This window comes from Pseudomonas sp. 86_A (assembly GCF_017491705.1).
GTDB classification, from domain to species: Bacteria; Pseudomonadota; Gammaproteobacteria; order Pseudomonadales; family Pseudomonadaceae; genus Aquipseudomonas; species Aquipseudomonas koreensis.
The window spans coordinates 229,839-285,049 of sequence record NZ_JAFGYS010000007.1 but is presented as its reverse complement, the minus strand read 5'-3'; the positions used below and the strand labels follow the sequence as shown (position 1 = coordinate 285,049).

General features: G+C 60.5%; 61 protein-coding genes and 1 pseudogene (2 of these 62 cut by a window edge). 50 read left to right on the top strand and 12 right to left on the bottom strand.

Annotated elements, in window-relative coordinates; genetic code table 11:
- Nucleotides 1-126: the start of a ribonuclease E gene (rne, locus tag J5M57_RS13170; RefSeq protein WP_207848068.1), read on the bottom strand. Its footprint begins 3,120 nt before the window's first position; 126 of the gene's 3,246 nt are visible here — the first part of the coding sequence; the start codon lies at nt 124-126; the stop codon falls past the left edge of the window.
- A gap of 699 nt (nt 127-825) precedes the next feature.
- Here rne and rluC point away from each other — a divergent pair.
- The 3 genes from rluC to sppA are packed head-to-tail and all read left to right on the top strand — an operon-like array spanning nt 826 to nt 3,451.
- Nucleotides 826-1,788, top strand: a complete 963-nt coding sequence (gene rluC, locus J5M57_RS13165) for a 23S rRNA pseudouridine(955/2504/2580) synthase RluC (RefSeq protein WP_007950779.1) — start codon at nt 826-828, stop codon at nt 1,786-1,788.
- Nucleotides 1,775-2,437, top strand: coding sequence for an HAD-IA family hydrolase (locus J5M57_RS13160; RefSeq protein WP_207848069.1), 663 nt, complete (start codon nt 1,775-1,777; stop codon nt 2,435-2,437). Before rluC ends, J5M57_RS13160 begins: the two co-directional genes overlap by 14 nt.
- Nucleotides 2,438-2,461: 24 nt before the next feature.
- A complete protein-coding gene (sppA, locus tag J5M57_RS13155; RefSeq protein ID WP_027612352.1) occupies nt 2,462-3,451 on the top strand; it encodes a signal peptide peptidase SppA in 990 nt (329 codons plus the stop codon).
- 51 nt (nt 3,452-3,502) lie between these two features.
- Here sppA and J5M57_RS13150 read toward each other — a convergent pair whose 3' ends face one another.
- The gene (locus J5M57_RS13150; protein WP_207848070.1) at nt 3,503-4,081 is read right to left on the bottom strand and encodes a nucleoside triphosphate pyrophosphatase; all 579 of its coding nucleotides are present in this window, start codon (nt 4,079-4,081) and stop codon (nt 3,503-3,505) included.
- A gap of 105 nt (nt 4,082-4,186) precedes the next feature.
- Between J5M57_RS13150 and J5M57_RS13145 the strand changes: the two genes are divergently transcribed.
- From J5M57_RS13145 to J5M57_RS13015, 27 genes are all read left to right on the top strand, one after another.
- The gene (locus J5M57_RS13145) at nt 4,187-4,714 is read left to right on the top strand and encodes a YceD family protein (protein WP_003204262.1); all 528 of its coding nucleotides are present in this window, start codon (nt 4,187-4,189) and stop codon (nt 4,712-4,714) included.
- Nucleotides 4,715-4,727: 13 nt separating this feature from the next.
- Nucleotides 4,728-4,910, top strand: coding sequence for a 50S ribosomal protein L32 (rpmF, locus tag J5M57_RS13140; RefSeq protein WP_003179396.1), 183 nt, complete (start codon nt 4,728-4,730; stop codon nt 4,908-4,910).
- A gap of 4 nt (nt 4,911-4,914) precedes the next feature.
- Nucleotides 4,915-5,925 (top strand): phosphate acyltransferase PlsX, encoded by a 1,011-nt coding sequence (gene plsX / locus J5M57_RS13135; RefSeq protein WP_082920348.1) that lies wholly within the window; start codon nt 4,915-4,917, stop codon nt 5,923-5,925.
- A gap of 123 nt (nt 5,926-6,048) precedes the next feature.
- Nucleotides 6,049-6,987 (top strand): ACP S-malonyltransferase, encoded by a 939-nt coding sequence (gene fabD / locus J5M57_RS13130; protein ID WP_064588682.1) that lies wholly within the window; start codon nt 6,049-6,051, stop codon nt 6,985-6,987.
- 16 nt (nt 6,988-7,003) lie between these two features.
- A complete protein-coding gene (fabG, locus tag J5M57_RS13125; protein ID WP_064588681.1) occupies nt 7,004-7,744 on the top strand; it encodes a 3-oxoacyl-ACP reductase FabG in 741 nt (246 codons plus the stop codon).
- 196 nt (nt 7,745-7,940) lie between these two features.
- Nucleotides 7,941-8,177: an acyl carrier protein gene (gene acpP, locus J5M57_RS13120; protein WP_003175607.1), complete on the top strand. Its 237-nt coding sequence runs from the start codon at nt 7,941-7,943 to the stop codon at nt 8,175-8,177.
- A gap of 108 nt (nt 8,178-8,285) precedes the next feature.
- On the top strand, nt 8,286-9,530 hold the full coding sequence (gene fabF, locus J5M57_RS13115; RefSeq protein WP_003227039.1) for a beta-ketoacyl-ACP synthase II: 1,245 nt from the start codon (nt 8,286-8,288) through the stop codon (nt 9,528-9,530).
- Entirely contained in the window at nt 9,530-10,345 is an 816-nt protein-coding gene (gene pabC / locus J5M57_RS13110) for an aminodeoxychorismate lyase (protein WP_169842093.1), read from the top strand. Before fabF ends, pabC begins: the two co-directional genes overlap by 1 nt.
- 3 nt (nt 10,346-10,348) lie before the next feature.
- Nucleotides 10,349-11,533 (top strand): endolytic transglycosylase MltG, encoded by a 1,185-nt coding sequence (gene mltG / locus J5M57_RS13105; RefSeq protein WP_169842092.1) that lies wholly within the window; start codon nt 10,349-10,351, stop codon nt 11,531-11,533.
- A 19-nt stretch (nt 11,534-11,552) separates the two neighbouring features.
- Entirely contained in the window at nt 11,553-12,185 is a 633-nt protein-coding gene (tmk, locus tag J5M57_RS13100) for a dTMP kinase (protein WP_064588678.1), read from the top strand.
- Entirely contained in the window at nt 12,178-13,161 is a 984-nt protein-coding gene (locus J5M57_RS13095; protein ID WP_207848071.1) for a DNA polymerase III subunit delta', read from the top strand. Before tmk ends, J5M57_RS13095 begins: the two co-directional genes overlap by 8 nt.
- A 56-nt stretch (nt 13,162-13,217) precedes the next feature.
- Nucleotides 13,218-13,574, top strand: a complete 357-nt coding sequence (locus J5M57_RS13090) for a PilZ domain-containing protein (RefSeq protein ID WP_064588676.1) — start codon at nt 13,218-13,220, stop codon at nt 13,572-13,574.
- Between the two features lie 13 nt (nt 13,575-13,587).
- Nucleotides 13,588-14,376, top strand: coding sequence for a TatD family hydrolase (locus tag J5M57_RS13085; protein ID WP_083368240.1), 789 nt, complete (start codon nt 13,588-13,590; stop codon nt 14,374-14,376).
- Nucleotides 14,377-14,764: 388 nt separating this feature from the next.
- Nucleotides 14,765-15,403 (top strand): TetR/AcrR family transcriptional regulator, encoded by a 639-nt coding sequence (locus tag J5M57_RS13080; protein ID WP_007950805.1) that lies wholly within the window; start codon nt 14,765-14,767, stop codon nt 15,401-15,403.
- 137 nt (nt 15,404-15,540) lie between these two features.
- Entirely contained in the window at nt 15,541-16,509 is a 969-nt protein-coding gene (locus tag J5M57_RS13075) for a radical SAM protein (RefSeq protein ID WP_064588674.1), read from the top strand.
- A gap of 249 nt (nt 16,510-16,758) precedes the next feature.
- Nucleotides 16,759-17,364, top strand: coding sequence for a DUF4823 domain-containing protein (locus J5M57_RS13070; RefSeq protein ID WP_007967613.1), 606 nt, complete (start codon nt 16,759-16,761; stop codon nt 17,362-17,364).
- A gap of 15 nt (nt 17,365-17,379) precedes the next feature.
- Nucleotides 17,380-17,940 carry a DUF1285 domain-containing protein gene (locus J5M57_RS13065; protein WP_007967615.1) on the top strand — a complete coding sequence of 187 codons (561 nt, stop codon included), beginning with the start codon at nt 17,380-17,382 and terminating at the stop codon, nt 17,938-17,940.
- Between the two features lie 199 nt (nt 17,941-18,139).
- Nucleotides 18,140-18,856 carry a FadR/GntR family transcriptional regulator gene (locus J5M57_RS13060; RefSeq protein WP_169842091.1) on the top strand — a complete coding sequence of 239 codons (717 nt, stop codon included), beginning with the start codon at nt 18,140-18,142 and terminating at the stop codon, nt 18,854-18,856.
- A 133-nt stretch (nt 18,857-18,989) separates the two neighbouring features.
- Nucleotides 18,990-19,865 (top strand): SMP-30/gluconolactonase/LRE family protein, encoded by an 876-nt coding sequence (locus J5M57_RS13055; protein ID WP_207848072.1) that lies wholly within the window; start codon nt 18,990-18,992, stop codon nt 19,863-19,865.
- A 270-nt stretch (nt 19,866-20,135) separates the two neighbouring features.
- Nucleotides 20,136-20,954, top strand: a complete 819-nt coding sequence (locus J5M57_RS13050) for an SDR family oxidoreductase (RefSeq protein WP_169842089.1) — start codon at nt 20,136-20,138, stop codon at nt 20,952-20,954.
- A gap of 183 nt (nt 20,955-21,137) precedes the next feature.
- Nucleotides 21,138-22,142: a substrate-binding domain-containing protein gene (locus tag J5M57_RS13045; RefSeq protein ID WP_207848073.1), complete on the top strand. Its 1,005-nt coding sequence runs from the start codon at nt 21,138-21,140 to the stop codon at nt 22,140-22,142.
- A 33-nt stretch (nt 22,143-22,175) separates the two neighbouring features.
- Nucleotides 22,176-23,720 carry an L-arabinose ABC transporter ATP-binding protein AraG gene (gene araG, locus J5M57_RS13040; RefSeq protein WP_207848074.1) on the top strand — a complete coding sequence of 515 codons (1,545 nt, stop codon included), beginning with the start codon at nt 22,176-22,178 and terminating at the stop codon, nt 23,718-23,720.
- Nucleotides 23,721-23,732: 12 nt separating this feature from the next.
- Nucleotides 23,733-24,701 (top strand): L-arabinose ABC transporter permease AraH, encoded by a 969-nt coding sequence (gene araH / locus J5M57_RS13035; RefSeq protein ID WP_027612371.1) that lies wholly within the window; start codon nt 23,733-23,735, stop codon nt 24,699-24,701.
- Nucleotides 24,702-24,930: 229 nt separating this feature from the next.
- Entirely contained in the window at nt 24,931-25,644 is a 714-nt protein-coding gene (locus tag J5M57_RS13030) for a GntR family transcriptional regulator (protein ID WP_207848075.1), read from the top strand.
- Nucleotides 25,641-26,639, top strand: a complete 999-nt coding sequence (locus J5M57_RS13025) for an ADP-ribosylglycohydrolase family protein (RefSeq protein WP_207848076.1) — start codon at nt 25,641-25,643, stop codon at nt 26,637-26,639. Before J5M57_RS13030 ends, J5M57_RS13025 begins: the two co-directional genes overlap by 4 nt.
- A 197-nt stretch (nt 26,640-26,836) precedes the next feature.
- On the top strand, nt 26,837-28,303 hold the full coding sequence (locus J5M57_RS13020) for a cytosine permease (RefSeq protein ID WP_064588666.1): 1,467 nt from the start codon (nt 26,837-26,839) through the stop codon (nt 28,301-28,303).
- Complete coding sequence (locus tag J5M57_RS13015; protein ID WP_207848077.1) at nt 28,296-29,216, top strand: PfkB family carbohydrate kinase; 921 nt, start codon at nt 28,296-28,298, stop codon at nt 29,214-29,216. The genes J5M57_RS13020 and J5M57_RS13015 overlap by 8 nt, the downstream gene beginning before the upstream one ends.
- A 151-nt stretch (nt 29,217-29,367) precedes the next feature.
- Here the strand turns inward: J5M57_RS13015 and J5M57_RS13010 are convergent, their stop codons facing one another.
- The 4 genes and pseudogenes from J5M57_RS13010 to J5M57_RS12995 all read right to left on the bottom strand — a co-directional run bounded on the left by J5M57_RS13010 (nt 29,368) and on the right by J5M57_RS12995 (nt 31,334).
- On the bottom strand, nt 29,368-29,622 hold the full coding sequence (locus tag J5M57_RS13010; protein WP_064588665.1) for a hypothetical protein: 255 nt from the start codon (nt 29,620-29,622) through the stop codon (nt 29,368-29,370).
- Between the two features lie 44 nt (nt 29,623-29,666).
- Nucleotides 29,667-30,002: a hypothetical protein gene (locus J5M57_RS13005; protein ID WP_207848078.1), complete on the bottom strand. Its 336-nt coding sequence runs from the start codon at nt 30,000-30,002 to the stop codon at nt 29,667-29,669.
- A gap of 82 nt (nt 30,003-30,084) precedes the next feature.
- Nucleotides 30,085-30,657: pseudogene (locus J5M57_RS13000) on the bottom strand (MFS transporter); the annotation flags it as partial.
- A 23-nt stretch (nt 30,658-30,680) separates the two neighbouring features.
- A complete protein-coding gene (locus tag J5M57_RS12995; RefSeq protein ID WP_083368248.1) occupies nt 30,681-31,334 on the bottom strand; it encodes an HD domain-containing protein in 654 nt (217 codons plus the stop codon).
- 228 nt (nt 31,335-31,562) lie between these two features.
- Here J5M57_RS12995 and J5M57_RS12990 point away from each other — a divergent pair, with 228 nt between their 5' ends.
- Entirely contained in the window at nt 31,563-32,042 is a 480-nt protein-coding gene (locus tag J5M57_RS12990) for a GNAT family N-acetyltransferase (protein WP_169842082.1), read from the top strand.
- A 3-nt stretch (nt 32,043-32,045) separates the two neighbouring features.
- Here J5M57_RS12990 and J5M57_RS12985 read toward each other — a convergent pair whose 3' ends face one another.
- On the bottom strand, nt 32,046-32,519 hold the full coding sequence (locus J5M57_RS12985) for a hypothetical protein (RefSeq protein WP_169842081.1): 474 nt from the start codon (nt 32,517-32,519) through the stop codon (nt 32,046-32,048).
- A gap of 190 nt (nt 32,520-32,709) precedes the next feature.
- Here J5M57_RS12985 and J5M57_RS12980 point away from each other — a divergent pair, with 190 nt between their 5' ends.
- The 5 genes from J5M57_RS12980 to J5M57_RS12960 all read left to right on the top strand — a co-directional run bounded on the left by J5M57_RS12980 (nt 32,710) and on the right by J5M57_RS12960 (nt 37,879).
- Complete coding sequence (locus J5M57_RS12980) at nt 32,710-33,699, top strand: 2-dehydro-3-deoxygalactonokinase (RefSeq protein WP_207848079.1); 990 nt, start codon at nt 32,710-32,712, stop codon at nt 33,697-33,699.
- A gap of 19 nt (nt 33,700-33,718) precedes the next feature.
- The gene (locus J5M57_RS12975; protein ID WP_169842079.1) at nt 33,719-34,339 is read left to right on the top strand and encodes a 2-dehydro-3-deoxy-6-phosphogalactonate aldolase; all 621 of its coding nucleotides are present in this window, start codon (nt 33,719-33,721) and stop codon (nt 34,337-34,339) included.
- Between the two features lie 12 nt (nt 34,340-34,351).
- Nucleotides 34,352-35,536 carry a galactonate dehydratase gene (gene dgoD, locus J5M57_RS12970; RefSeq protein ID WP_279381877.1) on the top strand — a complete coding sequence of 395 codons (1,185 nt, stop codon included), beginning with the start codon at nt 34,352-34,354 and terminating at the stop codon, nt 35,534-35,536.
- A 173-nt stretch (nt 35,537-35,709) separates the two neighbouring features.
- Nucleotides 35,710-37,014, top strand: coding sequence for an MFS transporter (locus tag J5M57_RS12965; RefSeq protein WP_207848080.1), 1,305 nt, complete (start codon nt 35,710-35,712; stop codon nt 37,012-37,014).
- Nucleotides 37,015-37,075: 61 nt separating this feature from the next.
- Nucleotides 37,076-37,879 (top strand): IclR family transcriptional regulator, encoded by an 804-nt coding sequence (locus J5M57_RS12960; protein WP_064588657.1) that lies wholly within the window; start codon nt 37,076-37,078, stop codon nt 37,877-37,879.
- 4 nt (nt 37,880-37,883) lie between these two features.
- On the opposite strand, the gene J5M57_RS12955 is transcribed toward J5M57_RS12960, so the two are convergent.
- Complete coding sequence (locus tag J5M57_RS12955; protein WP_207848081.1) at nt 37,884-38,936, bottom strand: NAD(P)-dependent alcohol dehydrogenase; 1,053 nt, start codon at nt 38,934-38,936, stop codon at nt 37,884-37,886.
- A 190-nt stretch (nt 38,937-39,126) separates the two neighbouring features.
- On the opposite strand from J5M57_RS12955, the gene J5M57_RS12950 reads away from it, so the two are divergent.
- A complete protein-coding gene (locus J5M57_RS12950; RefSeq protein WP_083368255.1) occupies nt 39,127-40,017 on the top strand; it encodes an AraC family transcriptional regulator in 891 nt (296 codons plus the stop codon).
- 183 nt (nt 40,018-40,200) lie between these two features.
- Here the strand turns inward: J5M57_RS12950 and J5M57_RS12945 are convergent, their stop codons facing one another.
- Nucleotides 40,201-41,865 (bottom strand): electron transfer flavoprotein-ubiquinone oxidoreductase, encoded by a 1,665-nt coding sequence (locus J5M57_RS12945; RefSeq protein ID WP_064588654.1) that lies wholly within the window; start codon nt 41,863-41,865, stop codon nt 40,201-40,203.
- Nucleotides 41,866-42,389: 524 nt separating this feature from the next.
- On the opposite strand from J5M57_RS12945, the gene J5M57_RS12940 reads away from it, so the two are divergent.
- The 10 genes from J5M57_RS12940 to J5M57_RS12895 all read left to right on the top strand — a co-directional run bounded on the left by J5M57_RS12940 (nt 42,390) and on the right by J5M57_RS12895 (nt 51,831).
- Complete coding sequence (locus J5M57_RS12940) at nt 42,390-43,139, top strand: electron transfer flavoprotein subunit beta/FixA family protein (protein WP_003226982.1); 750 nt, start codon at nt 42,390-42,392, stop codon at nt 43,137-43,139.
- The gene (locus J5M57_RS12935) at nt 43,140-44,069 is read left to right on the top strand and encodes an FAD-binding protein (protein ID WP_207848082.1); all 930 of its coding nucleotides are present in this window, start codon (nt 43,140-43,142) and stop codon (nt 44,067-44,069) included.
- Nucleotides 44,070-44,149: 80 nt separating this feature from the next.
- On the top strand, nt 44,150-44,971 hold the full coding sequence (locus J5M57_RS12930) for a transporter substrate-binding domain-containing protein (RefSeq protein WP_169842077.1): 822 nt from the start codon (nt 44,150-44,152) through the stop codon (nt 44,969-44,971).
- Nucleotides 44,972-44,980: 9 nt separating this feature from the next.
- Nucleotides 44,981-45,337, top strand: coding sequence for a DUF4398 domain-containing protein (locus J5M57_RS12925; protein WP_169842076.1), 357 nt, complete (start codon nt 44,981-44,983; stop codon nt 45,335-45,337).
- A complete protein-coding gene (locus J5M57_RS12920) occupies nt 45,334-46,146 on the top strand; it encodes an OmpA family protein (RefSeq protein ID WP_207848083.1) in 813 nt (270 codons plus the stop codon). The genes J5M57_RS12925 and J5M57_RS12920 overlap by 4 nt, the downstream gene beginning before the upstream one ends.
- Nucleotides 46,147-46,347: 201 nt before the next feature.
- Complete coding sequence (locus J5M57_RS12915) at nt 46,348-47,787, top strand: PLP-dependent aminotransferase family protein (RefSeq protein ID WP_207848084.1); 1,440 nt, start codon at nt 46,348-46,350, stop codon at nt 47,785-47,787.
- A 78-nt stretch (nt 47,788-47,865) separates the two neighbouring features.
- Nucleotides 47,866-48,360 carry a translation initiation factor 2 gene (locus J5M57_RS12910; protein ID WP_207848085.1) on the top strand — a complete coding sequence of 165 codons (495 nt, stop codon included), beginning with the start codon at nt 47,866-47,868 and terminating at the stop codon, nt 48,358-48,360.
- A gap of 165 nt (nt 48,361-48,525) precedes the next feature.
- On the top strand, nt 48,526-48,780 hold the full coding sequence (locus J5M57_RS12905) for a YkgJ family cysteine cluster protein (protein ID WP_169842073.1): 255 nt from the start codon (nt 48,526-48,528) through the stop codon (nt 48,778-48,780).
- A gap of 41 nt (nt 48,781-48,821) precedes the next feature.
- Nucleotides 48,822-49,427: an START domain-containing protein gene (locus J5M57_RS12900; RefSeq protein ID WP_207848086.1), complete on the top strand. Its 606-nt coding sequence runs from the start codon at nt 48,822-48,824 to the stop codon at nt 49,425-49,427.
- A gap of 310 nt (nt 49,428-49,737) precedes the next feature.
- Nucleotides 49,738-51,831: an LTA synthase family protein gene (locus tag J5M57_RS12895; protein ID WP_064588646.1), complete on the top strand. Its 2,094-nt coding sequence runs from the start codon at nt 49,738-49,740 to the stop codon at nt 51,829-51,831.
- A 56-nt stretch (nt 51,832-51,887) separates the two neighbouring features.
- On the opposite strand, the gene J5M57_RS12890 is transcribed toward J5M57_RS12895, so the two are convergent.
- Nucleotides 51,888-52,046: a DUF3309 family protein gene (locus J5M57_RS12890; RefSeq protein ID WP_169432680.1), complete on the bottom strand. Its 159-nt coding sequence runs from the start codon at nt 52,044-52,046 to the stop codon at nt 51,888-51,890.
- 323 nt (nt 52,047-52,369) lie between these two features.
- Between J5M57_RS12890 and J5M57_RS12885 the strand changes: the two genes are divergently transcribed.
- From J5M57_RS12885 to csrA, 3 genes are all read left to right on the top strand, one after another.
- Nucleotides 52,370-53,185 carry an SDR family oxidoreductase gene (locus J5M57_RS12885; RefSeq protein WP_064588645.1) on the top strand — a complete coding sequence of 272 codons (816 nt, stop codon included), beginning with the start codon at nt 52,370-52,372 and terminating at the stop codon, nt 53,183-53,185.
- Nucleotides 53,186-53,248: 63 nt separating this feature from the next.
- Nucleotides 53,249-53,581: a YnfA family protein gene (locus tag J5M57_RS12880; protein ID WP_003226957.1), complete on the top strand. Its 333-nt coding sequence runs from the start codon at nt 53,249-53,251 to the stop codon at nt 53,579-53,581.
- A 146-nt stretch (nt 53,582-53,727) separates the two neighbouring features.
- Entirely contained in the window at nt 53,728-53,913 is a 186-nt protein-coding gene (gene csrA, locus J5M57_RS12875; protein ID WP_007965653.1) for a carbon storage regulator CsrA, read from the top strand.
- Here csrA and J5M57_RS12870 read toward each other — a convergent pair.
- Nucleotides 53,910-54,137 (bottom strand): YheU family protein, encoded by a 228-nt coding sequence (locus J5M57_RS12870; protein ID WP_003192759.1) that lies wholly within the window; start codon nt 54,135-54,137, stop codon nt 53,910-53,912. The two genes, csrA and J5M57_RS12870, sit on opposite strands and share 4 nt — an antisense overlap.
- A 202-nt stretch (nt 54,138-54,339) precedes the next feature.
- Nucleotides 54,340-55,211: the 3' portion of an osmoprotectant NAGGN system M42 family peptidase gene (locus J5M57_RS12865; RefSeq protein WP_064588644.1), read on the bottom strand. It continues 319 nt past the right edge of the window; the window shows 872 of its 1,191 coding nt (coding positions 320-1,191); its start codon lies off the right edge, out of view — the gene reads right to left on this strand; the stop codon is at nt 54,340-54,342.

Below are 55,211 nucleotides of genomic sequence, written 5' to 3'. Positions count from 1 at the left end.
GTAGATGTTGGCCTTTTTCTGCTCGCGTGCACCGGATTCGATGTCCAGGTCGTAGAGGCGTTGGCCATCTACCAGTGCAACACGCAACTCTTCGGGTTGAGTTGCGTTAATCAGCATTCTTTTCATGTAGTACCGTCGGTTTCCGGGCTGCCGGAAACGGCGTTCGGCACACACGACTTCTCACGGTCGGTGTCAGGTGCGTCGGGAGTGGTTGGCCATTCCCGTGTCCAGCGATGTCAGGCCAATTGGGCCGATATCGCGACGTACGCGTCCTGCTTGCTGTGGCTACTTAAGCACTCAGTCAGGAGGAGGAATCAACCAGTGGCTGTGGACGAGATGAAGCGTCTTGATAAAGCCTATTGCTACACAGTCCAGCGGTTGTGCATCTCCACCCTACACGTATCCCTGATAATTCGGGTGCTGCCGCGCGCAGAATCCGCAGCGGGTTGGCATTTACCGTGAGCTCCGAAAGGGGAGGTCACGCATCATGGCTAATTCAGGCGATGTTTCCGAAGCCTTCGCTCGGGGTCATCTGCAGCTGACTGCACTTTGTGAACTGGCCTCGAATATTTGCCTGTCAGGCGAGTGAAAACTCTGCTCGACGGTGTAATTCAGGCCTCATGTCACCTGCGCTTGTTACAACTGCAAACTCCACCGTTACGTAGCGAAAGCCCCGTAGGACGGCCTCGCGTCCTGGTGAATTGCGTTGGTCAGGGCCGGTTTTTGACCGTGGTTCCGCTGTCCAGGCCGCTTTTGGCGGCGTTCGCGACTATAGCAGCAATGATTAAGTGCTTCAATTCCATAAAAATTGTTATCATCCGCGGCATGACAACTACTGCCCCTTCGACTCCAGGCGTTCAACTGCTTGAAGTCTCGCCGGAGTATGCCGGCCAACGAATCGACAATTTCCTTCTTGCCCGGCTCAAAGGCGTGCCCAAGACCTTGATTTACCGCATTTTGCGTAAAGGCGAAGTGCGTGTGAACAAGGGGCGGATCAAGCCCGAATACAAGCTGCAGGCCGGCGATATCGTGCGCGTGCCGCCGGTTCGCGTGCCGGAGCGCGACGAGCCTGTGCCTCTGGCTCAAGGGCTGTTGCAGCGTCTGGAAGCCTCGATTGTCTACGAAGACAAAGCCCTGATCGTGATCAACAAGCCCGCCGGCATTGCCGTTCACGGCGGCAGTGGCTTGAATTACGGCGTCATCGAAGCCTTTCGTCAGTTGCGCCCGGATGCCAAGGAGCTGGAACTGGTTCACCGTCTCGACCGTGATACTTCCGGCCTGCTGATGATCGCGAAGAAGCGCAGCATGTTGCGTCACTTGCACGCCGCATTGCGCGGTGACGGTGTCGACAAGCGCTACATGGCGCTGGTTCGCGGCAACTGGGCGACCTCGATCAAGCAAGTCCGTGCAGCGCTCGGCAAGAGCAATCTGCGCTCTGGCGAGCGCATGGTCGAAGTCGACGAGGAGGAGGGCAAGGAGTCGGTGACCGTGTTCAAGGTCCTGCGTCGCTTTGGCGACTTTGCCACCCTGATCGAAGCCAAGCCGATCACCGGCCGCACGCACCAGATCCGCGTCCACACGTTGCATGCCGGGCACTGCATTGCCGGCGACACCAAGTACGGCGATGACGGTTTCAGCAAGGAAATCCGTGATCTGGGCGGCAAGCGCCTGTTCCTGCACGCCTACATGCTGACCGTGCCGCTGCCTGACGGTGGTGAGCTGAAGTTGCAGGCCCCCGTCGATGAAATGTGGGCCAAGACCGTGGAGCGATTGAGTGCGCCCATCTGATTACAAACTGCTGATTTTTGATTGGGACGGCACCCTCGCCGATTCCATTGGTCGGATTGTCGAGGCGATGCATTCTGCGTCCGAGCGTTCCGGTTTTGAGTTGCGTGATGATTTTGCCGTCAAAGGCATTATCGGCCTGGGCTTGCCCGAGGCGATCCGCACCTTGTACCCGGACATCAGCGATGCGGAGATGATCTTGTTCCGCGAGTATTACGCCGATCACTACATCGCCGCAGAAGCCGTGCCTTCGCCGCTGTTCGAGGGTGTAGTGGAGTCGATGGCGTCGTTTCGTGAGCAGGGCTATCACCTGGCGGTGGCCACCGGCAAGAATCGTCGCGGACTGGATCGGGTGCTCAAGGCCAATGGCTGGGAGGATTATTTCGATATCACTCGCGCCGCCGACGAGACCGCGAGCAAGCCCCATCCGCTGATGCTTGAGCAGATTCTCGCGCATTGCGGTGTGCGGCCCGAGCAGGCCTTGATGGTGGGGGATTCGTCCTTCGATCTGCTGATGGCGCGTAACGCGGGCATGGCGTCTGTGGCGGTCAGTTATGGCGCGCAGTCCATTGAGTCGCTGCAGCAGTTCGAGCCGCGCCTGTCGATCGACCGTTTTAGTGAATTGCACGCCTGGCTGGGGCAGCAGGCTTAATACGATTTTGCTGGGGTACAGCGCATGACCGACGAATGGAAAGCACCGGCCAAGGCAAGTGCCGACGACGGTGACGAGAAAAGCTGGAAGCTGTTGGAAAAGACCTTGTTGGCCAGCGTGCAGGAGCAACGCCGCTCGCGACGTTGGGGGATTTTCTTCAAGCTGCTGACGTTTGTTTATCTGTTTGTGGCGCTGATCCTGTTCACGCCGTTGATGGACATGGAAAAGAGCGCCACCCGGGGCCCGAACTACACCGCGCTGATCGACGTCACTGGTATGATCGCCGACAAGGAGCCGGCCAGCGCCGACAATATTGTCGGCAGTCTGCGGGCGGCCTTCGAGGACAAGAAGGTCAAGGGCGTGATCCTGCGGATCAACAGCCCGGGCGGCAGCCCGGTGCAGTCGGGTTACGTGTATGACGAGATCAAGCGTCTGCGTGGTCTGCATCCGGATACCAAGGTGTACGCGGTGATTTCCGATCTCGGTGCGTCCGGCGCTTATTACATCGCCAGTGCAGCGGATCAGATCTATGCCGACAAGGCCAGTCTGGTTGGCTCCATCGGTGTGACTGCGGCGGGTTACGGCTTTGTCGGCACGATGGACAAGCTGGGTGTCGAGCGCCGCACTTACACTTCGGGTGAGCACAAGTCGTTCCTGGATCCGTTCCAGCCGCAGAAGCCTGATGAGACCGCGTTCTGGCAGACCGTGCTGGACACCACGCACAAGCAGTTCATCAACAGCGTCAAGCAGGGCCGTGGCGATCGCCTGAAGGACAAGGAGCATCCGGAGCTGTTCTCCGGGCTGGTCTGGTCCGGCGAGCAAGCGCTGCCGTTGGGGCTGATCGATGGTCTGGGTAACGCCAGTTCAGTGGCGCGGGATGTGATTGGCGAGAAAGAACTGGTGGATTTCACTGTGCAGGAATCGCCGTTCGATCGCTTCTCGAAGAAGCTCGGCGCCAGCGTGGCTGAGCAATTGGCAATGTGGATGGGTTTCCACGGGCCATCGTTGCGTTAAGTCAGTTGAAGTGTTGAAAAAAACCGGCCTTGATGGCCGGTTTTTTGTGCGTCAGGGAATTTGCACGCCTTCGACCAGCAGCATGTCGATCAGGCGAATCAGCGGCAGGCCGATCAGGCTGGTGGCATCAGGGCCTTCGGTGGACTGAAACAGGCTCACACCCAGGCCTTCGGCTTTGAAGCTGCCAGCGCAGTCGTACGGCTGTTCCAGGCGCAGGTAGCGCTCGATGCGCGCTTCGTCGAGTTGGCGCATGTGGACGGTGAACGGCACGCAGTCGACCTGGCAGTGGCCAGTCTGGCTGTTGAGCAGGGCGAGGCCGGTGAGGAAGGTCACGCTGGCGCCACTGGCGGCCAGCAGTTGCTCGCGGGCCTTGTCGAAGGTGTGCGGTTTGCCGATGATGCGTTCGCCGAGTACGGCAACCTGGTCCGAGCCGATAATCAGATGAGCGGGGTGGCTGGCAGCCAGTGCCCGGGCTTTGTGTTCGGCGAGGCGCTTGACCAGCTCGATGGCTGATTCGCCCGGCTGGTGGCTTTCGTCGATATCCGGCGAACTGCAGACGAACGGCAGGTGCAGTCGGGCGAGCAATTCCCGACGATAAGTCGAGCTGGAAGCAAGTAATAAAGGCAGCATTGGCGTCTCCTGAGGCAGGTGCGAATTCTAGCGGAGGCACGCAAGTGACGGACAGGGCACAATTTCCTTTGACATGGGTGGGGGCATCCCTATAATGCTGCGCCTATGTTGAATGACCCGATTCCACCTCACGTTGACCCGCGCAAATTGGCTGACCGTGGCACCACCCTTCAAGGTGAACTGCTGCTGGCCGATTTGAAGAGACTTTGCGACCCGCTTTCCGACGATGTCGGTACGGTGCAGGCCAAATTCGTTTTTGAACGAGATGAACGTAAATCTGTGGTAATCCACAGCTTTATCGACACCGAAGTCAAAATGGTTTGCCAGCGTTGTCTTGAGCTGGTCACCCTGCCGATCCACAGCGAATGCAGTTACGCTGTAGTGAAGGAGGGTGCGAATACCCAGTCGTTACCGAAAGGTTATGACGTGCTGGAACTGGGCGAAGATCCATTGGATCTGCAGTCACTGATCGAGGAGGAGCTTTTGCTCGCCTTGCCCATTGTGCCTGCTCATCATCCGGAAGAATGCCAGCAGCCGGCGGGAGCAGATGAACCCGAACCGAGCGAGGACGAGGTAACGCGGTCCAACCCGTTCAGTGTATTGGCGCAGTTAAAGCGTGACCCAAACGTTTAGGAGTTAATCAATTATGGCTGTTCAGCAGAACAAAAAATCCCGCTCTGCCCGTGACATGCGCCGTTCGCACGACGCTCTCGAGGCTAGCACCCTGTCTGTAGAAAAAACCACTGGTGAAGTTCACCTGCGTCACCACGTATCGCCAGAAGGCGTATACCGTGGCCGTAAAGTGATCGACAAGGGCGCTGACGAGTAATCACTTGTCTGCTCAAGTCATCGCGATTGACGCAATGGGCGGGGACTTCGGTCCCCGCAGCATTGTTCAGGCCAGCCTTGCTTGCCTTTCTGCTACGCCCTCGCTGCACCTGACCCTCGTCGGTCAACCCTCCCTTCTTGAAGAATTGATCAACGGCCAGTCGGCTGCGGATCGCGCGCGCCTGACGATTGTTCCGGCGTCTGAAGTCATCACCATGGACGAAAAGCCGACCCAGGCCTTGCGTGGCAAGCCGGACTCCTCGATGCGTGTCGCCCTTGAACTGGTGCGTGACGGCAAGGCTCAAGCCTGTGTCAGCGCCGGCAATACCGGTGCGCTGATGGCGTTGTCGCGGTTCGTGCTCAAGACGTTGCCGGGGATTGATCGGCCTGCGATGGTCGCGGCGATCCCGACGCAGAAAGGTTATTGCCAGTTGCTCGATCTGGGCGCCAACGTCGATTGCAGTGCCGAGCATCTGTTGCAGTTCGCGGTGATGGGGTCGGTGGCGGCGCAGACGCTGGGTATCGCCCGGCCGCGGGTGGCGCTGCTCAACATCGGCACCGAAGACATCAAGGGCAATCAGCAGGTCAAGCTGGCAGCGACCTTGTTGCAGGCGGCGCGCGGCATCCACTACATCGGTTTTGTCGAGGGCGATGGCCTGTATCGCGGCGAAGCCGACGTGGTGGTGTGTGACGGTTTTGTCGGCAATATCCTGCTCAAGTCCAGCGAGGGCCTGGCGACGATGATCGCGGCGCGCATCGAGGCGTTGTTCAGGAAAAACCTCGCGTCACGCGCTGTGGGCGCGTTGGCGCTGCCATTGATGAAGCGTCTGCAGGCTGATCTGGCCCCGGCGCGACATAACGGCGCAAGCTTTCTCGGATTGCAGGGCATTGTCGTGAAAAGTCACGGTTCGGCCGGGGTTCAGGGCTTTCAAAGCGCGATTCAGCGCGCGCTGATCGAGATTCAGGAGAATCTGCCCGAGCGCCTCCACGGTCGTCTGGAGGATTTGTTGTCTTAGGCGTTTTCGTCGGACAATGCTTAAATGTGACCGCCCGGTTCAAAGGGCCATCCAACTGTCAGTTTCTTGCGTCCCTCATTGGGGCGTCATTTTCCGACGACAAGATCATTAGGGGCTTGTTACATGTCTGCTTCCCTCGCATTCGTCTTTCCAGGACAGGGTTCGCAGTCCCTCGGCATGCTGGCCGAGCTGGGCGCGGAACATCCGCTGATCCTCGAAACATTCCAAGAAGCCTCCGCTGCGCTGGGCTACGACCTGTGGGCACTGACCCAGCAAGGTCCGGAAGAGCTGCTCAATCAAACCGACAAAACCCAACCGGCCATTCTGACTGCCTCGATCGCCCTGTGGCGTCTGTGGCTGGCTCAAGGCGGCGCGCGTCCGGCATTCGTTGCCGGTCACAGCCTGGGTGAATACAGCGCACTGGTGGCTGCCGGCAGCCTGACGCTGGCTGACGCGGTGAAGCTCGTTGAGCGCCGTGGCCAACTGATGCAGGAAGCCGTTCCGGCCGGGCAGGGCGGCATGGCTGCGATCCTCGGTCTGGAAGATGCTGACGTACTGGCAGCCTGCGCTGAAGCGGCGCAGGGTGAAGTGGTCAGCGCCGTCAACTTCAACTCGCCAGGTCAAGTGGTCATCGCCGGTGCCAAGGCGGCTGTCGAGCGCGCCATCGAAGGCTGCAAGGCCCGTGGTGCCAAGCGTGCGATGCCGCTGCCGGTCAGCGTGCCGTCGCACTGCGAACTGATGCGCCCGGCTGCCGAGCGCTTCGCCGAATCCATCGCCGCCATCGACTGGCAGGCGCCGCAGATCCCGGTAGTACAGAACGTCAGCGCGCAAGTGCCGGCTGATCTGGAAACCCTCAAGCGTGATCTGCTCGAACAACTGTACAAGCCAGTTCGCTGGGTTGAATCGGTCCAGACTCTGGCAGCCAAAGGCGCAACCAGTCTGGTCGAGTGCGGCCCGGGCAAGGTGCTGGCCGGTCTGAACAAACGTTGCGCCGAAGGCGTTTCGACTTCCAACCTCAATACCCCAGACGCTTTCGCTGCCGCCCGTGCAGCGCTGGCCTGAATCAGGAGAAGCTTGCATGAGTCTGCAAGGTAAAGTTGCACTGGTCACCGGTGCAAGCCGCGGTATCGGCCAGGCTATCGCCCTGGAACTGGGTCGTCAGGGCGCCACTGTTATTGGCACTGCGACCTCCGCCAAAGGCGCCGAGGCGATTGCCGCTACGCTGAAAGAGCACGGTATCCAGGGCACGGGTCTGGAACTGAACGTCACCAGCGACGAATCGGTCAGCGCCGTGCTGGCGAGCATTCAGGAGCAGTTCGGTGCGCCGGCGATCCTGGTCAATAATGCCGGCATCACCCGCGATAACCTGATGATGCGCATGAAAGACGATGAATGGTACGACGTGATCGATACCAACCTGAACAGCCTGTATCGCCTGTCCAAGGGCGTTTTGCGTGGCATGACCAAGGCGCGTTGGGGTCGAATTATCAGTATTGGCTCGGTGGTGGGTGCCATGGGCAACGCTGGCCAAGTAAACTATGCAGCCGCCAAGGCCGGTCTGGAAGGTTTCAGCCGTGCAATGGCGCGTGAAGTCGGTTCGCGTTCGATTACGGTCAACTCGGTAACCCCAGGGTTTATCGACACCGATATGACCCGCGAGCTGCCTGAAGCACAGCGTGAAGCCTTGCAGACGCAGATTCCGCTGGGTCGTCTGGGACAAGCTCAAGAGATCGCTTCTGTGGTCGCTTTTCTTGCATCCGACGGTGCGGCATACGTTACTGGGGCTACAATCCCGGTGAACGGTGGGATGTACATGTAAGTAAAATGTGACGGATTGCTTCAAAAAAATGTCATACGAGCTGTCTAAAATCCGTTATAAAGCTGCAATCTATTTATAGGCAGAGGGTCGCAGGGTTTGAGGAGTGAAGCTTTCAGTTGAAAAGCTGAAAAGCCTTTCTATACACTTACCCACTGGCCAGCTGCCTGAATTTGTCCATTAGGAGTGAAAACAAGGTATGAGCACCATCGAAGAGCGCGTCAAGAAAATCGTTGCCGAGCAACTGGGTGTTAAAGAAGAAGAAGTGGTCAACACTGCTTCCTTCGTTGAAGACCTGGGTGCCGACTCCCTTGACACCGTTGAGCTGGTGATGGCTCTGGAAGAGGAATTCGAGACCGAAATCCCTGACGAAGAAGCTGAGAAGATCACTACTGTACAAGCTGCAATCGACTACGTTACTAGCCACCAGGCGTAATAGTTTGTAATCGTTGTCTGCTGTCATGGAAAAACCGCACTGCCATCATGGCGTGCGGTTTTTTCTTTAGGCCTGATGCAAAGTCGTCATTTGAAAAAGGAGAGTGCTGTGTCGCGTAGACGCGTCGTAGTCACCGGTATGGGTATGTTGTCGCCACTGGGCACGGATGTGCCGAGCAGTTGGCAGGGCATTCTGGCTGGCCGCAGTGGCATTGGTCTGATCGAACACACCGACCTTTCTGCCTATTCCACCCGTTTTGGCGGCTCGGTAAAGGGCTTCAATGTCGAGGAATACCTGTCGGTCAAGGAAGCACGCAAGCTCGACCTGTTCATTCAGTACGGTCTGGCCGCGGGTTTTCAGGCTGTTCGCAACGCTGGTCTGGAAGTCACCGATGCCAACCGTGAACGCATTGGCGTGGCCATGGGTTCGGGGATCGGCGGGCTGACCAACATCGAAGAAACCAGCCGTACTCTGCATGAGACGGGCCCGCGTCGAATCTCGCCATTCTTCGTGCCAGGCTCGATCATCAATATGATTTCCGGTTTTCTGTCCATCCACCTGGGTGCACAGGGACCGAACTACGCCATTTCCACTGCCTGTACCACCGGTACGCACTGCATTGGCATGGCGGCACGCAACATCATGTACGACGAAGCCGACGTCATGATCGCCGGCGGTGCCGAAATGGCCGCGTGCGGCCTGGGCATGGGCGGTTTCGGCGCGTCCCGTGCGCTGTCGACCCGCAACGACGAGCCGACCCGCGCCAGCCGTCCTTGGGACAAGGGCCGTGACGGCTTCGTGCTCTCCGACGGTGCCGGTGCGCTGGTACTCGAAGAGCTCGAGCACGCCAAGGCTCGCGGCGCGACCATCTATGCCGAGCTGATCGGCTTTGGCACCAGTGGCGATGCGTTCCACATGACCTCGCCACCTGCCGATGGCGCCGGTGCTGCGCGCTGCATCACCAATGCCCTGCGCGATGCGAAGATCAATATCGACCAGGTGCAGTACATCAACGCCCACGGCACCTCGACCCCGGCCGGCGACCTCGCCGAAGCCAACGCGATCAAGACCGTGTTCGGTGATCACGCCTACAACCTGGCGGTCAGCTCCACCAAGTCCATGACCGGTCACCTGTTGGGTGCGGCGGGCGCGGTCGAAGCGATCTTCAGTGTGCTGGCAATCAACAGCCAGGTGGCACCACCGACCATCAACCTCGATGAGCCGGATGAAGGCTGCGATCTCGATTTCGTGCCGCACACCGCGCGCAACATGGACATCGACGTCGTACTGTCCAACTCCTTCGGGTTTGGCGGCACCAACGGTACGTTGGCGTTCCGCCGGTTCGCGGGTTGATGGACTGCTGGGTCGACGGTCAGCCGGCTGACGCTCTGTCGCTGAAAGATCGCGGCCTGGCTTACGGCGATGGTCTGTTCGAGACCATTGCCGTGCGGCGCGGCCAGCCTGTGTTGCTGGACCGTCACCTGGCCCGTCTGGCCGATGGCTGCGTGCGTCTGGCGATCGCCGCTGATCTTGAGCAAGTTCGCCAAGAGCTGCTGAGCTATGCGGCAGCGATGGGCGAGGGTGTGCTCAAGTTCATTCTCACCCGGGGCGATGGCTTGCGTGGCTACGCGCCCGATCCTGTGGCGCCGGGCCGGCGCATTCTGCAAGGCAATCCTCCTGCTGCTTATCCTGTCGTGCATGGCGAACAAGGCGTACGCCTGTTCCCCTGCGTTACGCGGTTGTCGAACCAACCCCTGCTGGCCGGGCTCAAGCATCTGAATCGTCTGGAGCAAGTGCTCGCCCGTGCCGAGTGGCGCGACAGCGAGCATGCCGAAGGCCTGATGCTCGATCAGGCCGGACGCGTCGTTGAGGGCGTGTTCAGCAACCTGTTCCTGGTGCGCGACGGCATATTGACCACCCCGGATTTGAAGCGCTGCGGCGTCGCCGGTGTGATGCGTGCTGAAATTTTGTTTCAGGCCGAGTCATTGGCCATCCCCACCCAAATCACCGACATCAGCCTCGAACAGCTGCAATGGGCTGATGAAGTCTTTGTTTGCAACAGCGTGTATGGCGTCTGGCCGGTACGTGCCTACGCTGCGCTGAGCTGGCCGGTTGGCCCGCTCACCCGTAAACTGCAAACCATTTCCCGCGCCCTACTGGATGCCTGATTCGTGAGACGTAAACTCTTGCTGCTGCTGGAAACCGGACTGGTTCTGGCAGGGCTGCTATTGGGCGCCAGCGCCTGGAAAATCCATTCGGCGCTGGAACAGCCTCTGAACATCACGCAGGAAGAACTGCTGGATGTGCCGAAAGGCTCGACGCCTACTCGTACCTTCCTCGAACTCGAAACCGATGGCGTGATCAAGGACGCCTTCTGGTTGCGCATCTACTGGCGCTTCAATCTCGCCGGCACGCCGATCCATACCGGCGAATACCGCATGCAGCCGGGCATGACCGTCAACGGTCTGATCGACCTGTGGAAGCGCGGCGAAGTGGTGCAGTACAGCCTGACGCTGGTCGAGGGCTGGAACTTCCATCAGGTCCGCGCCGCGCTGGCAAAAGATGACAAGATCGAGCAGACCCTCAAGGGTTTGAGCGACAGCGAAGTGATGGAGAAAATCGGCCATCGTGGACTGTTCCCCGAAGGCCGATTCTTCCCGGATACCTACCGCTTTGTGCGCGGTATTTCCGACGTCGAGTTGCTGAAGAAAGCCTTCGACCGCCTCGACGAGGTGTTGGCCAAGGAGTGGGACAATCGTTCACCCGACGCGCCGTACAGCGAGCCTTATCAGGCGCTGATCATGGCGTCGCTGGTGGAGAAGGAAACCGGCGTGCCACAGGAACGCGGGCAGATTGCCGGCGTGTTCGTGCGGCGGATGGCGCTGGGCATGCAGTTGCAGACCGACCCGACCGTGATCTACGGTTTGGGCGATCGCTACACCGGTAAATTGACTCGCGCGCATCTCAAAGAGCCGACGCCGTACAACACTTATGTGATTCCGGGATTGCCGCCGACGCCGATTGCCATGGTCGGCCGCGAGGCGATTCATGCCGCGCTCAATCCGGTGGAAGGCAACAGCCTGTATTTTGTTGCCCGTGGCGACGGTAGCCATGTGTTCTCCGATGACCTGGAGGCACATAACAGTGCGGTGCGCGAGTTCCAGCTCAAGCGTCGTGCCGATTACCGCTCCAGCCCGGCGCCGGCCGCTCCGGCCCCGGCTACCGAACAGGCGGCTCCTGCTGCGTCTCCGGACACCGCGCCCGAGGCGGTGCCGCAGGTTCCGCCGCAGGACCCTGCGCCAGCCCCGGCACCTGCTGCCGAGCCTGGGGCGGCGGCGCCGCAAAACGCGCAATGACTTTGATTAAGGACTGCCTGTGACTGGCTTGTTTATTACCCTGGAAGGCCCGGAAGGCGCCGGCAAGAGCACCAACCGCGAGTACCTCGCCGAGCGTCTGCGCGCTGAAGGTATCGAAGTGCTGCTGACCCGCGAGCCTGGCGGCACGCCGCTGGCTGAACGCATTCGCGATGTGCTGCTGGCCCCGGCAGACGAGGTCATGAACCCCGACACCGAGCTGTTGCTGGTGTTCGCCGCCCGCGCCCAGCATCTGGCCGAAGTAATTCGCCCGGCACTGGCCCGTGGCGCCGTGGTGCTGTGTGATCGTTTCACCGATTCGACGTATGCCTATCAGGGCGGCGGTCGCGGGTTGTCGCTGGAACGCATTGCCGCGCTGGAGACGTTCGTCCAGGGCGATCTGCGCCCGGATCTGACGTTGATTTTCGATCTGCCGGTGGAAGTCGGCCTGGCCCGTGCCAGCGCTCGCGGACGACTGGATCGCTTCGAGCTGGAAGGCCGGGCGTTCTTCGAAGCGGTACGCAATGCATTTCTCAAGCGCGCCGAAGCCGATCCTGCGCGCTATGTGCGCATCGATGCCGGTCAGCCATTGGTCAAGGTTCAGCAATCGCTGGATACCTTGATTCCGAACTTGCTGGAGCTGATTCGTGGCTGAGGCCTATCCATGGCAGGACAGCCTTTGGCAGCAACTGGCCGGGCGTAGTCAGCACGCCCACGCGTATCTGTTGCATGGCCCGGTCGGGATCGGCAAGCGTGTGCTGGCTGAGCGGCTGATGGCCAGCCTGCTGTGCCAGCGTCCGACGCCCGAGGCCTGTGGTGAGTGCAAGTCCTGCCTGTTGCTCAAGGCCGGCAGCCATCCAGACAATTACATCCTTGAGCCGGAAGAAGCCGACAAGGCGATCAAGGTCGATCAGGTGCGCGATCTGGTCAGTTTCGTGGTGCAGACTGCGCAACTGGGCGGGCGCAAGGTGGTGCTGATCGAACCGGTGGAGTCGATGAACATCAACGCCGCCAACGCCTTGCTCAAGAGTCTCGAAGAGCCTTCGGGCGATACCGTGCTGTTGCTGGTCAGCCATCAGCCGAGCCGTTTGTTGCCGACGATCAAGAGTCGTTGCGTGCAGCAGGCATGTCCGCTGCCGGGCGAGGCCATGAGCCTGCAATGGCTGGCACAGGCGCTGCCGGAGTGTTCCGAAGAAGAGCGCGTCGAATTGCTGACGCTGGCGGCTGGTTCGCCACTGGCGGCGGTCAGCCTGCAGTCGCAGGGTGTGCGCGAACAGCGCGCGCAGGTGGTCGAAGGGGTGAAGAAGCTACTCAAGCAGCAGCAGTCGCCGACGCAACTGGCCGAGGAATGGAAAAACATTCCGATGCTGCGTCTGTTCGACTGGTTCTGCGACTGGTCGAGCTTGATCCTGCGCTATCAACTGACCCAGGATGAAAATGGCCTGGGTCTGACTGACATGCGCAAAGTGGTGCAGTACCTGGCGCAGAAAAGCGCCCAAGGCAAAGTCCTCGATATTCAGGACTGGATTCTCGCTCAGCGGCAGAAAGTCCTGAGCAAGGCCAACCTCAATCCGGCGTTGCTGCTGGAAGCGCTGTTGGTGCAATGGGTGAGTCTGCCGGGCCAACGGTAATCGCCCTGGAACGACTGTGTGCGCCTAGACTCTGAAGATCAGCAGAGGAGGTCAACATGAATGAACCCATGAGCCCGGGGCCGCGCAACGGCATCCTGTCCCTGACCATCAAGGACAAGTCGGTGCTGTACGCGGCCTACATGCCGTTCATCAGAAACGGCGGCTTGTTCATCCCGACCAACAAGAGCTACAAGTTGGGCGACGAGGTGTTCATGCTGCTGAATCTGATGGACGAGGCGGAAAAGATTCCGGTGGCCGGCAAGGTTGCCTGGATTACCCCCAAAGGCGCCCAAGGCAATCGTGCCGCCGGTGTCGGCGTGCAATTCAACGATGGCGACAACACCGCTCGCAGTCGCATCGAAACCCATCTGGCCGGAGCCCTCAAGTCCGACCGTCCCACTCATACGATGTAAGTTGCAGTCCTTTATGCTCGTAGATTCTCATTGTCACCTTGATCGCCTCGACCTTGCCGCCCATGACGGTTCGCTGGATGCTGCCCTCGATGCGGCCCGGCAGCGCGGGGTAGGGCACTTCCTGTGCATCGGCGTCAGTGCCGACAACGCCGCCGACGTCAAAGCCCTGGCCGAACGTTATGCCGACGTCGATTGTTCGGTCGGTGTGCATCCGCTGGATGTGCAGCCGGGCGCGGCGCCCGCGCTGGATTGGTTGCTGCACGAACTCAATCACCCGAAAGTGGTGGCGATCGGCGAAACCGGTCTGGATTACCACTACGAGCCGGAAGCCGCCGAGTTGCAGCAGGCATCCTTCCGTCTGCACTTGCAAGCCGCCCAGCAGACCGGCAAACCGGTGATCATCCATACCCGTGGCGCCCGCGCCGACACCCTTGAACTGCTGCGCGAGGCCGCGCTGCCCCAGGCCGGTGTGCTGCATTGCTTCACCGAAGACTGGGACATGGCCAAGGCCGCGCTGGACATGGGCTATTACATTTCCCTGTCGGGTATCGTCACCTTTCGCAATGCCGACGCCTTGCGCGATGTGGCGAGCAAAGTGCCGGCCGACCGGCTGCTGGTGGAGACCGATTCGCCGTACCTGGCGCCGATTCCTTATCGCGGCAAGCCGAACCTGCCGCAGTACGTGCGCGAAGTGGCCGAGTTCCTGGCAATGTTGCGTGGGGAAAACTACGAGCGGTTTGCCGAGCAGACCACCGAGAATTTCAAGCGGCTGTTCCCGCTGGCGAGTGTTAAATCTGCTTGACTGCGAAATGGGCATCGCGTGTGGGCAGATTCCACCGCGAAAGCCAAATCGCAGGCAAAAAAAACCCGGGTTCTGGGGGGTGAATCCGGGTTAAGACCATTAGGAGTAAAACAAAGGCACGCGGTCCCTTGGTACCTTTATCGGCACGGCACTTGGGGGAGATGCCGTCCGACAGTTCAAGTATTGATCAGTCTGGCGTTGAGTCCAGTTGAGCGGCCGGGGTTTTTAAACAAATTTGGAATACGCTCGCTTCAGTTGAGTTCTCATTGCACCCCCAGCGTTCGCAAAATGAACAAGAAACGCAGATATGGTCGGATGATCCGTGCATTTTTGTGCAAGTTAGGCATAATACGCGGCTTCGAATTTTGACCCCTACAGACCTTTTCTTATGCACAAAGAACCTCGTAAGGTCCGTGAGTTTCGTCGCCGCGAGCAAGAAATTCTCGATACCGCGCTCAAGCTGTTCCTCGAACAAGGTGAAGACAGTGTCACCGTCGAGATGATTGCTGATGCCGTGGGTATCGGCAAAGGCACGATCTACAAGCACTTCAAATCCAAGGCCGAGATCTACCTGCGGCTGATGCTCGATTACGAGCGCGATTTGAACGAGCTGCTGCATTCGGCCGATGTCGACAAGGACAAGGAAGCGCTGTCCCGTGCCTACTTCGAATTCCGCATGCGCGACCCGCAGCGCTACCGCCTGTTCGACCGTCTCGAAGAGAAGGTCGTAAAAGGCAATCAGGTGCCGGAGATGGTCGAGGAGCTGCACAAGATCCGCGCCTCGAACTTCGAACGCCTGACCTTGCTCATCAAGGGCCGCATCAGCGAAGGCAAGCTCGAAGACGTGCCGCCGTACTTCCACTACTGCGCATCCTGGGCGCTGGTGCACGGCGCGGTGGCGCTGTATCACTCGCCGTTCTGGAGCAACGTGCTGGAAGATCAGGAAGGTTTCTTCCAGTTCCTGATGGACATCGGCGTGCGCATGGGCAACAAGCGCAAGCGTGATCCGGAAACCCCGAGCAGCTGAATCATTCAGCGGCCTTATTGCGTCATGATTTCGCTGCATGACGCAGTACCGCAGGAATATACTCAGGCATAGGGCTTGCTAAAACTTGATTTGTGAGTCAAGTTTTAGCAGCTCGAAATTCTATCGCCGGAGTGATCATGATCGTTGACCGTCAAGGCAGGCGTTTTCGCAATTTGCGCATCAGCCTGACTTCAGCCTGCAATTACGCCTGTACCTACTGCGTGCCCAACGGCAAGCGGCTGGTGGCTGCGCAGGATGAACTGTCGGCCGAGGCCATGGCTCGTGGCGTCGCTTACCTGATCGAAGCTGCCGGCATTGAGCGTCTGCGTATCACCGGCGGTGAGCCGCTGGTCAGCCCCAAACTCGAATCTTTCATGAGCGCCGTCGGCAAGATGGGCCTGGAAGACATCAGCCTGACCACTAACGGTCAACTCCTGGCGAAGAAGCTGCCGCTGCTGGTGGACGCCGGTTTGCGCCGGATCAACGTGTCCCTCGATACCCTCGACGCCGGTGCGTTCCGCAGCATCGCCCGTGGTGGTGACTTGGCGACCGTGCTCGATGGCATGGACCAGGCAAAAGCGGCGGGCCTGAAGATCAAGGTCAACATGGTGCCGTTGCGCGGGCAGAACCTGGATCAGGTGATGCCGCTGCTCGATTACTGCCTGGAACGTGGCTACGAGCTGCGCTTCATCGAGCTGATGCGCATGGGCCACCTCGCCACCGACTCCAATGCCTTCCTGCAACAGTTCGTCAGCCTGCAGCAACTGTTGAGCCTGATCGGCGAACGCTACGAGTACGCCCAGGCCGATGCGCCGGTGGACGCCACAGCCGTGCGCTATGCGATCCCGGGCGTCGGTCATTTCGGCGTGATTGCCAACGAAAGCGTGCCGTTCTGCCGGACGTGCTCGCGTTTGCGTCTGTCGTCGACCGGCTGGCTGCATGGCTGCCTGTCGTCGAGCAACCGCCACTATGTCGGTGACCTGCTCGACAAGCCGCGTCACCAGGCACTGCCGGCGTTGCAGCGCTTGCTGGTCAAGGCCTTGGGCGACAAACAGGAAGTGGCGTTCTCCGGTGGCGCGACCGTCATGAAGATCATCGGCGGCTGAACTGGCTTTTGTGGCGAGGGAGCTTGCTCCCGCTGGGTTGCCAGCCAAACCGAAAACCATTCATCTCAGCGCATCCGGCTTACTTCAAATCCCGGATTTGCGACGGCTGCGCCGCCGAGCGGGAGCAAGCTCCCTCGCCACAAATACCTTATTTCAAATCGGATACCTGCACAGTGACAAGGACTGGCGCAAAAGCTGCATCCAACGGCCATTCGCCGGTTTTCCGTCACCGGCTTCTGGAGGATGAGGATGCGTAGCCTGGTTTTGCTGCTGGCCGTTTTGGCGCTTGGCGGCTGTATGACTGTCAGCGATATGGCCGAAGGCACTCGCTATCAGATGAGCGACGCGGGGCTGCTGGATCACAGCGACAGCCGCCGGGTGAACAATTTCCGCATTCAGCCGGACTCGTTCATCTACATCGCCCAAGGCGCGTTCGCACCGCCGGGCGGCTCTTACCCGCGCCCGAACGTGGTGGCCGAAGAAGCCTTCAAGGGCTTTGTCGAATACTTCCCGATGGTTCGTCGTGCCCGCGCTCCAGAAGGTCTTGATCAGGCGATGGGCGAAGCTCGCGATGCCGGCGCCCATTACCTGCTGTACACCCGTTTCGCCAAGGCTGACGACCGCATTGGCAACTCCGACGAGTGGCTCGATCAGGAAGCCGTGGATCGTCTGGGCATCGACGGCGGGGTGATTCAAATCATGTTGATCGAGACCAGCACCCAGTATTTGATTGATACTGCACGGATCAAGAGTCGTGGCGGTTTACTGACGTTCCACGACAACAAGCCTGAAGACCTGATCGGCCCGCCACTGGCGCAATACGCGCGCAGCCTGCTCGGAGTCGGCGACCAATAAACCAAGGAGTACGCCATGAGTGGCCCGCAAAAAGCCAATGACCTGTTGGGACAGATCCCCAAAACCAAAGGCCTGCCGCCGGTGCACTTGTGGAACCCGGACTTCTGCGGCGACATCGACATGCGCATCGCCCGCGACGGCACCTGGTATTACCTGGGTACGCCGATCGGGCGCAAGCCGATGGTCAAGCTGTTCTCCACGATCATCCGCCGCGACGGCGATGACTACTTCCTGATCACCCCGGTCGAAAAGGTTGGGATCAAGGTCGACGATGCGCCCTTCGTGGCAATTGCCGTGGAAGTCGAAGGCGAGGGCGAGGCGCAGGTCCTGCGTTTCACCACCAATGTCGAAGAAACCGCCGAAGCCGGGCCGGAACATCCGATCCGTGTCGAGATCGACCCGACGACTCAGGAACCCGCACCTTACGTGCATGTGCGGACCAACCTTGAAGCGCTGATTCATCGCAATGTGTTCTACCAACTGGTGGAACTGGCAGTCAGTCGCGAAATCGATGGGCAGCGCTGGCTGGGTGTGTGGAGCGGCGGCGAGTTCTTCCGCATCGGCCTCGAACCCTGATCAATACACATCACTAACTGTGGGAGCGAGCCTGCTCGCGAAAGCGCTATGTCAGTCACCATCAATGTTGACTGATACACCGCCTTCGCGAGCAGGCTCGCTCCCACATTGGGTTTGTGGATTGTCTGAAAAATCCCATTGACGGTTATTCGTATGATGATTAGCTTGATGACCCATCGCGAACCGCTTTGAGGTTTTCATGTCCAGCAGCTTTCATGCGTCAACGGTCGACTGGCTGGGCAGCTGGATTGCCGCTGGCCAGGTCAAACCGGGGCAGACGATCAAGGTCGAGGCCGATCTGGGCGAGCAACTCGGTGTCAGCCGTACGGTGATCCGCGAAGCGATCAAAACCCTGGTCGCCAAAGGCATGCTCGAAGTCGGCCCGAAGGTCGGCACCCGGGTATTGCCAGTGCGGCGCTGGAACCTGTTCGATCCGCAAGTCGTCGGCTGGCTGTCACGCAACGGCTTGCCGGAAAACTTCGTCGATGACCTGCTCGACCTGCGGCGCACCATCGAACCGATGGCCGTGCGCTGGGCCTGCGAGCGCGCCAGCCTCGAGCAGATCGAAGCCGTGCGACTGGCGTATAACGCGCTGGAGCGGGCGGTCGACAGCGGCATCGATTACAACCGTGCCGACCAGGTGTTCCACGAGTGCATTCTGGCAGCCAGCCACAACCAGTTCATCGAACAAATGGTTCCGGCCCTCGGCGCCTTGCTCGCCGTGTCGTTTGAAGTTTCCGCCGCCGACCCTGACGAATTGCGCCGCACATTACCCATTCACAAGGACATGGCCGACGCCATCGCCGCCCGGGATGCCGCGCGCGGGGTGTGGGCCTGCATGACCCTGATCGACAACGCTGACCTGGCGATCAAACGCTTTTACCCAAAGGTAATGGCCGACAAGAAAGCCAGCTGACAACACAAATCCCCCTGTAGGAGTGAGCCCGCTCGCGATGGCGCCGTACCAGAAAAAGCCACTTTGACTGAACCACCGCCATCGCGAGCAGGCTCACCTCCTACAGTTAAAACAACAACATGAAGGATTCAACATGACGTGGACCGCCGTAACCCAACACCGCGCCAAGCTCGGTGAAGGCCCGTTCTGGGATGCCCCGACTCAGGCGCTGTACTGGGTCGATATCGCCGGCAGGCAGGCGCTGCGGCTGATCGGCAACAACGTGCAGATCTGGCAGATGCCCGAGCACGTTTCCGCGTTCATCCCCTGTGCCGGTGGCGATGCGCTGGTGACCCTGAGCAGCGGCGTGTATCGGCTGGACCTCGATTCCCCGGGCCTCGAACCACGCCTGGAATTGTTCTGCATCGCCGACCCGCAACCGGGCAATCGGCCCAACGAAGCACGCTGTGATGCGCTGGGCCGACTGTGGCTCGGCACCATGCAGAACAACATCGGCGACCACGGCGAAGACCTGCCGATCACCCGTCGCTCCGGTGGCTTGTTCCGCATTGATCCAGACCAGCGCGTCACGCCGTTGCTGCGCGGCCTGGGGATACCCAACACGCTGTTGTGGAGTGAAGACGGCACCACGGTGCTGTTCGGCGACAGTCTTGATGACACGCTGTATCGCTATTTTATTCACGCCGACGGCAACCTTGATGTAGCTGATCCCTGGTATGGCCCTGATCAGAACGGCGGTCCAGACGGTTCGGCGATGGATGCCGAAGGTTATGTGTGGAACGCGCGGTGGGACGGCAGTTGCCTGCTGCGTCTGACGCCGGAAGGCAAGGTCGACCGCAGGATCGAACTGCCGGTCAGCCGCCCGACCAGTTGCGTATTCGGCGGCGAGGATCTGAAAACCCTGTACATCACCAGCGCCCAGAGTCCGCACAACCACCCGCTGGATGGCGCGGTGTTGTCGATGCGCGTCGATGTGCCGGGCAAACTCTGCACGCGGTTCGCGGGTTAAATCCCAGAATATGGGATGCAAAATTATATATTGAGATTATTTGGCGGTCGGGTTTATAGTCGGCTCCAGCAGTAACACGCACTCACACTTAAAAAGAACAAAACAGGTGAAGTGATGCAGCGAATCTCTATCGCACTCCCCAACGGAGTCAGCGTCTCGCAACGGCCCGGCGTCGCTCGCCGCGCCTGCCTGTCTTGTTCTCACAGTCTTCCAGACCGGACATCGTCAGATGCCCGGTTTTTTTGTGCTTACGAGCAGGAGTCCTGATCCATGGCTGAACCTCTTTCCTTGCCGCCGGTGCCCGCGCCGCCGAGAGGCGAGCGTCTGAAAAACAAAGTGGTCCTGCTGACCGGCGCCGCTCAAGGCATCGGCGAAGCCATCGTCGCCACCTTCGCCTCGCAGCAGGCCAAACTGGTGATCAGCGATATTCAGGCGGAGAAAGTCGAGCAGGTTGCCGCCCACTGGCGCGAGCAGGGCGCCGACGTGCAGGCGATCAAGGCTGACGTGTCGCATCAGCAAGACCTGCACGCCATGGCCAGACTCGCCGTCGAACGCCACGGGCGCATCGACGTGCTGGTCAACTGCGCCGGGGTCAACGTGTTCCGTGACCCGCTGCAAATGACCGAAGAAGATTGGCGCCGCTGCTTCGCCATCGACCTGGACGGCGCCTGGCACGGCTGCAAAGCCGTGCTGCCACAGATGATCGAGCAGGGCGTCGGCAGCATCATCAACATCGCTTCGACCCATTCCAGCCACATCATTCCCGGCTGCTTCCCGTATCCGGTGGCCAAGCACGGCCTGCTCGGGCTGACCCGGGCGCTGGGCATCGAGTACGCGGCGAAAGGCGTTCGGGTCAACGCTATCGCCCCGGGCTACATCGAAACGCAACTGAACGTTGATTACTGGAACGGCTTTGCCGATCCGCATGCCGAGCGTCAGCGCGCCTTTGACCTGCACCCGCCAAAACGCATCGGCCAGCCGATCGAAGTGGCGATGACCGCGGTGTTTCTGGCCAGTGATGAGGCGCCGTTCATCAACGCCTCGTGCATCACCATCGATGGTGGTCGCTCAGTGATGTACCACGACTGAGCGGACCGGGTTTGAAGCGGATGAATCCGCCTGAAATCCAATCATCATACGATATGACTATTTTCAACAAAGGCTGTTGTTACACGCTGTGAACGATTGAACGCCGCAACTCGTGGCGAGGGAGCAAGCTTCCTTGCCACAGTTTTCAAACATTGCTCAAAAAAAATAACAAGGAGTCAGCTTATGAAACGTCGTTTCGGGATTCGTACCCTGTGCAGTGCCGCGCTGGCGGTCACTGCGTTCAGCCTGAGCAGTTCGCTGCTGGCTGCCGATGCCGTGAAAATCGGTTTCCTCGTCAAACAGGCTGAAGAGCCCTGGTTCCAGACCGAATGGGCCTTCGCCGAGAAAGCCGCCAAGGACAAAGGCTTCGAACTGATCAAGATCGCTGTGCCGGACGGGGAGAAAACCCTCTCGGCCATCGACAGCCTCGCCGCCAACGGGGCCAAGGGCTTCGTGATCTGCCCGCCGGACGTGTCGCTCGGCCCGGCGATCATGGCCAAAGCCAAGCTCAATGACCTCAAAGTGATCGCCGTCGACGACCGTTTCGTCGACGCCAACGGCAAGTTCATGGAAGACGTGCCGTACCTCGGCATGGCCGCATTTGAAGTCGGCCAGAAGCAGGGCAACGCGATGGTCGCCGAAGCGAAGAAACGCAACTGGGACTGGAAAGACACCTACGCCGTGGTCAACACCTACAACGAACTCGACACCGGCAAGAAGCGCACCGACGGCTCGGTCAAATCCCTGGAAGACGCCGGCATGCCGAAGGATCACATCCTGTTCGCGGCGCTCAAGACCCTCGACGTGCCGGGCAGCATGGACGCCACCAACTCGGCGCTGGTCAAACTGCCGAGCGCGGCGAAGAACCTGGTCATCGGCGGGATGAACGACAACACCGTGCTTGGCGGCGTGCGCGCCACCGAAGCCGCCGGGTTCGCTGCGGCCAACGTGATCGGCATCGGCATCAACGGCACCGACGCCATCGGCGAGTTGAAAAAGCCCAACAGCGGTTTCTTCGGTTCGATGCTGCCGAGCCCGCACATCGAAGGCTACAAGACTGCCGAGATGATGTACGAGTGGGTCACCACCGGCAAAGAGCCGCCGAAGTACACGGCGATGGACGACGTCACCCTGATCACCCGCGAGAACTTCAAGCAAGAGCTGGAAAAAATCGGCCTGTGGAATTGATGGCTGCTCGATCGGTGTGAAGAGGTGACTCAGATGCACGCGCAAGTACAGACACATGCAAGCAGCGCCGGCGGCAGCCTGCGCTTCAACGGGATCGGCAAGACCTTTCCCGGGGTGAAGGCGCTGGACGCGATCAGCTTCGTCGCCCATCCGGGGCAGGTCCACGCCTTGATGGGCGAGAACGGCGCCGGCAAGTCGACCCTGCTGAAGATCCTCGGCGGGGCCTACATCCCGAGCAGCGGCGAGTTGCAGATCGGCGAGCAGACCATGGCCTTCAAGTCGACGGCCGACAGCATCGGCAATGGCGTCGCGGTGATCCACCAGGAGCTGCATCTGGTGCCGGAAATGAGCGTGGCCGAGAACCTGTTTCTCGGCCATCTGCCGGCCAGTTTCGGTCTGATCAATCGCGGCGCATTGCGCCAGAACGCCTTGGCCTGCCTCAAGGGCCTGGCCGATGAAATCGATCCGCAGACCAAGGTCGGGCGCCTGTCGCTCGGCCAGCGGCAATTGGTGGAAATCGCCAAGGCGCTGTCCCGTGGCGCGCATGTGATTGCTTTCGACGAGCCGACCAGCAGCCTTTCGGCCCGCGAGATCGACCGTTTGATGGCGATCATCAGCCGCTTGCGCGATGAGGGCAAAGTGGTGCTCTACGTCTCCCATCGCATGGAAGAAGTGTTCCGCATTTGCGATGCGGTGACGGTGTTCAAGGACGGCCGTTACGTGCGCACCTTCGACGACATGAGCCAGTTGACCCACGATCAACTGGTGACCTGCATGGTCGGGCGCGACATCCAGGACATCTACGATTACCGCAGCCGCCCGCGTGGCGCGGTGGCGCTGAAGGTCGACGGTCTGCTCGGCCCGGGCCTGCGCGAGCCGGTGAGTTTCGAGGCGCACAAGGGCGAGATTCTCGGGCTGTTCGGCCTCGTCGGTGCCGGGCGCACGGAATTGTTCCGGCTGCTCAGCGGGCTGGAGCGCAACACCGCCGGACGTCTGGAATTGCGCGGCCATGAACTGAAGCTGCGCTCACCGCGTGACGCGATTGCCGCCGGGATCCTGCTGTGCCCCGAGGACCGCAAAAAGGAGGGGATCATCCCGCTGGCCAGCGTCGCCGAGAACATCAACATCAGCGCGCGCGGTGCCAATGCCAGCCTCGGCTGTCTGTTGCGCGGGCTGTGGGAGAAGGGCAACGCCGACAAACAGATCAAGGCGCTGAAAGTGAAAACGCCGCATGCCGGCCAGCAGATCAAATTCCTGTCTGGCGGCAATCAGCAGAAGGCCATTCTTGGGCGCTGGTTGTCGATGCCGATGAAAGTCTTGCTGCTCGACGAACCTACTCGCGGCATCGACATCGGTGCCAAGGCCGAGATCTACCAGATCATCCATAACCTGGCCGCCGATGGCATTTCGGTGATCGTGGTGTCCAGCGACCTCATGGAAGTGATGGGCATTTCCGACCGCATTCTGGTGCTGTGCGAAGGCGCGCTGCGCGGCGAAGTCAGCCGCGACCAGGCCAATGAATCCAACCTGTTGCAACTGGCTTTGCCGCGCCATCGCGCTGACGGCGTGGCGAACTGAGAGGTGAACATGATGACCATCCAAAACAAGGCGCTGCCGACTCCCCGCAAACCGCTGGACCTGCGGCGCTTCCTCGACGACTGGGTCATGCTGCTGGCGGCCATCGGCATCTTCGTCGCCTGCACGTTGCTGATCGACAACTTCCTGTCGCCGCTGAACATGCGCGGGCTCGGGCTGGCGATTTCCACCACCGGCATCGCCGCGTGCACCATGCTCTACTGCCTGGCGTCAGGGCATTTCGACTTGTCGGTGGGCTCGGTGATCGCCTGCGCCGGGGTGGTCGCGGCGGTGGTGATGCGCGACACCAACAGCGTGTTCCTCGGCGTCAGCGCGGCGCTGGTGATGGGCCTGATTGTCGGGCTGATCAACGGCATCGTGATTGCCAAGCTGCGGGTCAATGCGTTGATTACCACGCTGGCAACAATGCAGATCGTTCGTGGCCTGGCCTACATTTTTGCCAACGGCAAAGCGGTGGGCGTGTCGCAGGAATCGTTCTTCGTCTTCGGCAACGGCCAATTGTTCGGCGTGCCGGTGCCGATCCTGATCACCATCGTCTGCTTTCTGTTCTTCGGCTGGCTGCTGAACTACACCACCTACGGCCGCAACACCATGGCCATCGGTGGCAACCAGGAAGCGGCGTTGCTTGCCGGGGTCAACGTTGACCGGACCAAGATCATCATCTTCGCCGTGCACGGTGTGATCGGTGCGCTGGCCGGGGTGATTCTGGCGTCGCGCATGACCTCCGGGCAGCCGATGATTGGCCAGGGTTTCGAACTGACCGTAATCTCGGCGTGTGTGTTGGGCGGGGTGTCGCTGAGTGGCGGGATCGGCATGATCCGGCATGTGATTGCCGGGGTGTTGATTCTGGCGATCATCGAGAATGCGATGAACCTGAAGAACATCGACACGTTTTATCAGTATGTGATTCGCGGTTCGATTTTGCTGTTGGCGGTGGTGATCGACCGCCTGAAACAACGCTGATTCTATCTGTAGAAGCATAATTTTGTGGCGAGGGAGCTTGCTCCCGCTCGACTGCGCAGCAGTCGCAAATCCGGACAGTGCGGTGTATCAGACTCATCGTTGTCACGGGTTTTGGGGCCGCTGCGCAGCCCAGCGGGAGCAAGCTCCCTCGCCACAGTTATGCATTCTTCTGTCCGAATTCCTAAAAACCTCTTGCCCGCCCGCACCCGTTTCGGGTATCAATTTGTACATGATTAGACAGGTACGATTTGACAAGAAACAACGGGTGGTCGACGAACTCGTCCGGCGCATCGAAAGCGGCCTCATGGAGGACGGCTTTCTGTTGCCCGGCGAGCATCAGTTGGCTCAGGAATTCAACGTCAGCCGTGGCACGTTGCGCGAAGCGCTGGCCGAACTGAAGCGGCGCAATTACATCGCCACGCAAAGCGGGGTCGGCTCCATCGTCACGTTCGACGGTGTGGTGCTCGATCAGCGCAGTGGCTGGGCGCAGGCGCTGGCCGACAGCGGGGTGCTGATCAATACCGAAGTGCTGCGTCTGGAAGCCGTGACCCGGCCCGACCTGCTCTCGCGTTTCGGCACCGAACAATTCATCACCCTCGACCGGCGCCGGCGTTCCAACGACGGCACGCTGGTGTCCCTCGAGCGCTCTTTGATGCCGGCCACCGGGGGCCTGGAAAGCCTGCCGCGTGTCGGTCTGATCGACAGTTCGCTGACCATCACCCTGGCCGCCTACGGCTACATCGGCGAGCGCGGCGATCAATGGATCGGCGCCGAGCCGCTGAATGCCGAAGATGCCGAACTGCTCGGGCGCCCGGTGGGGACGGTTTTCCTCAAGGCCCTGCGCACCACCTACGACCGGCAGAACCGTTTCATGGAGCAGGTCGAAAGCCTGCTCGACCCGGTGCATTTCCGCCTGCACCTGCAATTTGGAGAATCGAAATGACCGCGCTCAACCGTGCCCTTGGTGCGTTTTATGGCCTGGCCCTCGGTGATGCGCTGGGCATGCCGACGCAATCGCTGAACCGCGAAACCATCAAGACCCGCTTCGGCCGGATCACCGACCTGCAGGACGCCGGCCCGCTGCAGCCGATCGCCGCCAACATGCCCAAAGGCTCGATCACCGACGACACCGAACAGGCGATCCTGGTCGGCGAGTTGCTGCTCGAAGGCAAGGGCCGGATTGAGCCGGCAGTGCTCGCCCAGCGGTTGATCGAGTGGGAGGCCGAGATGCAGGCCAAAGGCTCGCAGGACCTGCTCGGTCCGTCGACCAAACGCGCCATTGAAATGATCCTCGCCGGCCACTCGCCGGAGGAGGCCGGACGCTACGGCACCACCAACGGCGCGGCGATGCGCATCACCCCGGTGGGCATCGCCGCGGACGTGGCCGATCCCCAGCGCTTCATCGCGGCGGTGGTGCAGGCCTGTCAGGTCACCCACAACACCACGCTGGGCATTTCCAGTGCGGCGGCGGTGGCGGCGGTGGTCTCGGCCGGGATCAACGGCATGGACCTGGGCGAGGCGTTGAACCTCGGCCAGCAGATTGCGCAACAGGCCGAAGCACACGGGCACTGGGTCGCGGGAGGGCGTATCGCTTCGCGCATCAGTTGGGCGCGCACCATCAGCGTCGACAGTGACAAGGCGCTGCTGGCGGATTTGCTGTACGACGTGATCGGCACATCGGTGGCGTCGCAGGAGTCGGTGGTGGTGTCGTTCGCCCTGGCGCAGCAAGTGGCGGTCGGTGAGATGAACGCGTTCGATGCGCTGTGCATGGCCGCCAGTCTTGGCGGTGACACCGACACCATCGCGGCGATTCTCGGCGCCATGCTCGGCGCCTGCCTGGGCCTTGAGAGCTGGCCGGTGCCGATGATCGACACGGTCAAAGCGGTCAATCATCTGAAGCTTGAGCCCCTGGTGCAGGGGCTGTTGGCCCTGCGCTGATCACATAACTGTGGCGAGGGAGCCTGCTCCCGCTGGGCTGCGAAGCGGCCCCAAACCCTGCTGACTGGTGCGAAAACATCGTACTGACTGGATTGCGACTGCTGCGCAGCCGAGCGGGAGCAAGCTCCCTCGCCACAAAAGCACTAAATTTTGCGTCATTGCCACAACCACAATAAAGGCAAACAGGAGCACTGTTCATGAGTTCATCAAACGCCGGGCAAAGCGCCGGACAGCTGGAAACCCGGGGTATCGAACCGGTGCCGGAAGCCGAGTGCAACGGCCACCCGCTGCAGCTGTTCTGGGTCTGGTTCGCCGCCAACATTTCCATTCTCGGTCTGCCGCTGGGCGCCACGCTGGTGGCGTTTCGCGGGTTGGCGATCTGGCAGGCGATCATCGTCGCGATTGTCGGTGCGGCCGGTTCGTTTGCGGTGGTGGGGATCATCTCGATTGCCGGCCGCCGGGGACGTGCGCCGAGCCTGACCTTGTCGCGGGCGATCTTCGGCGTACGCGGCAACATCGGCCCGACGCTGGTCTCGCTGATGTCGCGCCTGGGCTGGGAAACCGTCAACACCACCACGGCGGCATTCGTGCTGCTGTCGCTGTGCTCGATCCTGTTCGGCTCCCCGGTAGAAGCGAAAAGCGCACCGCTGCTGACACTGATCTTCATCGCGATTTTCGTCCTGCTGACCCTGTCGGTTTCCGGCCTCGGTCATGCCACGTTGCTGGTGATCCAGAAGTGGGCAACCTATGTGTTCGGCGCGCTGAACATTCTGGTCGGCGGCTTCCTCTGCGCGACCATCGACTGGAGCGCGGTGTTCAACGCCACCCCGGCGCCGCTGAGCGCGATGATCATCGGCATCGGCACCATGGCCGCCGGCACCGGGATCGGCTGGGCAAACGCTGGTGCCGACATGTCGCGCTATCAACACCGCAGCGTCAAAGCCGTGCGTCTGGTGGCGTCGGCGGCGTTCGGCGCGGGGATTCCGCTGGTGCTGCTGATCACCCTCGGCGGCCTGCTGTCGGTGGGCAACAACGACCTGGCCTCGGCAACTGACCCGATCGTGGCCATCCGCGACATGCTGCCGACGTGGATGGCCGTGCCGTACCTGATCACCGCGTTCGGCGGTCTGCTGCTGTCGAACAACCTCTCTGTGTACTCCGCCGGTTTGACCACGCTGACCCTCGGCCTGAAGGTCAAACGCGTGTACGCGGTGGTGGTGGACATCGTCGCGATCTTCGCCGGCTCGATCTATTTCATGCTGATCGCCGACAGCTTCTACGGTCCGTTCATCACCTTCATTTCCCTGCTGGCGGTGCCAATCACCGCGTGGGTCGGGATTTTCGTGGTCGACCTGATTCACCGCCATTACTACAGCCCCAAAGACCTGCTCGACGTCAGCCCGAGCAGCGCCTACTGGTATCGCGGCGGCATCGAGTGGCGCGCGTTCGGCGCCTGGGCGATTGCCATCGTGCTCGGCTTCAGTTTCACCACCATCGGCACCACCGCCGAGAACGTCTGGTTCAAGGGCTTCCTGTCCGACTCGTGGCTGGGGCACAACGGTCTGGGCTGGATCGTGACCTTCGTGGTGGCCGGTGGCATTTACTTCGTCCTTGGCGGGGCGAAAGATCGCCGCGCCGCGCAAGTCGAGAATGCTCATGCCTAAGATGTTGCACACCGGCCAGGTCATCATCGACCTGGTCATGGCGGTGGATCAGCTGCCACAAGTCGGCGGCGATGTGCTGGCGCAGTCTGCCGGTTTCGAGGCCGGCGGCGGGTTCAACGTGATGGCCGCTGCCGTGCGCAATGGTCTGCCAGTGGTGTATCTCGGCCGCCACGGCACCGGGCGTTTCGGCGATCTGGCACGCCAGGCGATGAGTGAAGAGGGCATTCACATCGGCATTAAAACGCCTGCGCCGCGCGACACCGGGATTTGCGTGGCACTGACCGATGCGTCGGCCGAGCGCAGTTTCATTTCCTACATCGGCGCTGAAGGGGAAGTTACCGAGGAAGACCTGAACAGCGTGACGGCCGAGGCGGGCGATTACGTTTATGTGAGTGGCTACAGCCTGCTGCATGAAGGCAAGGCGCAGGCGTTGCTGGACTGGACGCTGGCGCTGCCCGATACGATCAACGTGGTGTTCGACCCGGGCCCTTTGGTCGAGTCACCGGATTCGCCGTTGATGCAGGCGCTGCTGCCGCGCATCGATGTGTGGACCAGCAACAGCGTCGAGGCGTTGCGGTTTACCGGGGCTGCGGACCTCGCTGAAGCCCTGGATCGTCTCGCTGAGCATCTCCCGAAAGAGGTGCTGCAGGTGGTGCGCGACGGGCCGCAGGGTTGCTGGATTCAACAGCGTGGCGAGCGACGGCATGTGCCGGGGTTTGCGGTAAAAGCCGTGGACAGCAACGGAGCGGGCGATGCCCATGCCGGGGTGTTTGTCGCCGGATTGGCGCAGGGTTTGAATGCGCATGAGGCCGCACGGCGGGCCAATGCGGCGGCGGCTGTGGCGGTGACGCGGTGGGGGCCGGCGACATCGCCGGGGAGTGCTGAGGTTGATGCATTGATACGCGGCGACTGAACAACCGTCATCGCCAGCAGGCTGGCTCCCACAAGGAATCACGTCGCTCACAAAACCCCTGTAGGAGCTGCCGCAGGCTGCGATCTTTTGATCTTGAAAGATCGCAGCCTGCTGCGGCTCATATAGGACTCTACTGCTCGCGGAACGACCGTCAGCTATCGAGCTTTCGCGCCGCTTCAACCCCAGCCGCACTGAGCTTGATCGGCAAATTCAACGAGTGTTCGCCGGCTTCGTTGCAGGTCACATGACCATGGTGGATCAGTCCGCGTTCCTGCAGGGCGGCGAGGGCGCTGGCCACGACTTTCTCACCGCGATAATTGTCCAGTACCTCTTTGCCCAATCCGCTCGGGTGGGCGTGCAGCAGGCGGGTGAGGACTTCTTTTTCCAGGTTTTTATCGACGTTCATGGTTACCTCTTCATGGATGTGAATAGGACGCTCGCGTCGGCGAACTACTGGCCGCTGCCCTCGGAGCCCGAACCACCCGTGGTGGTTTTCGAGCCGATGCCGGGGCCGGCGTTGTCGGGTGTGGCGGGGGAGTCAGGGGTGTTCATGCCACCCTGGCGGCCGGGGTCACTGCCCTGGGTACGTGGGTCAGTGCCGGTGGCGGGCGGCTGGTTGATCAGGGGGACGCCGGAGCCGTCGGTATTCATGCCGGGGGCACTGTTGATGACCGGGGCTCGCGGTGGGGTCGGATCGGTAGGGCCTGTGCCTGCGGCAGTTGCAGCGAAGGCTGCGGGGCAGAGCAGGGCGGTGAAGACAACAGCGGTCAACCTTGACGAAATCATAGGGCTTCTCCAGTGATTGGAATCCTTACCTTTTATTGGTCTGCCCGCGAATTGGATTGGTGCCTGAGGAACGACGAACGGTCTATATCACCTGCGCGGCTTTGACGTTGAGCCGGCGCCAGAGCAGTCGGCCGAGGGTGATCAACCAGTTCACCAGTGCGACCGCCAACACCGTAAGCAACAGCGTTGCCATACCGTGTTCGACGATGATTTTTCCGGCCAGTAACGGAAAGCCAAAAACGCCGATGAAGTAGGCAAGACTGAATAGCAGCAGTGCCTGCGAAGTAGTGCCATTCGGTGCTTCGTTGGCGGCCAGGCCGTTGATCACCGAATACGTCAGGCCGTAACCGACACCGAGCATCATCGCCGCCAGCAGATAAGCGAACCCGTTGTGGACGACGAACGTGAACAGCACAATCGAGCCGAGCATCAGCCCCGACAGCAGACACGACGCGCGCAACGGATCACGCTTGACCACGAAGCCTGCGATCAGCATCCGGCTACTGATCGCCGCCCCCATGAAACCGAGAAAGAACAGCGAGTAATCCAGCGAGCGGGCCGCGGCATAACTGGTCTGGAAACTCGACAGGCCACCGAATACACAGCCGCCAAGGCCGACCATGATGATCGGAAACAGACTTGCTGATCTCAGGATCACTGCACGCCGGAGTAACTGCTTCAGACGATGCCGATCTCTTCCTTGAACTGCTCCATGAAACCCTTCAGGCGTTGATGGCGGATCTGCGCCAGACGTTGACCCGCAGCGGTCTGGAAGCCTTCGGCGAGGTGCAGCAGCTTGGTCTGGAAGTGGTCGAGGCAAAAGCGCGTGTCGTTGTAATCGCGATGTTTAGCCTCCGGATCCTGTGGGTCGTAAAGCGCCGAGCCCATGCGCCCGGCAACGTAGAAGGTGCGGGCGACACCGAGCATGCCCAGTGAGTCGAGCCGATCGGCGTCCTGAACCAGTTTCGCCTCAAGGGTGAGCGGGGTGATGTTGGCGGAAAAACTGTGGGCTTCAATGGCGTGGGCGACGGCGCTGATGTTGCTTTGGGACCAGTCCAACGCGGCCAGCACGTTGGCGGCTTTTGTTGCGGCGAGACGTGAAGCCTGCGAGCGCAGCGGCGAGTTCTTTTCGACGGCGACGCAATCGTGCAGCAGCACGGCGGCAAGCAACACCTCAAGGTCTCCGCCTTCCTCGGCCTGCAAGGTGCGCACGTTGTGCCAGACCCGTTGCAGGTGCGCGAGGTCGTGGGCGCCGTCGTCGGAGGGTTCAAGGGCGTGGGGCAGCAGTGCGCTGGCGAGGGTGGTCAAAGGGGCAAAAGCGCTGGCAGACATAAGTGTTCTTTCAGTTGAGTTGAGCTTTGTTGGCAAGGGAGCTTGTCGAATCGTCGCACCGTCCCGCTCAACTGCGTGACAATCGCAAAACCCGGAAACAAGCCCTGTCTGATGGATCACATTGAAGGGTATTGGGGCCGTTGCGCAACCCCGCGGGAGCAAGCTCCCTCGCCACAACAGCAATGCAGCTTTAGTATGGCGCTTTCCCTTTTCCGACAAGGCCCGTCCATGACGATCGAGATCCGCCCGGCGACCCCCAGCGATGCACCGCAAATTCTCGCCTTCATCACCGAACTGGCAGATTTCGAAAAGGCCCGTCACGAAGTGATCGCCAGCGTCACCGACATCGAGCGCAGCCTGTTCAGCGAAGGCGCCACCGCCCACGGCCTGATCTGCCTGCGTGATGGTGTGCCGATCGGTTTCGCGGTGTTCTTCTTCAGCTATTCGACGTGGCTTGGCAGCAACTGCCTGTACCTCGAAGACCTCTACATCACCCCCGAACAACGTGGCGGCGGCGCCGGCAAAACCCTGCTGCGCCACTTGGCGAAAATTGCCTGCGACAACGACTGCGGCCGTTTCGAGTGGAGCGTGCTGGAGTGGAACACCCCGGCCATCGATTTCTACAAATCCCTCGGCGCGCAGCCGCAGGAAGAGTGGGTGCGTTATCGCATGGATGGCAAGGTGCTGCGGGAATTTGCCGAGGGATGATCCTCAGGGCTTCGATGTGGTTTTGGCTGTTTCATCATCAGTCATTTCCCAATTGCCGCTCAGCAATCCATCAAGTGTCTTGCGCACGGAAATCTTGAAAGCCCCGCCCTTCCTTTCATCGAAAGCCGCTTTCCAGTAGGTGTAGCCCTGACTGAAATCCGGAATCTGCGCTGTTTCTCCCAAGCGCCGGGTCAGGCTGCGCTGCAATGCTGCGGCTTGAAAAGGCAGATGCGGCATTTCGTTGAACTCGCCTCCGGTGACCGGGTTGGTCATCCGGATGCCATCAACGCGGATATGCACGACGGTGCCGTAGTGCGGATAGTTCTCGATTTTGAGGATGGTCACGGTTGAGGCTTCTTCGCCCGCGCGGGTCTTATAGGCCCAGATGTCGCCCTCTTTGATAGCGGGCAAGGCGCTGGCAATCGCCGCGAAGCAGAGCGCGCTACAGAGCAGTAACGCCGTTAAAGCGGTTTTCATTTTTTCTTCCTTGAACAGGCCGTGAGCAGTCGTTGCGTAGACGCGACCGGCATTTTAGAGATTTGGCAAAGAAACGGTTGTTACACTTGTAAATCCCACAATATGGGAGAGATATTTATATATTGAGATTTTCCTGCGCCAAGGTTTATAGTCCATCGCACTCACTGCCAAAAACAAAACAGGTGAAGCGATGCAGGCGCAATTGATCGCGCTCGATTGGGGGACGACCTCATTACGTGCTTACAAACTCGCCGCGGGCGCAGTGGTGCTGGAGCAGCGTGCGCTGTCGTTCGGGATCATGCAGCTGCCCAAGACTTCGCGAGTCATCAACGGTCGCGAATGTGCCGACGGTTTTGAACTGGCCTTTGACGAAGCCTGTGGCGACTGGCTCGATGCGCAGCCGGATCTGCCAGTGATCGCTTGCGGGATGGTCGGCAGCGCCCAGGGTTGGCGCGAAGCGGCCTACTGCGAAACACCGGCGAACGTCGCCCATCTCGGAAACTCCCTACAAACACTGGTCAGTCTGCGCGGTACGCGAGTGCATATCGTGCCGGGTGTGATCCAGCGCTCACGGCTGCCCAATGTGATGCGCGGCGAAGAAACCCAAGTGCTCGGTGTACTGCAGAACCTGCCGGTCGATGCTGGCGACGATCTGTTGATCGGCCTGCCGGGCAGCCATTCCAAGTGGGTGGACGTGGTCGATGGCTGCATCACGCATTTCGACACCTTCATGACCGGCGAAGTGTTCGCCGTGCTCAGTGAACACAGCATTCTCGGTCGCACCCAGCAACAGGGTGCGGCGTTCGATGGTCAGGCGTTTGACCGTGGCGTGCAGGTGGCGCTGTCGGCGGACGGTGAACTCGGCGTGCTTTCCACGCTGTTCAGTGCGCGCACCCTCGGCCTGACCGGTGAACTTGCCCCGACGGCGCAAGCGGATTACCTGTCTGGGCTGATGATCGGCCATGAGCTGGCGGCCCTTGCCACGGTTCAGCGGCGTCGCCGCAACAATACGAATCTCCCTTCGATCATCCTCATCGGCAACGCGCAACTCTGCGCCCGCTACAGCCGCGCCCTCGACGCTTGCGGTTTCGCCCAAGTGACGTTGGCCGAGCAGGCCACCGAGCGCGGCCTGTGGCAACTGGCGCTGGCCGCCGGACTGCTCGATTCCTCATCCCATTAACCCTGACTGGAGGCCTGACATGCTCAAGCAAGCACTGGCACAAAACGGTCTGATCGCGATCCTGCGTGGCCTGCATCCGCAGGAAGCCGCCGCTGTCGGAGAAGTCCTGTATGCCGCCGGATTTCGCGTCATCGAAGTACCGCTCAATTCCCCTTCGCCGTACGAAAGTATCCGCACCCTGCGCCAGACCTTACCCGCCGATTGCCTGATCGGCGCCGGCACGGTGCTGACTGCGGAACAGGTCGAGTTGGTCAAAGAGGCGGGCGGCCAGGTGATTGTCATGCCGCACAGCGACGCCAAGGTATTGCGCGCGGCGAAAGCGGCGGGGCTGTTTCTGTCGCCGGGTGTCGCCACGCCGACCGAAGCGTTCGCGGCGCTGGAGGAGGGTGCGGACATTCTCAAGTTGTTTCCGGCCGAGCAGATGGGCCCGGCGGTGGTCAAGGCCTGGCTCGCGGTGTTGCCATCGGGGACGGTGCTGGCGCCGGTCGGCGGGATCACCCCGGACAACATGCAAGCGTTCATCGATGCCGGTGTGAAAGGTTTCGGACTGGGTTCGGGCCTGTTCAAACCAGGCATGACGCCTGAGCAAGTGGCGGTGAATGCCAAGGCCTATGTGGCTGCGTGGAAGGCTCTTCGTTAAGACTTTTTGGCGCTGCGTGCGCTTCATCCGAATAAGAGAGACAAGCCGATGAAAATCACCAAACTCACCACCTTCATCGTCCCGCCGCGCTGGTGCTTCCTCAAGGTTGAAACCGATGAGGGCGTCACCGGTTGGGGCGAGCCCGTGGTCGAAGGTCGTGCGCACACCGTTGCGGCTGCCGTTGAGGAATTGTCCGACTACCTGATCGGCAAAGACCCACGCAACATCGAGGACATCTGGACCGTGCTGTACCGCGGCGGCTTCTACCGTGGCGGTGCGATTCACATGAGTGCGCTGGCCGGTATCGATCAGGCGTTGTGGGACATCAAGGGTAAGGCGCTCGGCGTGTCGGTGAGCGATCTGCTCGGCGGTCAGGTGCGTGACAAGATTCGTGTGTATTCGTGGATCGGCGGCGACCGTCCGGCTGACACTGCGCGCGCTGCGAAGGAGGCGGTGAGCCGTGGGTTTACCGCGGTGAAAATGAACGGCACCGAAGAGTTGCAGTTCCTCGACACCTTCGAAAAAGTCGACCTCGCCTTGGCCAACGTCGCCGCCGTGCGTGATGCGGTCGGGCCGAACGTCGGCATCGGCGTCGACTTCCATGGTCGCGTGCACAAGCCGATGGCCAAGGTGCTGATGAAGGAACTCGACCCGTACAAACTGATGTTCATCGAAGAGCCGGTGCTCAGCGAAAACTACGAGGCGTTGAAGGAGCTGGCGCCGTTGACCAGCACGCCGATTGCTCTGGGTGAACGGCTGTTTTCGCGCTGGGACTTTAAACGGGTGTTGAGCGAAGGCTACGTCGACATCATCCAGCCGGATGCCTCCCACGCCGGTGGCATCACCGAAACCCGCAAGATCGCCAACATGGCTGAGGCCTATGACGTGGCGCTGGCGCTGCATTGCCCACTGGGGCCGATTGCGCTGGCAGCGTGTTTACAACTCGACGCGGCTTGTTACAACGCGTTTATCCAGGAGCAGAGCCTGGGCATCCATTACAACGAGAGCAACGACTTGCTCGACTACGTGAAGGATCCACGGGTGTTCGACTACGACCAGGGTTTCGTGAAGATTCCGAACGGGCCGGGGCTGGGCATCGAGATCAACGAGGAATACGTGATCGAACGCGCCGCCGTCGGCCACCGCTGGCGCAACCCGATCTGGCGCCATGCCGATGGCAGTTTTGCCGAGTGGTGAGTGCTTTCTGATCCACCACAAATCCCCTGTAGGAGTGAGCCTGCTCGCGATGGCGTCTTGTCTGATACATCAATGCCGGATGTGCCACCGAATCGCGAGCAGGCTCACTCCTACAGGGATTGGTGCAAGGCCATAGGCCGACCTCAAATAATCATAAGAAGAGGCACCCCCTCATGCCACCGCAAACCCTCACCGGGCAGGCGTCTTTAGTCACGCCCAGCCGCAAGCGGTTTTTCATCATGGTGTTGCTGTTCATCACCGTGGTCATCAACTACCTCGACCGTAGCAACCTGTCGATTGCCGCGCCGGCGCTGACCAGCGAACTGGGCATCGATCCGGTACACGCCGGGCTGATTTTCTCCGCGTTCGGCTGGACCTACGCCGCGATGCAGATTCCCGGCGGCTGGCTGGTGGATCGGGTACCGCCGCGCATTCTCTACAGCGTTGCGCTGCTGCTGTGGTCGCTGGCCACGGTGATGCTCGGCTTTGCCGCGAGTTTCATTGCACTGTTTGTGCTGCGCATGGCGGTCGGTGCGCTGGAAGCGCCGGCGTATCCGATCAACAGCCGCGTGGTCACCACCTGGTTTCCCGAACGCGAGCGGGCCACGGCGATTGGTTTCTACACCTCCGGGCAGTTTGTCGGGCTGGCGTTTCTGACCCCGGTGCTGGCGTGGCTGCAACATGAATTCGGCTGGCACATGGTGTTCGTCGCCACCGGCGCGGCGGGGATTGTCTGGGCGGCGATCTGGTACGCGGTGTATCGCGAGCCGCGAGACTTCAAGGGCGCCAACGACGCGGAAATCGATCTGATCCGCGAGGGTGGCGGACTGGTGGATATTCAGGCGCACACGACCAAGGCCCCGTTCAACTGGACCGACCTGGGCATCGTCCTGACCAAGCGCAAGTTGTGGGGCATCTACCTCGGCCAGTTCTGCCTGAACTCGACGCTGTGGTTTTTCCTGACGTGGTTCCCGACCTACCTGGTGAAATACCGTGGCATGGATTTCATCAAGTCCGGCCTGTTGGCGTCGCTGCCGTTCCTTGCCGCGTTCATTGGCGTGCTGTGTTCGGGGTTCTTTTCCGACTGGCTGATCCGGCGGGGCTGCAGCGTGGGGTTTGCGCGCAAGTTGCCGATCATTGGCGGGCTGCTGATTTCCACTTCGATCATCGGTGCCAACTTTGTTGAGTCGACGCCGCTGGTGATTGCCTTCCTGGCGCTGGCGTTTTTCGGCAACGGGCTGGCGTCGATCACTTGGTCGCTGGTCTCGACGCTGGCGCCGGCGCGGTTGCTGGGCCTGACCGGCGGAGTGTTCAATTTCATCGGCAACCTGTCGGCGATTGCCACGCCGATCGTGATTGGCTTCCTTGCCAGCGGCGATTCGTTCGCCCCGGCAATCACCTACATCGCCGTGCTGGCCTTGATCGGTGCGTTGTCTTACGTGCTGCTGGTGGGCAAGGTCGAGCGCATCGAGTTGTAGTGGTCCGCATCGGGCGACCATAATGCCGCCCGTTCCCTCGCTCAACGGTAAAAGGCTGGATATGCAGGAAGACGCCCCGGAAAAAACCAAGGACGCCGCCCCCACCGGCACCCAGACGCTGCTTCGCGGACTGGGGGTGGTGCAGGCGGTGGCCAGTGGCGCCCGCGATCTGAAAGAGATCGCCCGGCTGATCGGCACCACGCGCAGCACCACCCATCGTCTGGCCAGTTGCCTGGTGGACGAGCGCTACCTGCGTGTGGTGCCGCAAATCGGTTATCTGCTGGGGCCAAAGCTGATCGAGCTGGGGTTTCAGGCCCGCGAAGAATTGCCGCTGGTGAATCTGGCCGGGCCGTATCTGGACGAGTTGTCGGCGCTGACCGGCGACACCGTGCACCTGGGCATTCGTGAAGGCGACGAGGTGTTGTACCTGCTGAAGAATCCGGGGCGCAATGGCCCGGAAATGCGTTCGCGGGTCGGCCATCGCATGCCGCTGGCGCGCACCGGGATCGGCAAGGCGTTGATGCTCGATGATGCCCCGCAGGATTGGCAACGGCTGTACGACATCAGCCTGCCGGCGGGTGGGAAAAGTCAGTTCTGGCCGCAGCATCCCCAGCAATCGTGGGAACAGCTTGAGCAGCGCATGACCGAGTACGTGGCCGGCGGCTACGCGTTCGATCTGGAAGACAACGAACCGTCGATCCGCTGCGTGGCGGCGCCGATTCGTGATGCGAGCAAGCGCATTGTCGCGGCGATCAGCATCGCCAGCACCGTGCCGTACATGCCGCTGGAAAAAATGGCCGAGCTGATCCCCCTGATCAAAGGGGTCACAGCCCGGCTGTCAGCGGAGCTTGGCTTGAAGGTTTGAAGCCTTAAACCTTGAGCGTCGCCATGTCGATCACGAAGCGATACTTCACGTCACCGGCGATCATCCGGGCGTAAGCCTCGTTGATCTGGCGGATGTCGAGCATTTCGATGTCGCAGGTGATGTTGTGCTCGGCGCAGAAATCCAGCACTTCCTGGGTTTCGGCGATGCCGCCGATCAACGAACCGGCCAGCACGCGGCGGCCCAGCACCAGGTTGGCGGCGTGCACGGGCGGGTCGATCGGCTCGATCAGCCCCACCAGGATATGCACACCATCAAAGCGCAGGGTTTGCAGGTACGGGTTGAGGTCGTGCTGCACCGGAATGGTGTCCAGCAGGAAGTCGAACCGGCCTGCGGCGGCGGCCATTTGCTCGGCGTCGGTGGAGACGATCACATGATCGGCGCCCTGACGACGACCTTCCTCGGCCTTGCTCGCCGAGCGGGTGAACAGCGTGACTTCCGCGCCCAGCGCCTTGGCAAACTTGATGCCCATGTGGCCGAGGCCGCCCATGCCGAGAACCCCGACCTTGTCACCGGCCTTGACCCCGTAGTGCTTGAGCGGCGAGTAGGTGGTGATGCCGGCGCAGAGGATCGGCGCGGCGCTGGCCAGGTCGAGTTTCTCCGGGATGCGCACCACGAAGTGCTCGCTGACCACGATGCTGTCCGAATAACCGCCCATGGTGTTGCTGCCGTCGACCCGGTCCGGGGTGGCGTAGGTCATGGTCGGGCCTTCGAGGCAGTATTGCTCGAGGTTTTGCTGGCAGGCGGCGCAGGTGCGGCAGGAGTCGACCATGCAGCCGACACCGACCAGATCGCCGACTTTATGTTGGGTGACGTTCGCACCGATAGCGGTGACTTTTCCGACGATCTCGTGGCCGGGCATCAACGGGTAAACGGCGATGCCCCATTCGTTGCGCGCCTGGTGGATGTCGGAGTGGCAGACGCCGCAGTAGAGGATCTCGATCGCCACGTCGTCAGCGCGAGGGCTGCGGCGTTCGAATTTCATCGGGGCGAGGGGAGTGGTGGCCGATTGAGCGGCATAACCGATAGCGGTGTACATGAGAAACCTCGCAGAAGCAGTGACAGGTGAGGTGGTGCATTTTGGGCGCCGTCTGTCGCGGCGGCCATGACGATTCCTCCGGGTCTCATGCCTAATCCTCCGGCATGCAGGTCTGCGCGAGCGCATTGGCAAAAGGATCTGCGATGATGCTTGCATGCCTCTTTCCGTGACTTTTTTGAAGACCCCTCCGATGCAGTTGACCCGCCACCTTGATGCCAATGCCACGCTGGTTTCGCTGATCGAACCGCTGGCGCTTCGCGACGGTTACAGCCAGACCGGGTTGCCCGGCGTGCAGGTCTTGCGCGCCAGTTGCGACGTCGCGCGCGGCCCGCACATTTATGAGCCGAGCCTGATGATCATCGCCCAGGGCAGCAAACTGGCGTTCCTCGGCCCGCGCACCATGGAATATGGCGCCGGGCACTACCTGATCCAGGCGCTGCCGGTGCCGTTCGAGTGCGAAACCTTTGCCTTGCCGGATGCGCCATTGCTGGGGGTGTCGGTGGCGATCGACCGGGTGCTGCTCGGTGAGTTGGTGCTGGCCATGGGGCTGGCGCCGGGGCGGCACATTCCGGCGCAGACGCCGGAGTCGATGACCTCGGTGGTGCTCGACGATGACATGCGCGGTTGCGTCGAACGCTTGCTGCGCTGCCTGCACGATCCGCTGGAGTGTCAGATTCTGGGGCCGGCACGGGTGCGCGAATTATTGTTCACCGCGCTGCGCGGACCGCAGGCCGATGTGTTGCGCGCGCTGGTGGAGCAGCAGGGACAGTTCGCCCGGGTGGCGGCGTCGATCAGCCATCTGCACGCGCACTACACCGAGCCGCTGAATGTCGAGATCCTGGCCAGTTGCGCGAACATGAGCGTTTCGTCCTTTCACGAACACTTCAAGCGCAGCACGTTGCTGTCGCCGGTGCAGTACCTGAAGCGCTTGCGGTTGCTCAAGGCGCAGACCTTGCTGATCGCTGAAGGGCTGGGTGTGGCGCAGGTGGCGCATCGGGTGGGGTATCAGAGTACGTCGCAGTTCAGTCGCGAGTACAAGCGCTACTTCGAGCGCAGCCCGGGTGATGAGCGCGCGGCTTGAGTCAGTCGCAACGTTCTCGATGGACTCGCGATCCTTGTAGGAGCTGCGGCACGCTGCGATCTTTTGATTTTTCAGATCAGCGTCAAAAGATCGCAGCCTTCGGCAGCTCCTACAGGGGAATGCCGAAATCGTGGGCAACAAAAAGGCCCCCAATTCGGGAGCCTCGTTGTTCAGCGATACGCCTTACATGTTCGGGTAAGTCGGGCCGCCGGCGCCTTCCGGCGTGACCCAGGTGATGTTCTGCGAAGGGTCCTTGATGTCACAGGTCTTGCAGTGCACGCAGTTCTGGGCGTTGATCTGGAAGCGCTTCTCGCCGTCTTCCTTGGTAATCACTTCGTAGACGCCGGCCGGGCAGTAGCGCTGCGCCGGTTCGTCGTACAGCGGCAGGTTCTTGCTGATCGGGATGCTCGGGTCGGTCAGCTTCAAGTGGCACGGCTGCTCTTCTTCGTGGTTGGTACCGGAGATGAACACCGAGCTCAGTTTGTCGAAGCTGAGTTTGCCGTCCGGCTTCGGATAGTCGATCTTCTTGCAGTCGGCCGCCAGCTTCAGGCAAGCGTAATCCGGCTTGGTGTCGTGCAGGGTGAACGGCAGTTTGCCGCCGAAGATGTTCTGGTCCAGCCAGTTGAAACCGCCGCCGACGATCGCGCCGAACTTGTGGATCGCCGGGCCGAAGTTGCGGCTGGCGAACAGTTCGTCGTAGAGCCAGCTCTTCTTGAACGCGTCCACGTAGGTGGTCAGTTCTTCGGTACCGTCCTTTTCAGCGAACAGTGCGTCAGCCACCGACTCAGCGGCGAGCATGCCGGACTTCATCGCAGTGTGGCTGCCCTTGATCTTGGCGAAGTTCAGGGTGCCGAGGTCGCAACCGATCAGCGCGCCGCCCTTGAAGACCATTTTCGGCAGCGAGTTCAGGCCACCTTTGCAGATTGCGCGGGCGCCGTAGCTGACGCGCTTGCCGCCTTCCAGGTACTGGGCCAGCACTGGGTGATGCTTGAGGCGCTGGAATTCGTCGAACGGCGACAGGTAGGTGTTGCTGTAGGACAGGTCAACGATCAGACCGACCACCACCTGATTGTTTTCCAGGTGATAGAGGAACGAGCCACCGGTGTTTTCGGTGCCCATGATGTCCAGCGGCCAGCCGGCAGTGTGCACCACCAGGCCAGGCTGATGTTTGGCCGGGTCGATTTCCCAGATTTCTTTCAGGCCGATGCCGTAGTGCTGGGCGTCGGCATCGCTGTCGAGGTTGTAGCGCTTGATCAGTTGCTTGCCGATGTGGCCACGGCAACCTTCGGCGAACAGCGTGTACTTGCCACGCAGTTCCATGCCCGGGGTGTACAGGCCTTCTTTCGGATGACCTTCACGGTCGACGCCCAGATCACCGGTGATGATCCCGCGCACGATGCCGTTTTCGTCGATCAGCGCTTCCTGAGCGGCGAAGCCCGGGTAGATTTCCACGCCGAGATTTTCGGCCTGTTGCGCCAGCCAGCGGCACAGGTTGCCCAGGGAAATAATGTAGTTGCCTTCGTTGTGCATGGTCTTGGGCACAAAGAAATCTGGAATTTTCTGCGCGCTGTCGGCGTTTTTCAGGACGAAAATATCGTCGCGGGTGACCGGGGTGTTCAGCGGGGCGCCGAGTTCTTTCCAGTCCGGGAACAGTTCGTTCAGAGCGCGTGGTTCGAACACGGCACCGGAAAGGATGTGTGCGCCGACTTCGGAGCCTTTTTCGACCACGCAGACGCTGATTTCCTTACCGGCTTCGGCGGCCTTCTGCTTCAGACGGCAGGCGGCGGACAGGCCAGCGGGGCCGGCACCGACGATGACCACGTCGAATTCCATGTATTCGCGTTCCACAGGCTATCTCCTACTCAAGGCTCAACAGTTTTTTTTCTAATTTGGAGGTTTGATGTCGCTTCCGTTATGCCTTTACGTTAACGTCAAGGGGGATAAAGGAAAAGCCACCTTTCTCTCTGGGCGGCGCATTATATCTACACCACTCTGAGCGTCCAATACAAACGTTTGTTTGAATCGGCTCCAGCCCAGAGAAATCAAAGAAGCGCGGCTTATGAACGGCCATTTTGCCGTATTGACCGGAATAGGCGTTCCGGTCAAGATACGGGCGGTTTTGCGCTCGCCGTAGGCAGACTGGCGGTTTCAAGAGCACCTCTAAAGACAGGGCACAGGCAGTTGAAGGTGATGCGCAGCGCAGGTCCGGCGCGCAGTTTACACACCGTGCAGAGCTATGACTTGTTGGTCACCACTGACGAACGGTCATCGCCCCCAGCCGGCGTTTTTAGAGGTGCCCTTGTGCCCGATGAGCATCATCCGCCAGGTTCGCCTAGGCGACTTTCTTTTCACCGGAGAGTAACGAGGAATCCATGAAGGTTCTTGTAGCTGTCAAACGCGTTGTGGATTACAACGTCAAGGTCCGCGTCAAGGCGGACAATTCCGGCGTAGACCTCGCCAACGTCAAGATGTCGATGAACCCGTTCTGCGAAATCGCAGTGGAAGAAGCCGTACGCCTGAAAGAGAAAGGTGTTGCGACTGAAATCGTCGTCGTCTCCATCGGCCCGTCCACCGCTCAGGAACAGCTGCGTACCGCACTGGCTCTGGGTGCCGACCGCGCCATCCTCGTCGAATCCGCTGAAGACCTGACTTCCCTGGCCGTGGCCAAGCTGCTCAAGGCCGTGGTCGACAAGGAACAGCCTCAGCTGGTGATCCTTGGCAAACAGGCCATCGACAGCGACAACAACCAGACCGGCCAGATGCTCGCTGCACTGAGCGGTTACGGTCAGGGCACTTTCGCCTCGAAAGTCGAAGTTTCCGGCGACAGCGTTGCCGTGACCCGCGAAATCGACGGCGGCGCGCAGACCGTTTCCTTGAAACTGCCGGCCATCGTCACCACCGACCTGCGTTTGAACGAGCCGCGCTACGCGTCCCTGCCAAACATCATGAAAGCCAAGAAGAAGCCTCTCGAAGTGCTGACTCCGGACGCTTTGGGCGTTTCCACCGCCTCCACCAACAAGACCCTGAAAGTCGAAGCGCCGGCTGCACGCAGCGCAGGCATCAAGGTCAAGTCGGTGGCTGAACTGGTCGAGAAACTGAAAAACGAAGCGAAGGTAATCTAAATGACTATCTTGGTTATTGCTGAACACGACAACAAAGTGCTGGCCCCGGCCACGCTGAACACCGTGGCTGCGGCTGCGAAAATCGGCGGCGACATTCACGTACTGGTTGCAGGTCAGGGCGCTGGCGCCGTGGCTGAAGCTGCGGCGAAAATCGCTGGCGTGAGCAAAGTCCTCAACGCTGACAATGCCGCTTACGCGCATCAGTTGCCGGAAAACGTTGCTCCACTGGTCGCTGAGCTGGGCAAGGGTTACAGCCACATCCTGGCTGCCGCTACGTCCAACGGCAAAAACATCCTGCCGCGCGTTGCTGCTGCGCTGGACGTTGACCAGATCTCCGAGATCATCTCGGTCGAAAGCGCTGACACCTTCAAGCGTCCGATCTACGCCGGTAACGCGATTGCCACCGTGCAATCGACCGCCGCGATCAAGGTGATCACCGTACGTGCCACCGGTTTCGACCCGGTTGCTGCTGAAGGGGGGGCGGCTGCTGTTGAAGCGGTTGCTGCTGCGCACGACGCCGGCATTTCGAGCTTCGTCAGCGAAGAGCTGGCCAAGTCCGATCGTCCTGAACTGACCGCTGCCAAGATCGTCGTTTCCGGCGGCCGCGGCATGCAGAACGGCGACAACTTCAAACACCTGTACGCCCTGGCCGACAAGCTGGGCGCTGCTGTCGGCGCTTCGCGCGCCGCGGTCGACGCAGGTTTCGTACCCAACGACATGCAGGTCGGTCAGACCGGCAAGATCGTTGCACCACAGCTGTACATCGCCGTCGGTATCTCCGGCGCGATCCAGCACCTGGCCGGCATGAAAGACTCCAAAGTGATCGTTGCGATCAACAAGGACGAAGAAGCGCCGATCTTCCAGGTGGCCGACTACGGTCTGGTGGCGGATCTGTTCGAAGCAGTCCCTGAGCTGGAGAAGCTGGTCTAATCCGGCGGCTTCACTTATAAAGAGCCCGGCCTTCTGGTCGGGCTTTTTTTTGTCTCGGATTTGAGTGGGAGTGTTTTGCCATGGATCTGCGCCGCAGGTTGTTATTGGGATTGATCCTCTTGCCGGGGATGGCTGCGGCCGCCGGCAAATGCGAGCGCCTGGTCGTCACCGGCAGCCCGGATGCACCGCCGTACCTGTGGCAGGACCCGCAGAATCCCAAACAGCTGATCGGCGCCAGTGCCGACCTGTTGCAACAAGTGGCCAAGGACCTCGGCATCAAGGTCGAGCTGCTTTACGCCGGCAAACGCGCGCAGGCCCTCGATGAGGTGCGCAGCGGGCGCATGGACATGCTCGCCGACACGCCGCTGATGTTCAACGAGCTGGAAAACCTCGACTACATCTATCCGCCGTTGCTGGAAAACGACTACCTGGTGTGGACGCGCAAAGGCTCGACACTGGTCTACAGCGAAGCAAAGGACCTGCACGGACACACCGGCGGGCTGTCGGAAAAGTCTCGCATGACCCACGAATTCGGCACTTTTGCCGAGCAGAATCTGACCCTGACGCGGACAGCAAACATCACCCAGGCCTTTCAGAAATTGCTGCTGGGCGAGGTGGAATATGTACTCGCCGGCCGCTACTCGGGCATGGCGGCCGCGCAGGCACTGGGCATGGCCAATGATCTGCTGGCCTTCGAGCAACCGATCGACCGGCCGGGCCTGTTCCTCGCGGTTTCGCACAACTCCGCCTGCAACGATCCGTGGTTGCGCGGACAGCTCGCTAAAAAGATGACAGAATTGCCCGCGTCCGGACTGACCGAAGCCGCGCTGCAACGCAATATCGAGCGCTGGAAGGCGCAGCAGCAACAGCCGCAGCCATCTGTCAGTGCCCCAAAACAGTAGGGATTCTTAGTGAGTATTCGACCTCTTTTCGCGGCCATGGCCGTTCTGGCCTTGGCCGGCTGCGCCAATGATCCGGCACCCAATGAACAAATGCGTCTGACCGAGCAGGCCATCGCCCAGGCCAAGGCCGTCGGTGCGACGGCTGATGACATGCCGGAAATGAAACTGGCCGAAGACAAGTTCAACCGGGCCAAGGGCAACATGGCCGACGAGTCATTCAAGAACGCGCGCATGCGTTCCGAGCAGGCCGAACTGGATGCGCGCCTGGCCGAAGCCAAAGTGCTGACGCAAAAGAGCGAAGAGCAATTGAATGTGCTGAACACCCGCATCATCCGTCTGCGCAAGCAACTGGGAGATGCCCAATGAGCCTCCAGTCAAAAGTCCTCGGCGGACTGATTCTCGCTGGTTGCGCGAGCCTCTACGGTTGCGCCGGCCAACACAGCGAAGCCGCCTTGCAGCAGGCCAGCAGCGACTTTCAGAAGGTCAAGGAAGATTCCAACGTGCTGCGCATCGCGCCCAAGGACGTGATTCGCGCCGGGGAATCGCTGGCCCGTGCCGATCGCCTGTCGACCTATTGGGGCAGCGGTTGGGACGTGGCGCATTATGCCTACCTGAGTCAGCGCTACAGCGAAATCGCCCGCGAACACACCAACCTGGTGCTCAACGAAGAGCGCGCGGCGAGGCTCGAGCTGGAACGCCAGCGCCTGCAACTGGCCCTGCGCGAGTCCAAACTGCTGAGCGTGCAGCAGCAGGGCAAGTGGCTCGAAGAGCAGATCGTCGCGCTGGCCACCACGCAAACCGATCGCGGTCTGGTCATGACCCTCGGCGACGTGTTGTTCGACACCGGCGAAGCGGAACTGAAGAACTCCGCCAACCGCGTGGTGTTGAAGATCGTGCAGTTCCTGCAGCTCAATCCGAAACGCGTGGTGCGGATTGAGGGTTACACCGACAGCACCGGTGGCAAGCAGGAAAACCTCAAGCTGTCGCGTGATCGCGCGCAAGCGGTGGCCGATGTGCTGATGGACCTGGGCATCGAAGACAAGCGGATTCAGGTCGAAGGCTACGGCGACGAGTACCCGGTGGACGCCAACGCCTCCGAGCGTGGGCGGGCACAGAACCGTCGGGTGGAAATTGTGTTCTCCGACGAAAAAGGCCAGCTCGGCGCCGCCCGCTGAGGGCTGCGTCTCTGGAAAGCCCGGGCTGTCATGCAGCGCCGGGCTTTTTTACGTCTGTCGAAGGGTGCGCAAATCCATACAGTTGTGGCTGACACAGCACTGTATGGTTGACTAAAGTGGCAACTGTCCCAGTACACTTCTAAACTGTTCCGGTATTGTTTCACACAAGAATAAAACGCCCGTGAAATCGAGTACTGCGTCATGACCAATCTCTTGCTCTACCAGCGTATTGCTCAGCAACTGGCCGAGGACATCCGCCGTGGCGTCTATCAGCCCGGGGAACGTGTGCCATCGGTGCGCAAGATGAGTTCGCAGCTCAACGTCAGCCATGCAACGGTGTTGCAGGCTTACGCCAATCTCGAAGATCAGGGCCTGATCCGCGCACGGCCGCAGTCCGGTTACTACGTGCACCAGACCCCCGCACTGACGGCTCCGACGCCTGATATCGCCCGGGTCGAACGGCCGGGTCTGGTCACCCGCTCCAGCATCATTCAGCAAGTGTTGGTCGAATCCCGTCGCGAAGGGGTATTCCCCTTGGGCGCCGCGGTGCCGAGCGTCGAGTATTTGCCGGTGCGTGCGTTGCATCAGCAATTGGCCAAAGTCACCCGATTCCATAGCCCGCGCGCGTTCAGCTACATGTTCAGCCCAGGTTTCGAACCGTTGCGCCGGCAAGTGGCAATCCGCATGCGCGACGCCGGGGTGGTGGTCGATCCTTCAGAAGTGGTGATCACCCACGGTTGCGTCGATGCATTGCAGATGTCGTTGCGCGTGCTGACCCGTCCGGGCGATCTGATCGCCGCCGAATCACCGACCTATTACGGCTTGCTGCAACTGGCCGATCTGCTGGGCCTTAAAGTCATCGAGATTCCCAGCGATCCGGCCACCGGCATGAGCCTCGAAGCCCTGCAACTGGCGGCCAACCAATGGTCGATCAAGGCCTTGGTCCTGACCACGCGCCTGAGCAATCCACTGGGCGGCACCATGCCGGAAGAGCGGCAGAAACAATTGTTGCGCCTGGCCTCGGACTTCGACATCCAGATTGTCGAGGATGACATCTACGGCGAGTTGATGTTCGAACAGGGCCGCACCAAAGCCCTGAAGGCCTACGACCGGCTGGATCGGGTGATCTACTGTTCGAGCTTCTCCAAGACGTTGTCGCCGGGCGTGCGGGTCGGCTGGATGATTGCCGGCAAGTATCAGCAGGAAATCCAGCGTCTGCAGACGTTCACCACGCATTCGGCGTGCAGCGTGACGCAAATGGCGATTGCCGCTTATCTGGAAAATGGCGGTTATGACCGGCATTTACGGTACATCCGCCAGGAATACCGAAAAAACCTCAGCGCGTTCCAGCTGGCAGTGCAGCAGTACTTCCCCGAAGGCACGCAAATGACCCGGCCCACGGGCGGTTTCATCCTCTGGGTGAGTCTGCCGGGCAGGGTCAATACCCAGGAATTGCACGTGCGGGCATTGCAGCAGGGCATCAGCATCGCGCCGGGTCTGATCTTCAGTAATACCGAGCAGTTCAACCACTGTATCCGCCTCAATTGCGGCACGCCGTGGAATCGCGAGGCGGAAAGGGCGCTGATGACACTCGGTTTGCTGGCGACGCAACTGTGTCAGGAAACTGCGGGCGGTTTCTGAACGAGCGGCGCGTCGTGCTTGTCTTGTGACGCTCAACAGGCGAGCATATGGCTCTCTGCCGTCAGTGTTGTTGGGTTCATGAAAGCGATTTTTCCTGCTGCCTGGTTTGTGCTTTGTGTATTGACGATGGGCCACGCGCCCGGAGTCATGGCAGCCGCCGTTCAGGAAAAACCCGCAGCGTCCGCACCCGCGAGCAAGGCGACCGTCAGCCAGAAAACCGTTGCCGGCAAGCAAGCTCAGGATAAGAAATCCCCGCAGAAGAAAGCCGCCTCGGTGAAGAAACGGCCTCCAGTCGCTTCCAAGTCGAAACCGGCCAGTGAGGTGGTGAAGACCAAACTGCCGCCGGCCAAGCTCGATCTGAGTCTGCCCAAGGACATGGTCCAGCAACTCAAACCGGCCGGTACCGTGCCGATGCCCAAACACGACGCGATCCTGCCGCAGATGTTTGGCGAGAAGGACAGCGGTTTCCAGCTCAACGGTCGCCTGCTCAGCAACGAAATGCAGTTGCAGCTGCGCAACGAAGAGCGCCGCGATATTGAAGGCGCCGCGCTGGATTTCGAGTTCAAGCAGTAAAATCAATCGATCCGTGACCCGCAGACCAGACGCTTTGTCGGAGACTGGTCAGTCACATTCAGTTATCGATGAAAACCCCGCTTCAGGGAATTTGAAACAACCGTTTTAGCGGTTACTCTGTCCGTGTCTCTTAAACACATTGCCCGTCGCGAGGACTTGCCCGTCATGAAATGCCGTGAAGGCTGTGGCGCTTGCTGCATTGCCCCTTCCATCAGTTCTGCCATTCCGGGCATGCCCCACGGCAAACCTGCCGGCGAACGTTGCGTGCAGCTGTCGGTCGAAAACCTGTGCAGCATTTTCGGCCAGCCGGAACGTCCAGCGGTCTGTTCAGGATTTGCCGCCGATGTCGAAGTCTGTGGCAGCAGCTCGGAAGAAGCGATCAGGTTGATCGGCTGGTGGGAGCAGATGACGGCGGCGTGATGTGTCAAACGAACGGAACTTCAACAATAAGGAATAAAACTATGGGTTCGCTGCATCGTATCGCTGTGTTGTGTGGTTTGACGGCCGTGCTGGCTACTTCGGTTGCTCAGGCCGAAGACTGGAAAGTCGCCAAAAATGAAGACGGTATCAAGGTCTCGCTGGCCGAAGTGCCGGGTTCGGACTACAAGTCCTATCAGGGGGTTGCCCTGATGAAAACCACCGTTGCCAAACTGCGCGCCTTGCAGGAAGACGTGTCCGGTGCCTGCGCCTGGATCTACGAGTGCAAGACCCAGAAGTTGCTCAAACACGAGGGCGATCAGAGCTGGACCTACACTCAGTTCAACACGCCGTGGCCCGTCACTTCGCGTGATTCGGTGCTGCACATCACCACCGTCGAAGGCGCTGATGGCAGCCTGACGCGCAACCTCGAAGGCTTGCCGAAGTACATTCCGGAAGAAAAAGGCTTTGTCCGTGTCACTCAGGTCAAAGGCTTCTGGAAGTTCGTGCCGAAAGGTGATCAGGTCGAAGTGACCTATCAGGTGCACACCGAACCAGGCGGCAGCGTGCCGGCTATGGTCGCCAACAAGTTTGTGGTCGATGCACCGTTCAAAACCCTCAAAGCTCTGAAAGAGCGCGCCGAGAAGTAATCCCGCGCTTACAGCAAAACGCCCCGATCGATTCGGGGCGTTTTTGTTTTGTCGTTATATTGTGTTTCCAGATATGCGTTGCACGAAATTTTCACAAAGCGTTCCAGACAATTCGCCCGCGCAATTCACTTCGTCCCCTTACGGCTGCCTGTATGAAAGAGTCGGACAGTGGGGCAGTAATCAATGGCAATGCTGTCGTTGATCGGGCAACATTTGCGCACCGCGCACGCCCCGGGGCCTGGAATGGCCAATAGAGGGCATGGCGCCGCTGTATTTTGCAACTTCAACTTCCAATGGGTCCTAAAACGACATGGCAAACCCGGACGCCCTGAATCAGCAGCGATCTTCCACTCGCCTGCTGCAACCGACCGTCAAATCGCATCTGGCCTACACCCTGTTGTGTGCCCTGGTCATGATGGTGATGTTTTCCGTGCTGCGCCTCGCGCTGCTGGTCTACAACCGCGAGATGATCCTCGATACCCCGGCTTCGACCTTCCTCGAAGCCTTCGCCAACGGCCTGCGTTTCGACCTGCGCCTGGTGGTCTACGTCTGCGTTCCGCTGCTGTTGGCACTGTTCAGTGCCCGTGCTATGGCGGCGCGCGGCTTCTTCCGGCTGTGGCTGACCGTGGTGTCCAGCATCGCGCTGTTCCTCGGCCTGATGGAGATGGACTTCTACCGCGAGTTTCACCAGCGCCTCAACGGCCTGGTGTTCCAGTACGTGAAAGAAGATCCGAAAACCGTGATGAGCATGCTCTGGTACGGTTTCCCGGTGGTGCGCTATCTGTTGGCGTGGGCCGTCGGCACGGTGATCCTGACCCTGGCCTTCAAGGGCGCCGATCGTGCGACCCGTCCACGTGGCCCGTTCAGCGGTGGCAACGTCGGCACCCGTCAGGTGGCGCCGTGGTACACCCGTCTGGCGGTGTTCGTGGTCTGCCTGCTGATCTGCGTCGTGGCGGCCCGTGGCACCCTGCGTCAGGGCCCGCCGCTGCGCTGGGGTGACGTGTACACCACCGAATCGAACTTCGCCAACCAGCTCGGCCTCAACGGTACGCTGTCGCTGATCGCGGCCGCCAAGGACCGCATGGGCGAGGATCGCAACAACATCTGGAAAGCCACCCTGCCGCAGGAACAGGCGCAGAAAGTGGTGCGCGAGATGCTGGTGATGCCGGACGACAAACTGGTCGATGCCGACATCGCCGCCGTGCGTCGTGACTACACGCCACCGGCCGACAAGACCCTGCCGATCAAGAACGTGGTCGTGATCCTGATGGAAAGCATGGCCGGTCACTCGGTGGGCGCTTTGGGCGCACCGGGCAACATCACGCCGTACCTCGACAAGCTGTCGAAGGAAGGCCTGTTGTTCGACCGCTTCTTCTCCAACGGCACGCACACCCACCAGGGCATGTTTGCGACCATGGCCTGCTTCCCGAACCTGCCGGGTTTCGAATACCTGATGCAGACCCCGGAAGGCAGCCACAAGCTCTCCGGCCTGCCGCAGCTGCTCAGCGCGCGCAAGTATGACGACGTCTACGTCTACAACGGTGACTTCGCCTGGGACAACCAGTCGGGCTTCTTCAGCAACCAGGGCATGACCAACTTTGTAGGTCGTAACGACTTCGTCAACCCGGTGTTTTCCGATCCGACCTGGGGCGTGTCCGACCAGGACATGTTCGACCGTGGTCTGGTGGAGCTGAAGGCGCGGGAAAACGGCAAGCCGTTCTACGCGCTGCTGCAAACCCTGTCCAACCACACACCGTACGCCTTGCCGACGCCATTGCCGGTCGAGCGCGTGACTGATCGCGGCACGCTCAACGAACACCTGACCGCCATGCGTTACGCCGACTGGGCCCTGGGTCAGTTCTTCGAGAAGGCGCGCAAAGAGCCGTACTTCAAGGAAACCCTGTTCGTCATCGTCGGCGACCACGGTTTCGGCAACGAGCGTCAGATCACCGAAATGGACCTGGGCCGCTTCAACGTGCCGATGCTGATGATCGCACCGGGCATCCAGGAGAAGTTCGGTACCCGTGACCACACCGTCGGCACCCAGATCGACATCGTGCCGACCATCATGGGGCGTCTGGGTGGTGAAGTGCGTCACCAGTGCTGGGGTCGCGATCTGCTCAACCTGCCGGCCGGCGACACCGGTTTCGGTGTGATCAAGCCGTCGGGCAGCGAGCAGACCACGGCCATCGTCACTGCTGACCAGATTCTGGTGCTGCCGAAAGAGAAGGAAATGGCGCCGAAAATGTATCAGTACCAACTGGGCGCGAACCCTTCTGCCGAGATCATTCCGGACGCACCGCGTACCGCTGAATTGAAACTCAAGCTCGAAGCGTTCCTGCAAACCGCGACCAAGAGTCTGATGGACAACACCGCCGGTGTGATCAACGGCAAACCGGACTGATAATCCGCTGGACAAAAAAAGAGGCCCTCAGGGCCTCTTTTTTTTGTCTTGGGGTTTTATATCCTGCCAAGCAACAGCAGAACCAACAGCACCACCAAGACCACACCGATAATGCCCGACGGACCATAACCCCAACTTCTGGAGTGCGGGAAGACCGGCAGACCACCGATCAGCAACAGGATCAGGATAATGATAAGAATTGTGCCCATGTCGATTTTCCTTGTTGATAGTGTTCGAGAAGTCTTGATGTTCAGGGGCGACTGGCGACTAACTAATTCCAGACGGCTTACAAATTCCGACTGGTGTGAATCAAAGAAAATTCAATGTTTTTTTAATGTATTTAGATCGCAGGCTTATTTCCTTTGAAGCCAGGACAAAAAGATCGCAGCCTGCTCCAGTACCTGAAGAAAATGTGTGTAGACGCTGCCGAACGCTGCGATCTTTTGATCCTGTATTCAGCATTCTGATGGAGCGTGGGGTGTGAAAGATCCTTCGCTACACTCCGCGCATCTCCTACGGAACAACAAGGCTGTCTGCTATGCAAAATCGCATGATGATCACGGGCGCGGGCTCAGGTTTAGGTCGCGAAATCGCACTGCGCTGGGCGCGTGAAGGCTGGCAACTGGCCTTGTCCGACGTCAGCGAGCCCGGCCTGCAGGAAACCCTGAAACTCGTGCGCGAAGCCGGTGGCGACGGGTTCACCCAGCGCTGCGATGTGCGCGACTACAGCCAGCTCACCGCGTTGGCCCAGGCCTGCGAAGTAAAGCTGGGCGGTATCGATATCATCGTCAACAACGCGGGTGTGGCGTCCGGCGGCTTCTTCAGCGAACTGTCGCTGGAGGATTGGGACTGGCAGATCGCAATCAACCTGATGGGCGTGGTCAAGGGCTGCAAGGCGTTCCTGCCGCTGCTGGAGCAGAGCAAAGGCAAGATCATCAACATCGCCTCGATGGCGGCGTTGATGCAAGGTCCGGCCATGAGCAATTACAACGTGGCGAAGGCCGGGGTGGTGGCCTTGTCCGAAAGCCTGTTGGTGGAACTTGCGCAGCAAGAAGTCGGGGTGCATGTGGTCTGCCCATCGTTCTTCCAGACCAACTTGCTCGATTCGTTCCGTGGCCCGACGCCGGCGATGAAAGCGCAGGTCGGCAAGTTGCTGGAAAGTTCGCCGATCAGCGCCGCCGACATCGCCGACTACATCTATCAGCACGTGGCCGCCGGCGAGTTCATGATCCTGCCGCACGAACAGGGGCGCATGGCCTGGGCGATCAAGCAGAAGAACCCGCAACTGATCTACAACGAAATGACCACCATGGCCGATAAAATGCGCGCCAAGGCCAAACCCGCCAACGGTTGAACTTGCCCGCCGGGTGTCGCCTCGTTAGGGTGGCCGCCATGGTCACCCTGTCGAGACGCATCAATGCTCAATTACTTGTGGTTCTTCCTTGCGGCGTTGTTTGAAATCGCCGGTTGTTTCGCTTTTTTCATGTGGCTGCGCCAGGGCAAAAGTGCCTTGTGGGTGATCCCGGCGCTGCTCAGCCTGACCCTCTTCGCCCTATTGCTGACCCGCGTCGAAGCGGCTTATGCCGGTCGCGCCTATGCCGCGTATGGCGGAATCTACATTGTCGCGTCGATCGGCTGGCTGGCGGTGGTCGAGCGGGTGCGCCCGCTGGGTTCGGACTGGATCGGCGTGGCGCTGTGCGTGATCGGCGCTAGCGTGATTCTGTTCGGGCCACGTTTTTCCGCCGCTTGAGGCGAGACTGTTTAGCGATTTGCGGGAAATGTCTGAAGGGCGCAGCGCTTGCGGGTGTAGGGCAAGACTGAATTGCTCGCCACGCATTGTCGAGCGGGCGTCTACCGCGCATCTTCAGGGCTGGCTAACCCTGAAGGACGAACTCCATGCTTGTACTCAGCCGTGTTGTGGGCGAGTTGATTTCCATCGGTGACGACATTTCCGTGCGCGTTTTGTCGGTCAACGGATCCAGTGTGCGCTTTGGTGTCGAGGCGCCGCAGAAGGTCAATGTGCACCGTTCCGAAGTCTACGAGCGGATCCAGCGCAAACAGATCAGCGAGAAAGTCCGCTAGTCGAACAGATGCTTGGGCACATCGTGTTTGAGCATCAGCTGGCATTGCTCGCTTTCCGGGTCGAACACGATCAGCGCCTGGCCTTTGGTCAGCGCCTGACGCACGCGCAGCACGCGGGTTTCCAGCGGCGTGTCATCACCGTTGTCGGTGCCGTCGCGGGTGACGAAATCCTCGATCAGGCGGGTGAGGGTGTCGACTTCAAGAGCGTCGTAGGGAATCAGCATGGGCACCTCGGCTAAATCAATGGCGGGATGCTACGGCGATTGGTGGCTGGCTGCCAGTTTTGTGTGGGCAGTATCGGCCCTATCGCTGGCAAGCCCGCTCCCACAGGGTTTGATGGTGTACGCAAACAACTGATCCACCCCGAAAACTGTGGGAGCTGGCTTGCCAGCGATGGGGCCAGTCCAGCCACCAGGGAAGCCCGGATCAGCTGTCGGAACGCTGCCCCACCAGACTGTCCACCGACGGCACCCGGGTATCGCTCTCCATCTGCGTCTCATGCTCGATCTGGTGACTGAAGCGATCGAGCGACGCATTGGCTGGCGCGGCATCGCTGGCGAACACTGGCGGGCTCAGGATGTACGCCCCGAGCAGGCGACTGAGCGCCGCCAGGCTGTCGATGTGTGTGCGCTCGTAGCCGTGGGTGGCGTCGCAACCGAAGGCCAGCAGGGCGGTACGGATGTCGTGCCCGGCGGTGACCGCCGAATGCGCATCGCTGAAGTAATAGCGAAACAGGTCGCGGCGCACCGGCAGTTCGTTGTCACCGGCCAGGCGCAACAAATGACGCGACAGGTGATAGTCGTAAGGCCCGCCGGAATCCTGCATGGCCACGCTCACGGCATGCTCGCTGGAGTGTTGGCCCGGAGCGACCGGCGCAATGTCGATGCCGACGAATTCGCTGACATCCCACGGCAAGGCCGCCGCTGCGCCACTGCCGGTTTCTTCGGTGATGGTGAACAGCGGGTGACAGTCGATCATCAATTCCTGACCGCTCTCGACGATGGCTTTGAGCGCGGCGAGCAGCGCCGCAACCCCGGCCTTGTCATCAAGGTGTCGGGCGCTGATGTGGCCGCTTTCGGTGAATTCCGGCAGCGGGTCGAAGGCCACCACGTCGCCGACGCTGATGCCCAGCGAGTCGCAATCGGCCTTGGTTGCGCAGTAGGCATCCAGACGCAGTTCGACGTGGTCCCAACTGATCGGCATCTCATCCACGGCGGTGTTGAACGCGTGCCCGGACGCCATCAATGGCAGCACGCTGCCGCGAATCACGCCGTTGTCGGTGAACAGGCTGACGCGGC

Excerpts from the sequence above, each read along its gene's own strand:
- rluC (WP_007950779.1), top strand. The coding sequence starts at position 826 with ATGACAACTACTGCCCCTTCGACTCCAGGCGTTCAACTGCTTGAAGTC.
- sppA (WP_027612352.1), top strand. The coding sequence starts at position 2,462 with ATGACCGACGAATGGAAAGCACCGGCCAAGGCAAGTGCCGACGACGGT.
- J5M57_RS13150 (WP_207848070.1), bottom strand. The coding sequence starts at position 4,081 with ATGCTGCCTTTATTACTTGCTTCCAGCTCGACTTATCGTCGGGAATTG.
- J5M57_RS13145 (WP_003204262.1), top strand. The coding sequence starts at position 4,187 with ATGTTGAATGACCCGATTCCACCTCACGTTGACCCGCGCAAATTGGCT.
- rpmF (WP_003179396.1), top strand. The coding sequence starts at position 4,728 with ATGGCTGTTCAGCAGAACAAAAAATCCCGCTCTGCCCGTGACATGCGC.
- fabD (WP_064588682.1), top strand. The coding sequence starts at position 6,049 with ATGTCTGCTTCCCTCGCATTCGTCTTTCCAGGACAGGGTTCGCAGTCC.
- fabG (WP_064588681.1), top strand. The coding sequence starts at position 7,004 with ATGAGTCTGCAAGGTAAAGTTGCACTGGTCACCGGTGCAAGCCGCGGT.
- acpP (WP_003175607.1), top strand. The coding sequence starts at position 7,941 with ATGAGCACCATCGAAGAGCGCGTCAAGAAAATCGTTGCCGAGCAACTG.
- pabC (WP_169842093.1), top strand. The coding sequence starts at position 9,530 with ATGGACTGCTGGGTCGACGGTCAGCCGGCTGACGCTCTGTCGCTGAAA.
- J5M57_RS13090 (WP_064588676.1), top strand. The coding sequence starts at position 13,218 with ATGAATGAACCCATGAGCCCGGGGCCGCGCAACGGCATCCTGTCCCTG.
- J5M57_RS13085 (WP_083368240.1), top strand. The coding sequence starts at position 13,588 with ATGCTCGTAGATTCTCATTGTCACCTTGATCGCCTCGACCTTGCCGCC.
- J5M57_RS13080 (WP_007950805.1), top strand. The coding sequence starts at position 14,765 with ATGCACAAAGAACCTCGTAAGGTCCGTGAGTTTCGTCGCCGCGAGCAA.
- J5M57_RS13075 (WP_064588674.1), top strand. The coding sequence starts at position 15,541 with ATGATCGTTGACCGTCAAGGCAGGCGTTTTCGCAATTTGCGCATCAGC.
- J5M57_RS13070 (WP_007967613.1), top strand. The coding sequence starts at position 16,759 with ATGCGTAGCCTGGTTTTGCTGCTGGCCGTTTTGGCGCTTGGCGGCTGT.
- J5M57_RS13065 (WP_007967615.1), top strand. The coding sequence starts at position 17,380 with ATGAGTGGCCCGCAAAAAGCCAATGACCTGTTGGGACAGATCCCCAAA.
- J5M57_RS13060 (WP_169842091.1), top strand. The coding sequence starts at position 18,140 with ATGTCCAGCAGCTTTCATGCGTCAACGGTCGACTGGCTGGGCAGCTGG.
- J5M57_RS13055 (WP_207848072.1), top strand. The coding sequence starts at position 18,990 with ATGACGTGGACCGCCGTAACCCAACACCGCGCCAAGCTCGGTGAAGGC.
- J5M57_RS13050 (WP_169842089.1), top strand. The coding sequence starts at position 20,136 with ATGGCTGAACCTCTTTCCTTGCCGCCGGTGCCCGCGCCGCCGAGAGGC.
- J5M57_RS13045 (WP_207848073.1), top strand. The coding sequence starts at position 21,138 with ATGAAACGTCGTTTCGGGATTCGTACCCTGTGCAGTGCCGCGCTGGCG.
- araG (WP_207848074.1), top strand. The coding sequence starts at position 22,176 with ATGCACGCGCAAGTACAGACACATGCAAGCAGCGCCGGCGGCAGCCTG.
- araH (WP_027612371.1), top strand. The coding sequence starts at position 23,733 with ATGACCATCCAAAACAAGGCGCTGCCGACTCCCCGCAAACCGCTGGAC.
- J5M57_RS13030 (WP_207848075.1), top strand. The coding sequence starts at position 24,931 with ATGATTAGACAGGTACGATTTGACAAGAAACAACGGGTGGTCGACGAA.
- J5M57_RS13025 (WP_207848076.1), top strand. The coding sequence starts at position 25,641 with ATGACCGCGCTCAACCGTGCCCTTGGTGCGTTTTATGGCCTGGCCCTC.
- J5M57_RS13020 (WP_064588666.1), top strand. The coding sequence starts at position 26,837 with ATGAGTTCATCAAACGCCGGGCAAAGCGCCGGACAGCTGGAAACCCGG.
- J5M57_RS13015 (WP_207848077.1), top strand. The coding sequence starts at position 28,296 with ATGCCTAAGATGTTGCACACCGGCCAGGTCATCATCGACCTGGTCATG.
- J5M57_RS13010 (WP_064588665.1), bottom strand. The coding sequence starts at position 29,622 with ATGAACGTCGATAAAAACCTGGAAAAAGAAGTCCTCACCCGCCTGCTG.
- J5M57_RS13005 (WP_207848078.1), bottom strand. The coding sequence starts at position 30,002 with ATGATTTCGTCAAGGTTGACCGCTGTTGTCTTCACCGCCCTGCTCTGC.
- J5M57_RS12995 (WP_083368248.1), bottom strand. The coding sequence starts at position 31,334 with ATGTCTGCCAGCGCTTTTGCCCCTTTGACCACCCTCGCCAGCGCACTG.
- J5M57_RS12990 (WP_169842082.1), top strand. The coding sequence starts at position 31,563 with ATGACGATCGAGATCCGCCCGGCGACCCCCAGCGATGCACCGCAAATT.
- J5M57_RS12985 (WP_169842081.1), bottom strand. The coding sequence starts at position 32,519 with ATGAAAACCGCTTTAACGGCGTTACTGCTCTGTAGCGCGCTCTGCTTC.
- J5M57_RS12980 (WP_207848079.1), top strand. The coding sequence starts at position 32,710 with ATGCAGGCGCAATTGATCGCGCTCGATTGGGGGACGACCTCATTACGT.
- J5M57_RS12975 (WP_169842079.1), top strand. The coding sequence starts at position 33,719 with ATGCTCAAGCAAGCACTGGCACAAAACGGTCTGATCGCGATCCTGCGT.
- J5M57_RS12965 (WP_207848080.1), top strand. The coding sequence starts at position 35,710 with ATGCCACCGCAAACCCTCACCGGGCAGGCGTCTTTAGTCACGCCCAGC.
- J5M57_RS12960 (WP_064588657.1), top strand. The coding sequence starts at position 37,076 with ATGCAGGAAGACGCCCCGGAAAAAACCAAGGACGCCGCCCCCACCGGC.
- J5M57_RS12955 (WP_207848081.1), bottom strand. The coding sequence starts at position 38,936 with ATGTACACCGCTATCGGTTATGCCGCTCAATCGGCCACCACTCCCCTC.
- J5M57_RS12950 (WP_083368255.1), top strand. The coding sequence starts at position 39,127 with ATGCAGTTGACCCGCCACCTTGATGCCAATGCCACGCTGGTTTCGCTG.
- J5M57_RS12940 (WP_003226982.1), top strand. The coding sequence starts at position 42,390 with ATGAAGGTTCTTGTAGCTGTCAAACGCGTTGTGGATTACAACGTCAAG.
- J5M57_RS12935 (WP_207848082.1), top strand. The coding sequence starts at position 43,140 with ATGACTATCTTGGTTATTGCTGAACACGACAACAAAGTGCTGGCCCCG.
- J5M57_RS12930 (WP_169842077.1), top strand. The coding sequence starts at position 44,150 with ATGGATCTGCGCCGCAGGTTGTTATTGGGATTGATCCTCTTGCCGGGG.
- J5M57_RS12920 (WP_207848083.1), top strand. The coding sequence starts at position 45,334 with ATGAGCCTCCAGTCAAAAGTCCTCGGCGGACTGATTCTCGCTGGTTGC.
- J5M57_RS12915 (WP_207848084.1), top strand. The coding sequence starts at position 46,348 with ATGACCAATCTCTTGCTCTACCAGCGTATTGCTCAGCAACTGGCCGAG.
- J5M57_RS12910 (WP_207848085.1), top strand. The coding sequence starts at position 47,866 with ATGAAAGCGATTTTTCCTGCTGCCTGGTTTGTGCTTTGTGTATTGACG.
- J5M57_RS12905 (WP_169842073.1), top strand. The coding sequence starts at position 48,526 with ATGAAATGCCGTGAAGGCTGTGGCGCTTGCTGCATTGCCCCTTCCATC.
- J5M57_RS12900 (WP_207848086.1), top strand. The coding sequence starts at position 48,822 with ATGGGTTCGCTGCATCGTATCGCTGTGTTGTGTGGTTTGACGGCCGTG.
- J5M57_RS12895 (WP_064588646.1), top strand. The coding sequence starts at position 49,738 with ATGGCAAACCCGGACGCCCTGAATCAGCAGCGATCTTCCACTCGCCTG.
- J5M57_RS12885 (WP_064588645.1), top strand. The coding sequence starts at position 52,370 with ATGCAAAATCGCATGATGATCACGGGCGCGGGCTCAGGTTTAGGTCGC.
- J5M57_RS12880 (WP_003226957.1), top strand. The coding sequence starts at position 53,249 with ATGCTCAATTACTTGTGGTTCTTCCTTGCGGCGTTGTTTGAAATCGCC.
- csrA (WP_007965653.1), top strand. The coding sequence starts at position 53,728 with ATGCTTGTACTCAGCCGTGTTGTGGGCGAGTTGATTTCCATCGGTGAC.
- J5M57_RS12870 (WP_003192759.1), bottom strand. The coding sequence starts at position 54,137 with ATGCTGATTCCCTACGACGCTCTTGAAGTCGACACCCTCACCCGCCTG.